At 69.8% G+C, this 53,833-nt stretch carries 57 protein-coding genes (2 of these 57 cut by a window edge); 25 read left to right on the top strand and 32 right to left on the bottom strand.

What is annotated here, in order from left to right; genetic code table 11:
* Both gatA and gatB read left to right on the top strand, forming a co-directional pair.
* Positions 1–1,195, top strand: partial view of an Asp-tRNA(Asn)/Glu-tRNA(Gln) amidotransferase subunit GatA gene (gene gatA, locus AC1DF3_RS04135; RefSeq protein ID WP_478138909.1) — the 3' portion only. The gene continues 293 nt to the left of window position 1, outside the view; 1,195 of the gene's 1,488 nt are visible here — the last part of the coding sequence; its start codon lies off the left edge, out of view; it ends in the stop codon at positions 1,193–1,195.
* 1 nt (position 1,196) lies between these two features.
* Positions 1,197–2,690 (top strand): Asp-tRNA(Asn)/Glu-tRNA(Gln) amidotransferase subunit GatB, encoded by a 1,494-nt coding sequence (gene gatB, locus AC1DF3_RS04130; protein WP_478138908.1) that lies wholly within the window; start codon positions 1,197–1,199, stop codon positions 2,688–2,690.
* Between the two features lie 16 nt (positions 2,691–2,706).
* Here gatB and AC1DF3_RS04125 read toward each other — a convergent pair whose 3' ends face one another.
* A complete protein-coding gene (locus AC1DF3_RS04125) occupies positions 2,707–3,390 on the bottom strand; it encodes a DUF4124 domain-containing protein (RefSeq protein ID WP_478138907.1) in 684 nt (227 codons plus the stop codon).
* A gap of 21 nt (positions 3,391–3,411) precedes the next feature.
* A complete protein-coding gene (gene pyrE, locus AC1DF3_RS04120; protein WP_286535025.1) occupies positions 3,412–4,095 on the bottom strand; it encodes an orotate phosphoribosyltransferase in 684 nt (227 codons plus the stop codon).
* 11 nt (positions 4,096–4,106) lie between these two features.
* On the opposite strand from pyrE, the gene AC1DF3_RS04115 reads away from it, so the two are divergent.
* Complete coding sequence (locus AC1DF3_RS04115; RefSeq protein ID WP_478138906.1) at positions 4,107–4,910, top strand: exodeoxyribonuclease III; 804 nt, start codon at positions 4,107–4,109, stop codon at positions 4,908–4,910.
* Between the two features lie 7 nt (positions 4,911–4,917).
* Here AC1DF3_RS04115 and AC1DF3_RS04110 read toward each other — a convergent pair whose 3' ends face one another.
* The 14 genes from AC1DF3_RS04110 to atzF all read right to left on the bottom strand — a co-directional run bounded on the left by AC1DF3_RS04110 (position 4,918) and on the right by atzF (position 19,647).
* A complete protein-coding gene (locus AC1DF3_RS04110; protein WP_478138905.1) occupies positions 4,918–5,664 on the bottom strand; it encodes a GntR family transcriptional regulator in 747 nt (248 codons plus the stop codon).
* A gap of 1 nt (position 5,665) precedes the next feature.
* Positions 5,666–6,331 (bottom strand): cysteine hydrolase family protein, encoded by a 666-nt coding sequence (locus AC1DF3_RS04105; RefSeq protein ID WP_478138904.1) that lies wholly within the window; start codon positions 6,329–6,331, stop codon positions 5,666–5,668.
* A 509-nt stretch (positions 6,332–6,840) separates the two neighbouring features.
* Entirely contained in the window at positions 6,841–8,460 is a 1,620-nt protein-coding gene (locus AC1DF3_RS04100) for an ABC transporter ATP-binding protein (protein WP_478138903.1), read from the bottom strand.
* A gap of 16 nt (positions 8,461–8,476) precedes the next feature.
* Complete coding sequence (gene biuH, locus AC1DF3_RS04095) at positions 8,477–9,175, bottom strand: biuret amidohydrolase (RefSeq protein WP_478138902.1); 699 nt, start codon at positions 9,173–9,175, stop codon at positions 8,477–8,479.
* Positions 9,172–10,218 carry a formamidase gene (locus tag AC1DF3_RS04090; RefSeq protein WP_478138901.1) on the bottom strand — a complete coding sequence of 349 codons (1,047 nt, stop codon included), beginning with the start codon at positions 10,216–10,218 and terminating at the stop codon, positions 9,172–9,174. The genes biuH and AC1DF3_RS04090 overlap by 4 nt, the downstream gene beginning before the upstream one ends.
* 20 nt (positions 10,219–10,238) lie before the next feature.
* On the bottom strand, positions 10,239–11,159 hold the full coding sequence (locus AC1DF3_RS04085; protein WP_301813314.1) for an ABC transporter permease: 921 nt from the start codon (positions 11,157–11,159) through the stop codon (positions 10,239–10,241).
* Positions 11,156–12,235, bottom strand: coding sequence for an ABC transporter permease (locus AC1DF3_RS04080; RefSeq protein ID WP_301813313.1), 1,080 nt, complete (start codon positions 12,233–12,235; stop codon positions 11,156–11,158). Before AC1DF3_RS04080 ends, AC1DF3_RS04085 begins: the two co-directional genes overlap by 4 nt.
* Before the next feature lie 31 nt (positions 12,236–12,266).
* Positions 12,267–13,382 carry a BMP family ABC transporter substrate-binding protein gene (locus AC1DF3_RS04075; protein ID WP_478138900.1) on the bottom strand — a complete coding sequence of 372 codons (1,116 nt, stop codon included), beginning with the start codon at positions 13,380–13,382 and terminating at the stop codon, positions 12,267–12,269.
* A 189-nt stretch (positions 13,383–13,571) separates the two neighbouring features.
* Entirely contained in the window at positions 13,572–14,999 is a 1,428-nt protein-coding gene (locus AC1DF3_RS04070) for an AtzE family amidohydrolase (RefSeq protein ID WP_478138899.1), read from the bottom strand.
* Positions 14,996–15,202, bottom strand: a complete 207-nt coding sequence (locus tag AC1DF3_RS04065) for a DUF4089 domain-containing protein (RefSeq protein WP_286535036.1) — start codon at positions 15,200–15,202, stop codon at positions 14,996–14,998. The genes AC1DF3_RS04070 and AC1DF3_RS04065 overlap by 4 nt, the downstream gene beginning before the upstream one ends.
* Positions 15,203–15,213: 11 nt before the next feature.
* Positions 15,214–16,047: an ABC transporter ATP-binding protein gene (locus AC1DF3_RS04060; protein ID WP_286535037.1), complete on the bottom strand. Its 834-nt coding sequence runs from the start codon at positions 16,045–16,047 to the stop codon at positions 15,214–15,216.
* The gene (locus AC1DF3_RS04055) at positions 16,044–16,871 is read right to left on the bottom strand and encodes an ABC transporter permease (RefSeq protein ID WP_478138898.1); all 828 of its coding nucleotides are present in this window, start codon (positions 16,869–16,871) and stop codon (positions 16,044–16,046) included. Before AC1DF3_RS04055 ends, AC1DF3_RS04060 begins: the two co-directional genes overlap by 4 nt.
* Positions 16,872–16,875: 4 nt before the next feature.
* Positions 16,876–17,889: an ABC transporter substrate-binding protein gene (locus AC1DF3_RS04050; RefSeq protein ID WP_478138897.1), complete on the bottom strand. Its 1,014-nt coding sequence runs from the start codon at positions 17,887–17,889 to the stop codon at positions 16,876–16,878.
* Positions 17,890–17,922: 33 nt separating this feature from the next.
* Complete coding sequence (gene atzF, locus AC1DF3_RS04045) at positions 17,923–19,647, bottom strand: allophanate hydrolase (protein WP_478138896.1); 1,725 nt, start codon at positions 19,645–19,647, stop codon at positions 17,923–17,925.
* Positions 19,648–19,823: 176 nt separating this feature from the next.
* On the opposite strand from atzF, the gene AC1DF3_RS04040 reads away from it, so the two are divergent.
* The 10 genes from AC1DF3_RS04040 to AC1DF3_RS03995 all read left to right on the top strand — a co-directional run bounded on the left by AC1DF3_RS04040 (position 19,824) and on the right by AC1DF3_RS03995 (position 29,795).
* Positions 19,824–20,453 carry a DUF2652 domain-containing protein gene (locus tag AC1DF3_RS04040; RefSeq protein ID WP_286535041.1) on the top strand — a complete coding sequence of 210 codons (630 nt, stop codon included), beginning with the start codon at positions 19,824–19,826 and terminating at the stop codon, positions 20,451–20,453.
* Between the two features lie 103 nt (positions 20,454–20,556).
* Complete coding sequence (locus AC1DF3_RS04035; protein ID WP_478138895.1) at positions 20,557–21,930, top strand: AmpG family muropeptide MFS transporter; 1,374 nt, start codon at positions 20,557–20,559, stop codon at positions 21,928–21,930.
* A 24-nt stretch (positions 21,931–21,954) separates the two neighbouring features.
* Entirely contained in the window at positions 21,955–22,275 is a 321-nt protein-coding gene (locus AC1DF3_RS04030) for a FitA-like ribbon-helix-helix domain-containing protein (RefSeq protein ID WP_286535043.1), read from the top strand.
* Entirely contained in the window at positions 22,272–22,709 is a 438-nt protein-coding gene (locus tag AC1DF3_RS04025) for a type II toxin-antitoxin system VapC family toxin (protein ID WP_286535044.1), read from the top strand. Before AC1DF3_RS04030 ends, AC1DF3_RS04025 begins: the two co-directional genes overlap by 4 nt.
* Before the next feature lie 111 nt (positions 22,710–22,820).
* Complete coding sequence (locus AC1DF3_RS04020; protein ID WP_286535346.1) at positions 22,821–23,999, top strand: beta-ketoacyl-[acyl-carrier-protein] synthase family protein; 1,179 nt, start codon at positions 22,821–22,823, stop codon at positions 23,997–23,999.
* The gene (locus tag AC1DF3_RS04015) at positions 23,996–24,829 is read left to right on the top strand and encodes a beta-ketoacyl synthase chain length factor (RefSeq protein WP_286535045.1); all 834 of its coding nucleotides are present in this window, start codon (positions 23,996–23,998) and stop codon (positions 24,827–24,829) included. The genes AC1DF3_RS04020 and AC1DF3_RS04015 overlap by 4 nt, the downstream gene beginning before the upstream one ends.
* Positions 24,830–24,834: 5 nt before the next feature.
* On the top strand, positions 24,835–26,460 hold the full coding sequence (locus AC1DF3_RS04010; RefSeq protein ID WP_478138894.1) for an NAD(P)/FAD-dependent oxidoreductase: 1,626 nt from the start codon (positions 24,835–24,837) through the stop codon (positions 26,458–26,460).
* A gap of 123 nt (positions 26,461–26,583) precedes the next feature.
* Entirely contained in the window at positions 26,584–27,297 is a 714-nt protein-coding gene (locus AC1DF3_RS04005; protein ID WP_478138893.1) for a response regulator, read from the top strand.
* A 15-nt stretch (positions 27,298–27,312) separates the two neighbouring features.
* Positions 27,313–28,503 (top strand): sensor histidine kinase, encoded by a 1,191-nt coding sequence (locus AC1DF3_RS04000; protein WP_286535049.1) that lies wholly within the window; start codon positions 27,313–27,315, stop codon positions 28,501–28,503.
* 68 nt (positions 28,504–28,571) lie between these two features.
* Complete coding sequence (locus tag AC1DF3_RS03995) at positions 28,572–29,795, top strand: O-antigen ligase family protein (RefSeq protein ID WP_286535050.1); 1,224 nt, start codon at positions 28,572–28,574, stop codon at positions 29,793–29,795.
* Here AC1DF3_RS03995 and AC1DF3_RS03990 read toward each other — a convergent pair.
* The 3 genes from AC1DF3_RS03990 to AC1DF3_RS03980 are packed head-to-tail and all read right to left on the bottom strand — an operon-like array spanning position 29,726 to position 31,290.
* The gene (locus AC1DF3_RS03990; protein ID WP_286535051.1) at positions 29,726–30,115 is read right to left on the bottom strand and encodes a hypothetical protein; all 390 of its coding nucleotides are present in this window, start codon (positions 30,113–30,115) and stop codon (positions 29,726–29,728) included. The two genes, AC1DF3_RS03995 and AC1DF3_RS03990, sit on opposite strands and share 70 nt — an antisense overlap.
* A gap of 16 nt (positions 30,116–30,131) precedes the next feature.
* A complete protein-coding gene (locus tag AC1DF3_RS03985) occupies positions 30,132–30,344 on the bottom strand; it encodes a zinc-finger domain-containing protein (protein ID WP_286521810.1) in 213 nt (70 codons plus the stop codon).
* A 7-nt stretch (positions 30,345–30,351) separates the two neighbouring features.
* Positions 30,352–31,290: a branched-chain amino acid transaminase gene (locus AC1DF3_RS03980; protein WP_478138892.1), complete on the bottom strand. Its 939-nt coding sequence runs from the start codon at positions 31,288–31,290 to the stop codon at positions 30,352–30,354.
* A 117-nt stretch (positions 31,291–31,407) separates the two neighbouring features.
* Between AC1DF3_RS03980 and AC1DF3_RS03975 the strand changes: the two genes are divergently transcribed.
* Positions 31,408–32,397 (top strand): recombination-associated protein RdgC, encoded by a 990-nt coding sequence (locus tag AC1DF3_RS03975; protein ID WP_478138891.1) that lies wholly within the window; start codon positions 31,408–31,410, stop codon positions 32,395–32,397.
* A gap of 11 nt (positions 32,398–32,408) precedes the next feature.
* Here the strand turns inward: AC1DF3_RS03975 and AC1DF3_RS03970 are convergent, their stop codons facing one another.
* On the bottom strand, positions 32,409–32,891 hold the full coding sequence (locus AC1DF3_RS03970; protein WP_301813328.1) for a glycerate kinase: 483 nt from the start codon (positions 32,889–32,891) through the stop codon (positions 32,409–32,411).
* A gap of 123 nt (positions 32,892–33,014) precedes the next feature.
* Between AC1DF3_RS03970 and AC1DF3_RS03965 the strand changes: the two genes are divergently transcribed.
* Entirely contained in the window at positions 33,015–34,247 is a 1,233-nt protein-coding gene (locus AC1DF3_RS03965) for an esterase/lipase family protein (RefSeq protein WP_478138890.1), read from the top strand.
* Positions 34,248–34,250: 3 nt separating this feature from the next.
* Here AC1DF3_RS03965 and AC1DF3_RS03960 read toward each other — a convergent pair whose 3' ends face one another.
* Together AC1DF3_RS03960 and AC1DF3_RS03955 are read right to left on the bottom strand one after the other, a co-directional pair.
* Positions 34,251–34,898 (bottom strand): dihydrofolate reductase family protein, encoded by a 648-nt coding sequence (locus tag AC1DF3_RS03960; RefSeq protein WP_478138889.1) that lies wholly within the window; start codon positions 34,896–34,898, stop codon positions 34,251–34,253.
* Positions 34,899–34,915: 17 nt separating this feature from the next.
* A complete protein-coding gene (locus AC1DF3_RS03955; protein ID WP_478138888.1) occupies positions 34,916–35,494 on the bottom strand; it encodes a putative pterin-binding protein in 579 nt (192 codons plus the stop codon).
* 60 nt (positions 35,495–35,554) lie between these two features.
* On the opposite strand from AC1DF3_RS03955, the gene AC1DF3_RS03950 reads away from it, so the two are divergent.
* Genes AC1DF3_RS03950 through AC1DF3_RS03935 form a run of 4 tightly spaced genes read left to right on the top strand, consistent with a single transcriptional unit; the run spans position 35,555 to position 38,922 of the window.
* A complete protein-coding gene (locus AC1DF3_RS03950) occupies positions 35,555–36,775 on the top strand; it encodes a helix-turn-helix domain-containing protein (protein ID WP_478138887.1) in 1,221 nt (406 codons plus the stop codon).
* A 48-nt stretch (positions 36,776–36,823) separates the two neighbouring features.
* A complete protein-coding gene (locus AC1DF3_RS03945; RefSeq protein WP_478138886.1) occupies positions 36,824–37,519 on the top strand; it encodes a Vgb family protein in 696 nt (231 codons plus the stop codon).
* A gap of 17 nt (positions 37,520–37,536) precedes the next feature.
* Positions 37,537–38,304 (top strand): DUF899 domain-containing protein, encoded by a 768-nt coding sequence (locus AC1DF3_RS03940; RefSeq protein WP_478138885.1) that lies wholly within the window; start codon positions 37,537–37,539, stop codon positions 38,302–38,304.
* Between the two features lie 15 nt (positions 38,305–38,319).
* Positions 38,320–38,922: a hypothetical protein gene (locus tag AC1DF3_RS03935; protein ID WP_478138884.1), complete on the top strand. Its 603-nt coding sequence runs from the start codon at positions 38,320–38,322 to the stop codon at positions 38,920–38,922.
* Here AC1DF3_RS03935 and AC1DF3_RS03930 read toward each other — a convergent pair.
* The 4 genes from AC1DF3_RS03930 to AC1DF3_RS03915 all read right to left on the bottom strand — a co-directional run bounded on the left by AC1DF3_RS03930 (position 38,885) and on the right by AC1DF3_RS03915 (position 43,140).
* Positions 38,885–39,541 carry a peroxiredoxin gene (locus tag AC1DF3_RS03930; RefSeq protein WP_286521800.1) on the bottom strand — a complete coding sequence of 219 codons (657 nt, stop codon included), beginning with the start codon at positions 39,539–39,541 and terminating at the stop codon, positions 38,885–38,887. The genes AC1DF3_RS03935 and AC1DF3_RS03930 overlap by 38 nt on opposite strands.
* 106 nt (positions 39,542–39,647) lie before the next feature.
* Positions 39,648–40,439 (bottom strand): hydroxyacylglutathione hydrolase, encoded by a 792-nt coding sequence (locus AC1DF3_RS03925; protein WP_478138883.1) that lies wholly within the window; start codon positions 40,437–40,439, stop codon positions 39,648–39,650.
* A gap of 101 nt (positions 40,440–40,540) precedes the next feature.
* The gene (locus AC1DF3_RS03920; protein ID WP_478138882.1) at positions 40,541–42,901 is read right to left on the bottom strand and encodes a phosphocholine-specific phospholipase C; all 2,361 of its coding nucleotides are present in this window, start codon (positions 42,899–42,901) and stop codon (positions 40,541–40,543) included.
* Positions 42,902–42,936: 35 nt separating this feature from the next.
* A complete protein-coding gene (locus tag AC1DF3_RS03915; protein ID WP_478138881.1) occupies positions 42,937–43,140 on the bottom strand; it encodes a hypothetical protein in 204 nt (67 codons plus the stop codon).
* Positions 43,141–43,463: 323 nt separating this feature from the next.
* On the opposite strand from AC1DF3_RS03915, the gene AC1DF3_RS03910 reads away from it, so the two are divergent.
* The gene (locus tag AC1DF3_RS03910; RefSeq protein WP_478138880.1) at positions 43,464–44,519 is read left to right on the top strand and encodes a GNAT family N-acetyltransferase; all 1,056 of its coding nucleotides are present in this window, start codon (positions 43,464–43,466) and stop codon (positions 44,517–44,519) included.
* On the opposite strand, the gene AC1DF3_RS03905 is transcribed toward AC1DF3_RS03910, so the two are convergent.
* From AC1DF3_RS03905 to AC1DF3_RS03895, 3 genes are read right to left on the bottom strand one after another with little or no spacing between them, the layout of a single operon-like run.
* Positions 44,516–45,400, bottom strand: a complete 885-nt coding sequence (locus tag AC1DF3_RS03905) for an NAD(P)-dependent oxidoreductase (protein ID WP_478138879.1) — start codon at positions 45,398–45,400, stop codon at positions 44,516–44,518. The two genes, AC1DF3_RS03910 and AC1DF3_RS03905, sit on opposite strands and share 4 nt — an antisense overlap.
* Positions 45,401–46,099 (bottom strand): SDR family NAD(P)-dependent oxidoreductase, encoded by a 699-nt coding sequence (locus AC1DF3_RS03900; RefSeq protein ID WP_301813271.1) that lies wholly within the window; start codon positions 46,097–46,099, stop codon positions 45,401–45,403.
* Positions 46,089–47,048, bottom strand: coding sequence for a Bug family tripartite tricarboxylate transporter substrate binding protein (locus tag AC1DF3_RS03895; protein ID WP_286508460.1), 960 nt, complete (start codon positions 47,046–47,048; stop codon positions 46,089–46,091). Before AC1DF3_RS03895 ends, AC1DF3_RS03900 begins: the two co-directional genes overlap by 11 nt.
* Before the next feature lie 128 nt (positions 47,049–47,176).
* Here AC1DF3_RS03895 and AC1DF3_RS03890 point away from each other — a divergent pair, with 128 nt between their 5' ends.
* A complete protein-coding gene (locus AC1DF3_RS03890) occupies positions 47,177–48,073 on the top strand; it encodes a LysR family transcriptional regulator (protein ID WP_478138878.1) in 897 nt (298 codons plus the stop codon).
* Positions 48,074–48,076: 3 nt separating this feature from the next.
* Here AC1DF3_RS03890 and AC1DF3_RS03885 read toward each other — a convergent pair whose 3' ends face one another.
* A complete protein-coding gene (locus AC1DF3_RS03885) occupies positions 48,077–48,472 on the bottom strand; it encodes a nuclear transport factor 2 family protein (protein WP_478138877.1) in 396 nt (131 codons plus the stop codon).
* Between the two features lie 59 nt (positions 48,473–48,531).
* A complete protein-coding gene (locus AC1DF3_RS03880; RefSeq protein ID WP_478138876.1) occupies positions 48,532–49,743 on the bottom strand; it encodes a GIY-YIG nuclease family protein in 1,212 nt (403 codons plus the stop codon).
* A gap of 140 nt (positions 49,744–49,883) precedes the next feature.
* Between AC1DF3_RS03880 and AC1DF3_RS03875 the strand changes: the two genes are divergently transcribed.
* Entirely contained in the window at positions 49,884–51,035 is a 1,152-nt protein-coding gene (locus tag AC1DF3_RS03875) for a serine hydrolase domain-containing protein (protein ID WP_478138875.1), read from the top strand.
* Positions 51,036–51,050: 15 nt separating this feature from the next.
* On the opposite strand, the gene AC1DF3_RS03870 is transcribed toward AC1DF3_RS03875, so the two are convergent.
* Positions 51,051–51,512 (bottom strand): adhesin, encoded by a 462-nt coding sequence (locus tag AC1DF3_RS03870; protein WP_478138874.1) that lies wholly within the window; start codon positions 51,510–51,512, stop codon positions 51,051–51,053.
* 191 nt (positions 51,513–51,703) lie between these two features.
* Between AC1DF3_RS03870 and AC1DF3_RS03865 the strand changes: the two genes are divergently transcribed.
* From AC1DF3_RS03865 to AC1DF3_RS03855, 3 genes are all read left to right on the top strand, one after another.
* Entirely contained in the window at positions 51,704–52,270 is a 567-nt protein-coding gene (locus AC1DF3_RS03865; protein ID WP_478138873.1) for a dihydrofolate reductase family protein, read from the top strand.
* 8 nt (positions 52,271–52,278) lie between these two features.
* Positions 52,279–52,584, top strand: a complete 306-nt coding sequence (locus tag AC1DF3_RS03860; RefSeq protein ID WP_478138872.1) for an NIPSNAP family protein — start codon at positions 52,279–52,281, stop codon at positions 52,582–52,584.
* A 165-nt stretch (positions 52,585–52,749) separates the two neighbouring features.
* Positions 52,750–53,833, top strand: partial view of an alkaline phosphatase D family protein gene (locus tag AC1DF3_RS03855; protein WP_478138871.1) — the 5' portion only. 683 nt of this gene lie beyond the right edge of the window; only the first 1,084 of its 1,767 coding nucleotides appear in the window; the start codon lies at positions 52,750–52,752; its stop codon lies off the right edge, out of view.

Below are 53,833 nucleotides of genomic sequence, written 5' to 3'. Positions count from 1 at the left end.
TTACCGCTCGCCCTTCGACGCCACCGTGGTGCGCAAGCTGGGCGAGGCCGGTGCCGTGACGCTGGGCAAGCTCAGCTGCGACGAGTTCGCGATGGGCTCGGCCAACGAGAACGTCGCCGTGCCGGCCATCGGTTTCGACCACGCGGTGCCGGTGCGCAACCCCTGGGACACCGGCCGCATTCCCGGCGGCTCCTCGGGCGGCAGCGCCGTGGCCGTGGCCGCAAGGCTGGCACCGGGCGCCACCGGCACCGACACCGGCGGCTCGATCCGCCAGCCGGCCTCGTTCTGCGGCGTCACCGGCATCAAGCCGACCTACGGCCGGGCCTCGCGCTACGGCATGGTCGCGTTCGCGTCCAGCCTCGACCAGGCCGGCCCGATGGCCCGTTCGGCCGAGGACTGCGCCCTGCTGCTGTCGGCCATGTGCGGGCCGGACCCCGAGCGCGACTCGACCTCGCTGGCCCGCCCGGCGGAAGACTTCTCGCGCCAGCTCGCGGGCTCGCTCGACGGCCTGCGCATCGGCGTGCCGAAAGAGTTCTTCGGCGAAGGCGTGGCGCCGGGCGTGCGCGCCGCGGTCGATGCCGCGCTGGCCGAATACGAGAAGCTCGGCGCCCGCCGCGTCGAGATCACGCTGCCGCGCACCGAACTGTCGATCCCCGTGTACTACATCATCGCGGCGGCCGAGGCCTCGAGCAACCTGAGCCGATTCGACGGCGTCAAGTTCGGCCACCGGGCCAAGAACTACCGCGACCTGGCCGACATGTATGCCCAGACCCGCGAAGAGGGCTTCGGCGACGAGGTCAAGCGCCGCATCATGATCGGCACCTACGTGCTCTCGCACGGCTACTACGACGCCTACTACCTGCAGGCGCAGAAGGTGCGCCGCATGATCGCCGACGACTTCCAGCAGGCCTTCACGCAGTGCGACGTCATTGCCGGCCCGGCCGCGCCCAGCGTGGCCTGGAAGCTCGGCGAGCACGGCGGCGATCCGGTGGCCGACTACCTGGCCGACATCTTCACCCTGCCCGGCTCGCTCGCCGGCCTGCCCGGCATGAGCGTGCCGGCCGGCTTCGACGGCGGCCTGCCGGTCGGCCTCCAGCTGATCGGCAACTACTTCGCCGAGGCGAAGCTGCTGAACGCGGCACACGCCTTCCAGCAGGCCACCGACTGGCACCTCCGCACCCCGGGAGGCTACTGACATGACCCAGCAGCAACAAAGCACCACCGAACAACTGCAGGCCGGGCGGCCGACCGGCCCGCTGGTCCGGGGCTACGAAGTCGTGATCGGCTTCGAGACCCACGCCCAGCTCTCGACCGCCTCGAAGATCTTCAGCCGTGCCTCGACCGCCTTCGGCGCCGAGCCCAACACCCAGGCCTGCGCGGTCGACCTGGCGCTGCCGGGCACCCTGCCGGTGATGAACAAGGGCGCGGTCGAGCGCGCCATCAAGCTCGGCCTCGCGCTCGGCTCGACGATCGCGCCGCGCAGCGTGTTCGCGCGCAAGAACTACTTCTACCCCGACCTGCCCAAGGGCTACCAGATCAGCCAGTTCGAGATCCCCGTGGTGCAGGGCGGCTCGGTGAGTTTCTTCGTCGGCGACGAGCCCAAGACCGTGCGCCTGGTGCGCGCGCACCTCGAAGAGGACGCCGGCAAGTCGCTGCACGAGGACTTCGTCGGCCAGTCGGGCATCGACCTGAACCGCGCCGGCACGCCGCTGCTCGAGATCGTGACCGAGCCCGACATGCGCTCCACCGCCGAGGCCGTGGCCTATGCGCGCGAGCTGCACAAGATCGTCACCTGGATCGGCATCTGCGACGGCAACATGCAGGAAGGCAGCTTCCGCTGCGACGCCAACGTCTCGGTGCGCAGGCCCGGCGACAAGCTCGGCACCCGGCGCGAGATCAAGAACCTGAACAGCTTCAAGTTCATGCAGCAGGCGATCGACTACGAGATCCGCTGGCAGATCGAGGAGATCGAGGACGGCCGCACGATCCAGCAGGCCACGGTGCTGTTCGACCCCGACACGGGCGAGACCCGCGCGATGCGCACCAAGGAAGACGCCGCCGACTACCGCTACTTCCCCGACCCCGACCTGCCGCCGCTGGCGATCGCCGCCGACTGGATCGAGCGCGTGCGCGCCGAAATGCCCGAGCTGCCGCGCGCGATGGCCGAGCGCTACGTGCGCGAGCATGGGCTGTCGGACTACGACGCCGCCCAGCTCACCCAGAGCCCGGCCCTGGCCGCCTACTTCCAAGGTGCGGTGGCCGCCGGTGCCAACGCCAAGCTGGCGAGCAACTGGATCACCGGCGAGATCGCCCGGCGCCTGAACCAGCAGGACATCGCGATCACCGAGGCCCCGGTGACGGCGCCGCAATTGGCCGGGCTGGTCGCGCGCATCGGCGACGGCACGATCTCGAACAATGCGGCGCGGCAGGTGTTCGACGCCCTCTGGACCGGCGAAGGCCTGGAGGTCGACGCAATCATCGAGGCCAAGGGCCTGAAGCAGATGAGCGATTCGGGCGCACTGGAAAAGATCATCGACCAGGTGCTCGCGACCAACGAGAAGAACATCGCCGAATACCGCGCCGGCAAGGACAAGGCCTTCAACGCGCTGGTCGGCCAGGTCATGAAGGCCAGCCAGGGCAAGGCCAACCCGGCGCAGGTCAATGCGCTGCTGAAGTCGAAACTGGGCTAGCCAGCCCTGGGGCGGCTCACTTCGACTTCTGGGCCGCCGCCGTGTTCGCGGCCCAGAGCGGCGCCAGCTTGGCGTGCTCCTCGTCGAAGCGCGCATTGACGCGCTTCTTCTCGTCTTCCTGCTCGCCGATGAAGCGGTTCTGGACCGCCACGCTGCGGGCGATGTCCTCGGTCCGGCGCCGCAGCGCGTCGGGCGCCTTGGCCGGGTCCTTCTTGTAGAACTCGAGTTCGTCGTCGACCCGCTTGCGGTCCTCGCCGAGTTCGGCCAGCCGCTTGCGGGCGGCCTGGATCACGACGTCGATCTGCACCAGCGCCTCGGCCCGCTCCCGGTCGTGGGCCGCGGGGTTGGGGTAGCGCACCAGCAGGGCGCGCTCGCGCCGCCGCTCCTCGACCAGCCGGGCCGCCTGCAGCTGCGCCGCCCGTTCGCGGTCCTCGCGCTCGGCCTGCTCGCGCGCCGTGTAGGAGGGCTCGACCATGCGGCGCGTGGTGCCGCTCGGATTGAGTTCGCGCTGCTCGCGGTCGAGGCAGTCGGGAATCGGACGGTCGGCGGTGATCGTCCGGCCCTTGGCGTCGGTGCAGCTGTAGATGCCCGCGGCATTGGGCGCCCCGCGCGCGCCGGACCCCTGTTGCGCGTGCGCGATGCCGGCTGCGGCCAGCGAAAGGACCAGGAATGCCTTCAGTGCTTGGGTGCTCGCCAACATCAGTCCTTCAGACGGGTTGAATCAGCCCGCGCCGTAACGCGCCCGGTACGCCAGCACGTTCTGGCGGTGGGCGCCCAGTTCGTCGTCCGCGCGGCCTGACAGATACTGTAACAAGTCGTCAAGAGTTGCGATGGAAATAACTGCAAGGCCGAGCTGATTGCGTACATATTGCACGGCGCTGTGGTCCACGTCGGCGCCGTTCTCGGTCGCCTTCTCCTGGCGGTCGAGCGCGATCGCGACCGCGTGCGGGGTCGCGCCGGCGGCACGGATGGCCGCGATCGACTCGCGCACCGCGGTGCCGGCCGACATCACGTCGTCGACGATCAGCACCCGGCCCCTGAGCGGGGCGCCGACCAGGGTCCCGCCCTCGCCGTGGTCCTTGGCTTCCTTGCGGTTGTAGGCGAAGGGCACGTTGCGGCCGCGGCGCGCCAGTTCGGCCGCCACCGTGGCGCCCAGCGGAATGCCCTTGTAGGCCGGGCCGAAGATCATGTCGAACTCGAGCCCGCTGGCGATCAGCCGGTCTGCATAGAATTCCGCCAGCCGGGCGAGCTTGGCGCCATCGTCGAACAGGCCCGCATTGAAAAAATAGGGGCTGATGCGGCCGGCCTTGGTCTTGAACTGGCCGAAGCGCAGAACCCCCGACTCCAGCGCGAACTGCACGAAAGCCTGCGCCAGTGCGCCGCCCTCTTCAATCTTCTCAGCCATAGGAATTCCTCGTGTTCAAACTGACCAGCCTCAACCTCAACGGCCTGCGATCGGCTGCCACCAAGGGCGTCGCCGATTGGGTCGGCGGACTGGGGCCGGATTGTATTTGCATGCAGGAGATCCGGGTCCAGGCGAGCGATATCGAGGGCCGCTTCGAGGAGATGGCGGGGCTCAAGGGGCACTTCCACTTCGCAGAGAAGAAAGGCTACGCGGGCACGGCGATCTACTCGAAGCATGCGCCCAGCGACGTGGTGGTGGGCTGGGGCGACGCCGAGTTCGACGCCGAGGGCCGCTACCTCGAACTGCGCTTCGACACCCCGAAGCGGAAGCTGTCGATCATCAGCTGCTACTTCCCGAGCGGGTCCTCGGGCGAAGAGCGGCAGGCGGCGAAATTCCGCTTCCTCAAGGGCTTCTTCCCGCACCTGAACGCGCTCAAGCGCGAGCGCGAATTCATCCTCTGCGGCGACATCAACATCGCCCACAAGGAGATCGACCTCAAGAACTGGCGCGGCAACCAGAAGAACAGCGGCTTCCTGCCGGAGGAGCGGGCCTGGATGACGAAGCTGCTCGACGCCGGCGCCGATGGCGCGGGGCTGGTCGACGTCTACCGGATGCTCAAGCCCGAGACCACGGGCGACGCCTACACCTGGTGGAGCAACCGCGGCCAGGCCTACGCGAACAACGTGGGGTGGCGGCTCGACTACCACCTGGCGACGCCGAAGCTGGCGGCGCTGGCGCGCCAGGAGCAGATCTTCAAGACGATCAAGTTCAGCGACCACGCGCCGATCACGGTGGATTACGACTTCACGCTGTAGACGGCGCTCAGCCTCCGCGTATCGGGGTGCGCCCGGCATGGCGCGCCATATGCACCTGGTGCAGCGTGATCTTGCGCACCTCGGCCTGGCTGGTCTCGATGTGGGCGCGCAGCAGCATCGCGGCCTGGTCGCCGCGGTTGGCGCGGATCGCCTTCAGGATCTTGGCGTGCTCGTCGTAGGTGGCGTCGATGCGCGGCTGCTTGGTGAAGTCGAGCCGGCGGATGATGCGGATGCGGTCGGTCACGTCGCGGTGCACGCGGGCCATCTCGCCGTTGCCGGCGGCAGCGACCAGCGAGCAATGGAAGGCCTCGTCCCACTGCGCCACCTGCACGGTGTCGGCGCTGCGCTGCGCCGCCGGCACGAGCCAGATTCCGGCCAGTGTGTCGAGCAGGCTGCGGTCGACGCGGTGGTCGCTCTCGCACAGGCGGTGCACGGCGGTGGTCTCGAGCACCATGCGCAGGTCGTAGAGCTGCTCGAACTGGTCGAAGTCGAAGGGCAGCACGCGCCAGCCGCTGCGGAACAGCACTTCGACGAAGCCCTCCTGCTGCAGCCGGAAGAGCGCCTGGCGCACCGGCGTGCGCGAGACGCCGAGGCGCTCGCTGATCTCGTTTTCGGTGAAGCGGTCGCCGGGGACCAGGCTGAATTCGGCGACGTCGCGCTTGAGCTGCGCATAGACCTCGTCGGCCCGGGTGCGGAACACGGGATCGGGGGCTGAGGGCTCGGGAGGAATTCGAACGGTCGACACGCAGGCCATGTTAGTGGGTGCCGAGCGCGGCCAGCAAGGCGGCGCTGGGCGCGGTCCAGCCGACGATGCCGCCCTGGGCGCGAATCATCTCGACGGCAGCCGCCTTGAAGGCCGGAAAGTAGCTTTCGGTGCAGTCTTCGAGCAGCAGGCAGTCGTAGCCGCGGTCGTTGGCCTCGCGCATGCTGGTCTGCACGCAGACCTCTGTCGTGACGCCGCCGAACAGCAGGTGGGTGATGCCGCGCCGCTTGAGCGTCTCGTGCAGGCCGGTCGCATAGAAGGCGCCCTTGCCGGGCTTGTCGACCACGATCTCGCCTTCGACTGGCGCCAGCGCGTCGATGATCTGGTTGCCGGGTTCGCCCATGACAAGGATGCGGCCCATGGGGCCGGCGTCGCCGATGCGCAATGTGGGGTTGCCGCGGTTGCGCTTGGCGGGCGGGCAGTCGGAGAGGTCGGGTTTGTGGGCCTCCCGGGTGTGGACGACCAGGCCGCCCGCTGCTCGCCAGGCTTCGAGGGTTGTTTTTGTCGCGGGGACGATGGCTTCGAGCAGCGAGACGTCATTGCCCAGGGTTTCGCCGAAACCGCCGGGTTCGATGAAGTCCCTTTGCATGTCGATCAGGACCAGGGCGGTTTTGGCGAGGTCGAATTCGTAGGTGAAGGGCTGGGCTTCTATCTGCATTTGGGGCTTTCCTTGCGTTCAGGTTTGGACGCGGGGTGGGCGGCGATGGCAGGCGGTATGCCCTGGACCGGCCGACGTCACCGGCCGCTTCGCGGCTGCCCTGCGCTGCTCACGGTACGCGGGGTCCGCGCAAACTCGCTCCGCTTCGCTCCACTCAAACACGCGCGGCCCTTTTTCCGCGCACCGCTCCGCTGCTCGGCGGTGCCTCAACGGCCGGCCCAGGGCATACCGCCCGCCACCGCTGACAGGTTGGGGTTCCATCGGCGTTGGAGACGACACGGATCTTTGATAACCCCCAAGCCCGGCATGCGGTGCGGGACGGGCGATCCCCTCTGCGCCGCTGAGGAGCGCAGCTTCAGGCGGATAAGGGCCGCGCGTGTTTGAGCGAAGCGAGTTTCGCGTGGACCCCGCCTGGAGCGAGCACCGCAAGGGAGCCCGAAGGGCCGGCGCAGTGGGGTCGCTCGGCCCGCACCGCGTGCCGGGCGCCCGCCCCAAAGACCAGGAGGACTTCATGCAGCCACCGGAGCATGATGATGATCGCCCCCACCCATGTGCGCACCCAGGACATGACGCTCAGCGGTAGACGCATCCGTCTCGTAAACCACCCGCCCCTCGCTCATCACCACGATCCGGTCCGCCATCTCCAGCAGTTCGTCGAGGTCCTCGCTGATCAGCAGCACCGCGCCCCCGCGTGCCCGCACCTGCACGATGCGGCTGTGGATTTCCGCCACCGCCGCGAAGTCCAGCCCGAACACCGGATTGGCCGCGATCAGCACGTTGATGTCACCGGCCAACTCGCGCGCCAGCACCGCGCGCTGCACGTTGCCGCCCGACAGGCTGCGGATCGGCGCGCCCTCGCCCTGGGTCTTGACGCCGTATTCGGCGATCCACTCGCGGGCCCGGCTGCGCCACAGCGGGAAGTTCAGCACGTCGGCGCCGAGCGCCGGCCAGGCCAGCGGCGGCTGGTCGAAATCGCGCAGCGCCATGTTCTCGGCCACGCTGAGGTCGCCGACGCAGGCATTGCGCAGCGGCTCCTCGGGCAGGCTGCGGACCTTGAGGCGACGGTTCTCCTCGCGCCTGGCCTCGTAGGGTTCGCCCATCACCGTGACGCGACCCGCGAGCCGCGGCCGCTGGCCGACCAGGGCCTCCACGAGTTCACGCTGGCCGTTGCCCGACACACCCGCGACGCCGAGGATCTCGCCCGAGCGCACCGACAGGCTCAGGTCGTGCACCGCCAGCGTGCCACGGTCGCCCAGCGCTCGCAGACCCTCGACCTGCAGCGCAATGGCAGCGTTGGCCGCGGTCGGCTGCATCGCGTGCAGCGCACGGCCGGTCGGCGCGGCGGTGTCGCCTTCGGCAGGCGGCGGCGCCTCGCCTTCGCCCATCATCGCCGCCGCGAGCCGCGCCGGGTTGGTGTCGGCCACCTGGCAGTGGTGCACCGCCTTGCCGCGCCGCAGCACCGTGACGCTGTCGGCATAGGCCATCACCTCGCGGAACTTGTGGGTGATGATCAGCACCGTGCACAGGCCACTCTTCGCGAACTCGCGCACATGGCCCAGCACCTCGTCGGCCTCCTGCGGCGTCAGCACCGAGGTCGGCTCGTCGAGGATCAGGAGACGCGGCTTCAGGTAGAGCTGCTTCAGCAGTTCGAGCTTCTGCTTCTCGCCGGCCGCGAGCTCCGAGGGCCGCATGTCGAGGTCGAGGCTGAAGGGCGTGGTCGCCAGGAAGTCCTTGAGTTCGGCGCGCTTGCGCTTCCAGTCGATCAGCGCCGGCGTCTTGCCGCCGGCCAGCAGCAGGTTCTCGGCCACCGTCATGCCAGGGGCCAGCGTGAAGTGCTGGTAGACCATGCCGATGCCGAGCATGCGCGCCACCACCGGGTTGGCGATGTCCTGCTCGCGGCCGTCGATCAGGATGGAACCCTCCTCCGCCCGCTGGAAGCCCGCCACGCATTTCACCAGCGTGCTCTTGCCGGCACCGTTCTCGCCAAGCAGCGCATGCACCGTGCCGGGCGCCACGTGCATGGTCACGCGGTCCATCGCGGTGAAGCTGCCGAAGCGCTTGGTCAGCTCGTAGGTGTCGAGCGCCAGCGCGCCGGTGGCGGCGGGCGCGGGGTGGACCGGTGCGATCATCTTGCGGCTCTCCGTTCTACTGGGCGGGCAGCGCTTCGAGCAGCGCCGCCGACGTCGCATGGGCGCCGAACACGCCGCCCTGCATCGTGATCATCTTCAGCGCCGCCAGGTGGTTGCCGTGGTCGGTGGCCGCGGTGCAGTCCGACAGCACCAGGCATTCGAAGCCGCGGTCGTTGGCGTCGCGCATCGTGGTGTGGACGCAGACGTCGGTCGTGATGCCGGCCAGGATCAGGTTCTCGATGCCGCGCGTGCGCAGCACCAGTTCGAGGTCGGTCGCATAGAAGGAGCCCTTGCCGGGCTTGTCGATCACCACCTCGCCCGGCAACGGCGCCAGCGCGGGGATGATCTCCCAGCCGGGTTCGCCGCGCACCAGGATCCGTCCGCACGGGCCGTCGTCGCCGATGCCGACGCCGTTGGCGCCGATCTGCCGCGAGCGCCAGCGCTTGTTGGCCGGCAGGTCGGCGAGGTCGGGGCGATGCCCTTCACGCGTGTGGATGATGTGGAAGCCCAGCGGCCGCAGCCGCGCCAGCGTGCGTGCGATCGGCTCGATCGGCGCCTGCACCAGCGCGAGGTCGTAGCCCATCACGTCGACATAGCCGCCCTTGCCGCAGAAGTCAGTCTGCATGTCGATCACGATCAGCGCCGTGTTGTCGGGCCGGAGCGCGCCGTTGTAGGGCCAGCGGTAGGGGTCGGCGGAAACGTAGGTGGTGCTCATGACGATGAATCCGGTGTCAGCGGCGCCTGCGGCACCAGGGGATGCACCTCGGGGCCCTTGTAGCCGCGGACCGGCGCCGCGAAGCCGAAGCCGCTGCCGTCGGTGACCTTGACCTGCTCGCCCCAGGGCAGCCGGTAGCGGCCGGCCGCCATGTCCTGCATGTAGGTGTAGGGGCAGTCCTGCGCGCCGCCCTTCACCGCCACGTAGCCGCGGTGATAGAGCTGGTAGATGTTGTTCTCGACGCCCCAGCCGGTGCGGGCCTCGCGCACCAGGTCGGGCCGCAGTTCGGCCGTGACGATCTCGTCGGGCCGGCCACCGCCCTCGACCAGCACGGTGCCGTCGAAGTTGCAGAACATGGCTTCGCCCATCGAGTCGAAGGTGCCGTCGCTGCCGCACATGCAGACGCTGGCGGTGTACGCCAGGTTGCAGAAGGCGTTGGCCTGGTTGGTGATGCGCCAGGCGTGACGGATCGGCGCCGTGTAGCCTGCTGTGCGGAGGATGATCTCGGCCCCCTTGTACGCGGCCTCGCGCGCCATCTCGGGCAGCATGCCGTCGTGGCAGATGATCAGCGCCAGCTTGCTGCCGTTGGGACCGTCGCACACCGGAATGCCGAGGTTGCCCGGCTCCCAGGGCTCGACAGGCACCCACGGATGCATCTTGCGGTAGTAGAGCCGGATGGCGCCGTGGTCGTCGATGACCAGGCCGCTGTTGTACGGGTTGCCCTCGGGGTTGGCTTCCATGATCGAGAAGCAGCCCCAGATCCGGTTGTCGACGCAGGCCTGCCGGAAGGCCTCGACCTCGGGGCCGTCGAGCGAGCACATGATCTCGGGCGAGGTGTCCATCGACAGGCCGTGCAGCGCGTACTCGGGGAACACGACCAGATCCATCGTGCCCTGGTTGCGCCGCGCCTTGGCGACCAGCTCGCAGATGCGCCGGGTCTGCGCCGCCAGGTCGGCCGCGGTCTTGACCACCGGCAGCTGCAGCTGCACCAGGCCGACGACCACGCCCTGCGCCGATTTGTTGAGACCCCCGAGACCGCTCATCGATCAGTTTCCTTGATTGTTCATCGCGTGGACGAGAGTTCGCCCGGGCTGCCGACCGCCACGCTGCCCGGTTTGCAGGTCAGCACCAGGATCACCAGCGTGAGCACGTAGGGCACGGTGTTGAAGAGGTGGTAGCCCCAGCCGACACCGATCGATTGCAGGGCCGGCCCAATCGCCCCGGCGCCGCCGAACAGCAGCGCCGCACCGATGCAGCGCAGCGGGCTCCAGCGCGCGAAGATCACCAGCGCCACCGCGATCAGACCTTGCCCGCTCGAGATGCCCTCGTTCCAGCTGCCCGGATAGAAGAGCGTGAGCGAGGCGCCGCCGAGCCCGGCGATGAAGCCGCCCGCGGTGGTGGCCGCGATGCGCAGGCCGGCCACCGAGTAGCCGAGTGCCCGCGTCGCATTGGCCGAATCGCCCGCCATGCGCACCAGCAGGCCGGCGCGGGTGCGCGCGAAGCCCCACCACAGGAACACCGCCAGCACGATGCCGACCGGCACCAGCGAGTTGACCTGCAGCGCCGAACGGATCACCGGGTTGTCGCTCCAGTCGCCGAGCGGGATCGCGGGCAGCTGCGGGGCCTGCGGCTGGATCAGCGGCTTGCCCAGATAGAAGGCCAGGCCGGTGCCGAACAGCATCAGCGCGATGCCGGTGGCGACGTCGTTGACGCGGTCGAGCGAGCACAAGAGGCCGTGCAGCAGCGCGAGCAGCGCGCCCGCGGCGCCGCCGATCAGCACGCCGAGCCAGGCCGAGCCGGTGAGCCAGGAACCGCCGAAGGACGCCATCGCCGAGAGCACCAGCACGCCTTCGAGGCCGAGGTTGATGCGGCCGGACTTCTCGGTCAGGCACTCGCCGAGGCTGACGAAGAGGAACGGCGCGCCGACGCGCAAGGCGCCCCCGACGATCCCCGCCACGAGCGCGATCCACTGGTCGGCGGTCATGTGGCTTCCTTGGTCATGCGCGGCTGCACGGCGCGCGGCATGCGGTTCTTCAGCAGCGTCTTCCAGTCGATCATGCGCAGCCCTTCGCTGGCGAGGATCAGCACGAAGGCCATGCCCTGCAGCACCAGCACCGAGGCATCGGGCAGGCCGAGGCGGCGCTGCAGCAGGCTGCCCGCGGCGCCGAAGCCGCCGAACAGGATCGCCACCGGGATCACCGCCACCGGGTTGTGGCGCGCAATGAAGGACACCAGGATGCCGGCATAGCCATAGCCCGCGATCAGCGAGGCGTTGGCGTTGGTGTGGACCGCCGCCACCTCGACCGCACCGGCCACGCCCGCGCAGGCGCCGCCGATCCCGCAGGCGGTCAGGATCAGCCCGCTGGCCGGCAGGCCCACCAATTGCGCGGTGCGCGGATTGCCGCCGACCACCCGCACCGAGAATCCCGATGCGGTGGCGCGCAGCCAGAGTCCGGAGACCAGGCAGGCGACGATGCCGATCACCAGCCCCCAGTGCACGTCGGAGCCGCCGATGCCGCCGATCCCCAGGCCCTCGGCGATCGAGCGCGTGGCCGGCTTGTTGAGGCTGGCCGGATCGCGCAGCACGCCCTCGACCAGGTGCTTGAAGAGCCCGATCGCGATGTAGGCCAGCAGCAGGCTGCTGATGGTCTCGTTGATGCCGCGGTACTGGCGCAGCCAGCCCGCCAGCGCGATCCAGGCGGCGCCGGCCATGGCGCCGGCCACGCACAGGGCCAGCGTGCCGACGAGGTTCGCAGGCAGCGGCAGCGCATAGGGCAGCGCCGCGGCGGCCAGCCCGCCGAGCACCAGCGCGCCCTCGCCGCCGATGATCACCAGCCCGGCGCGCGCCGGAATCGCGACGCACAGCGCGGTCAGCATCAGCGGCGCGGCGCGCTGCAGCGTGTTCTGCCACGAGAACCAGTCGCCGAAGGCTCCCTTGAAGAGGATGACCCAGACCTCCAGCGGACTCACGCCGGCGAACCAGACGAAGACGCCGAAGAGCAGCAGTGCCGCCGCAATGGCGAACACCGGCAGCGCGATCTCTTTCAATGCGTTGCGCATCGTCGGCTCGCGGGGTGAAAGCGGTCGCCGGTCAGCCGACCGAGCCCACCACGCCTTCGACGAGGTAGTTCATCTTTTCCAGTTCGAGGTCGGTCTGCTTGAGTGCCTTGCCGGCCGGGATCACGACCGCGCCCTTGTTGTCCTTGAGCCCGCCGGTGAAGATGTCGAAGCTGCCCGCCAGCATCTTGGCCTTGATGTCGTCGGCGTTCTTCTTCGCCGCGTCGGTCACCATGGCGCCGTAGGGCGACATCTTCACGTAGCCTTCCTTGAGGCCGCCGCGCAGGAAGTTCGGATGCGGCTTGTCGGCCTGGGCCGCGTCGACGATGGTCTTGTAGGCCGTGATCCAGTTCCATTCGGCGCCGGTCAGGTAGGCATTGGGCGCCAGCTTGGCCTGGCTGGCGTGGTAGCCGCAGACCATCTTGCCGCGCTTGGCCGCCGTCTCGACCACCACCTTGGGGCCGTCGACGTGCATCGTGAAGACGTCGCAGCCCTGGTCGGCCAGGCTGTTCGTGGCCTCGGCCTCCTTCACCGCCATCGACCAGTCGCCCGTGAAGATCACGCTGCAGGTGATGCCCGGCTTGACCGAGCGCGCACCGAGCGTGAAGGCGTTGATGTTGCGCAGCACCTGCGGGATCGGCTTGGCGGCGACGAAGGCGATCTTGTTGCTCTTGGTCATGTGGCCGGCGATCACGCCATTGAGGAACTGGCACTCGTCGATGTAGCCGAAGAAGCTGCCGACGTTCTTCGGGTGCTTGCCCTCGGTCCACATGCCGCCGCAGTGCGAGAAGCGAACGTCGGGATTCTTCGGCGCCACGGCCAGGATGTGCGGATCGAAGTAGCCGAACGAGGTCGGGAACAGCAGCTTGGCGCCGTCCTGCGAGATCATCCCGGTCATGGTCTTCTGCACCGCCGCGGTCTCGGGCACGTTCTCTTCCTCGACCACCTTGAGGCCCGGCATCTTCTTGAGCTCGGCCGCCGCCAGCGCATGCGACTGGTTGTAGCCGTAGTCGTCGCGCGGGCCGACGTAGATCACGCCGACGGTCAGCGGCTTCTGGGCATTGGCCAGCGCGCTCCAGCCGCCCAGCGTGGTGGCGGAGGCCAGGGCGGCCAGGGACTTGAGGGAATCGCGACGGTTGAACTGGCTCATGGTGCTTACTCCAGGTGATGGGTGAGGAATCAAGGGGCCGGGATGTCCTGTCTTGGATACAAGATGGTGTGCATAAACCGTACCAGCGCTTGGGCGGCCAAATCAGCCTGCGGCGCGCCAGCCTTGTGCGGCGCGCGCGCCACCGCGGCCCCGGCGCCCCGTCTTTGTGCTCGCGGGGCGCTTCGCATGTCAGGCCAGCGCCGCCACGGGCGCATGCACGAGCCCTGCGGATTCGAGCGCCGCGGCCACCCGCAGCACCAGGTCTTCGCGCCAGGGCGCGGCGATCACCTGGACCCCGATCGGCAGGTCGGGGTGGGCGCCCCAGACCGGCACCGCGCAAACCGGCAGCCCGATGCACGAGATCGGCTGGGTCAGCAGGCCCATGTTGGGCCGCACCGGCAGCCGGTGGCCGTTGATCTCGAAGAATTCGGCACCGATCGGCGTCGCCGCCGAGGGCGTCGCGGCGGCCAGCAAGACGTCGTACTGCTCGAACACACGCGCCGCCTGCTCGGCATAGAGCCGCCGCACCCGCTGCGCGCGCGCCACCCAGGCGGCCGGCAGCAGCGCGCCGGCCAGGAAGCGGTCGCGCGACAGCGGCTCGAAGTCCTGCGCGCGGCGGCGCAGGTCGGGCAGGTGCAGCGCCGCGCCTTCGGAATTGGTGATCAGGAAGGCCGCGGCCCGGCCGGCCTCGACCATCGGCAACTCGACCGTGCGGCTGGCGCCGAGCGCCTGCGCCACGGCGTCGACCGCGGTCAGCGCCTCGGGCTGGGCGTGCTGGCGGAAGTAGCCGCCGAGCACGCCGATGCGCAGGCCCTGCGTGCCCAGCGCCAGCGCCGCGCCGACCGGCTCGGCCGCCCGCTGCGCGCAGCCGGGGTCGTGCGGGCCGCGGCCCTCGGGGCCCTGCATCGCGTCGTAGGCCAGGGCCAGGTCGCGCGCCGAACGCGCGAACGGCCCCAGATGGTCGAGGCTGGAGACGAACGGGAAGCTGCCGGTGCGCGGCAGCCGCCCGAACGTGGGCTTGAGCCCGAACACGCCGCACAGCGAGGCGGGCACGCGGATCGAGCCGTTGGTGTCGGAGCCCAGCGTGAGCGGCACCTGGCCGGCAGCGACCGCGGCGCCCGAACCGCCCGACGAGCCGCCCGCGATGCGGGTCAGGTCGTGCGGGTTGTGGCAGGGACCGACGTGGCTGTTTTCGGTCGTGAAGCCGTAGGCGTACTCGTCCATGTTGAGCGCGCCGACCAGCACCGCGCCGGCGTTCTCCAGCCGCCGCACCAGCGCCGCGTCGTCGCGCGGCGGCGTGTGCTCGCGTTCGATCTTGGAGCCCGCGAGGGTCGCGAGTCCGGCGATGTCGAACAGGTTCTTGACCGCGAAGGGCACGCCCAGCAGCGGCAGCTCGCGCGTTCGCGGGCCGTTGGCCGAGGCCAGCGAGGCATCGACCTGCGCCGCGCGCCGAAGCGCCCGCTCCCGCAGCACCGCGGTGAAGGCGTTGACGCGGCGATCGGTGGCCTCGATGCGGTCCAGGCTGGCCTGCACCAGCGCCACCGCGCCGACCGCGTTGCCGCGCACCGCGGCGGCCATCGCGGATGCGTCCTGGCGCAGCAGCTCCGACGCGCTCATTGCGTTTTCTCCCGCGGCGACACCGGCACAAAGCTCAGCGCCGGCTCGTCGCGCTCGCTGAGCGGCACGGCCTCGACCAGCGCGGCGAACTCCGCCGCCAGCGCGAAGTAGCGCAGCACGCCGGGGCGATGGTCGGGCCTGAGCTTCAAGCCGAGCGCGGCCGCCGATGCATCGACATAGGCTTCGATCTCCGAAGGCGTCATGCTGGCATCTCCTAGCGGCGTACTTCGCGCTGGAAGATCTCCAGGCTGAGTTTCTTCATGGCCACGAAGCTGGCGGAGCTCAAGGTCTCGAGCGTGCGCGGCCGCTCGTCGCGGTAGTCGAGGATCTCGGCCACCCTGGTCGGCCGCTTGGTCAGCAGCAGCACCTGGTCGGCGAGATACACCGCTTCCTCGAGGTCGTGCGACACCAGCAGCATCGTGGTGCCGGTCTTCATGAACACCTCCTGCAGCTTTTCGCGGATGAAGAGGGTCATCTCGAAGTCGAGCGCCGAGAAGGGCTCGTCGAGGAACAGCACCTCGGGGTTGGGGGCCAGCGCCCGCATGATCGATGCCGTCTGCTGCTGGCCGCCCGACAGCTCGTAGGGGTAGCGCTTGAGGTCGAACTTGACGTCGAAGGATGCCACCAGCTCTTCCATGCGGCGATCGACCTCGGCCTTGGAGCGGCCTTCGAGCTTGAGCGGATAGGCGATGTTGTCGATGGTCCGCATCCACGGGAACATCGCCTCGCGGTAGTTCTGGAACACGTAGCCGATCTTGGTGTCCTTGAGCGACTTGCCGTCGAACAGGATCTCGCCCGAATCGATCGGGATCAGGCCGGCGATCATGTTGATCAGGGTCGACTTGCCGCAGCCGTTGGGGCCGAACACCGAGACGATCTTCTGCTTCGGGATGTCGAGGTCGAAGTTCTCGTACAGCGGCCAGCCGGCGAAGTACTTGGTCAGCCCGCGGATCGTGATGTGGGTGCCGGCAGGGCCCGGGACGAAGGCCGGCTTCGGCACGTCGGCATAGACCGGGCCGTTGATGACGTTCTCGACGGTGGCTCTCATCTTCCGCTCCAGTGCACGATGCGGCGCTCGGCCACGAGGAAAAGGATGTTGAGCGCATAGCCCAGCGCGCCCGCCGCGATGATCGAGGCGTACATGTCCTTGACGTTCATCACCTGCTGCGAGTTGATGATGCGATGGCCGAGGCCGCTGTCGGAGCCGATGAACATCTCGGCCACGATCACGATCACCAGCGCCATCGAGACCGCCGAGCGCAGGCCGACGAAGGTCGGCTGCAGGCTTTCCCAGACCAGCACGTCGCGGAAGATCTGCCAGCGCGAGGCCCCCATCACCTTGGCCGCCATGACCCGCTGCTTGCGCGCGTTCATCACGCCGTAGGCGCTGTTGAAGACCACGATCAGCAAGGCGCCGAAGGCCGCGATCGCCACCTTGTTGACGTCCGAGACGCCGAAGATCATGAGGAACAGCGGGATCAGCGCCGACGAGGGCGTGGAGCGGAAGAAGTCGATCAGGAACTCGACGCTGCGGTAGGCCCGCTCGTTGCTGCCGAGCAGCACGCCAAGCGGTACGCCGACGACGGCGGCGATCAGGAAGGCCTGCAGCGTGCGCCAGACCGTGACCGCGAAGTCGCCCAGCAGCGCGCCGCCGGCCAGGCCCGACAGCAGCGTCTGCAGCGTGGCGCCCGGCATCGGCAGCAGGATGGCCTTGATGAGGCCGAAGCGCACCACCAGGTCCCAGACGATGAACAGCACCACCGGGCCGATGAAGGGCAGCGCCTTGACCCAGTGCGATTCGCGCGGCGGCGCGGCGGCGGCAGCATTTGCAGCCGGAGGCGACCAGGGCGCCGCTGATGAAGGCGTGCTCATGGCCTCAGCCCTTGTAGAGCATCGAGTCGACCATCAGGCGCGACGAGAAGATGCCCTTGTCCGAGAACAGGTCGAAGAACTTCTGGAAGTAGGCGATGTCGCCGGGTGTGAACTCGTTGTACATGGTGTAGGCCGCCAGCGGCACCTCGCCGGTCAGCGGGCCCTCGATCGCGGTGTAGCCCTTGAGGTACTGGCGCGCCTCGGCCGGCTTGCTGCGCACGAAGGCCACGCCCTGGCCGTAGGCGCCGATGAACTTCTTCGCCGCCTCGGGGTTCTTCTTGATCAGCGCCGAGGTCAGCGAGGCCGAGCCGCCGAACCACGGTGCCATCGGATCGCCGAGCACGTACTTGGCGATCACGCCGGCCTCGAGCACCCGCGTGCTGCCGTTCAGGCGGCCGATGGTGCCGGTCGGCTCCAGCGTGTAGCAGCCGTCGACCTGGCCGGCGGCGAGCGCTGCCACATGCTGGCCGATCGGCAGCTCGACCACCGTGGCGCCGGTGGCGCCGCCGCGCTCGAGCACCGCCTTGGCCAGCGTCACGTTCTGGATGCCCGGGCCCGAGGCGACCCGCTTGCCCTTGAGGTCGGCCATGACCTTGGCGGTGCTGGCGGTCGGCACCAGCACCTGGTCGAGCACGTTCCGCGCGTTGCTGGGGTTGGAGCAGAAGATCTTGAAGCTGCCCGGCGCCGCGATCTCGCCGATCGCGATGTTGGCCGAGCCGGTGCCGTTGGCGCTGCCGTCGCAGCGGTCGGCCAGCATCGCCTCCATGATCTGTTGCGCGCCGGCGTAGCGCTGCACCTCGACGTCGAGGCCCGCGGCCTTGAAGTAGCCCAGCTCGACGGCCGAGTAGAAAGGAAGGCCGGCCGCGATCGGCCAGTAGCCGATGCGGATCTTCGGTGCGCCCTGGGCCCGCACGATCGCAGGCGCGGCGAGCACGGCCAGGCCGGCCGCGCCGGCCTGCAGCAGCTGGCGCCGCGAGGCCGGGTTGGCGAGGGTCAGGGGTTTCTTGCTGAGGGCCATGGCGTACTCCGGATGAAAGATTGACGAAGAGATTCAGGTCGCCGCTGCGCTGCGCGCCGCGATGTAGGCGCGCCAGCCGCCGAGCGCGGTGATGTCGTCGGCGCCGGCAACCGCCAGCGCCTCGCAGACGAAGCCCTGGACGCTGCGGCCGTCGGCCAGCCGCAGGCTGCCGATGCCGAGCGGCGCCGGGATCAGGGCGACGAAGCTGCCGTAGTGCGCGAGCGGCATCTCCCAGATCTCGACCGCGATCGCCGTGCCCTCGCCGGCCGCCACGCGCAGCAGGCCGGGCTTGGGCGGCACGGTGCCTGGCAATGCATAAAGGCGGTAGTCGGGCGAGGTGTGGGTGGCGGCGATCAGCCGGGCGCCGCGCTCGGTGAGCTGGCCATTGAGCGGCATGCCCGACAGGTGGGCGCCGACCACCGCGACCTGCACCGTGGGCGGCGCCGCGATCAGCGGCAGCGGCTCGATCGCGGGCAGCGGCTCGCGGGTCGCGCCGAGCGGCAGCCCGGTGGCGTGGTGGAAGCGCTGGCCCAGCTCGGCCAGCTGGAAGTCGCTGCCGGCGCGGCCGATCAGCGTGATGCCGAAGGGCAGGCCGTCGGCGCGCAGGCTGGCCGGCACCGAGATCGCCGCGTAGTCGAGCAGGTTCACGAAGTTGGTGTATTCGCCCAGGTTGCGATTGAGCACCACCGGGTCGGCCTGCATCGCCTCGATCGTGTAGTGGGCCGGCGCCGTCGGCACCGCCAGCACGTCGATGTCGTTCCACATCGCCGCGGCCTGCTGGCCGAGCGCCTGCAGCCGGGTGCGGGCATCGACGAAATCGGCGGCGCTGTAGGCGCGGCCCTGCGCCAGGATGCTGCGCACCGGCTCCACCACCTCGGCCTCGTGGGTGTCGAAGAAATCGCGCACCGCGGCGTAGCGCTCGGCCACCAGCGCACTGTCGTAGAGCAGCGCCGCGGCTTCGGCCAGCGGCCGATAGTCGATCTCGATCGGTTCGCCGCCGAGCACGCACAGCTGGCCGACGGCCTGCTCGAAGGCCGCCCGCGACAGCGTATCGCCGAAGAAGTTCAGCGTCGAAGGCACGCCGAAGCGGAAGCCCGCGGGCAGCGGCGCGGTGGCGAGCGCCAGGCTGCGGCCGTAGGGGTCCTCGGGGTCGAAGCCCATCGCCGCCTGCAGCACCCGGGCCGCCACCGCCACCGTGCGGGCGAAGATCGAGACGCAGTCGACGCTCTGCGCCGCCGGCACCACGCCGCGGGCGCTGAGCAGGCCGCGCGAGGGCTTGATGCCGACGATGTTGTTGAGCCCGGCCGGCACCCGGCCCGAGCCCGCGGTGTCGGTGCCGAGCGCGAAGTCGGCCTGCGCGGTGGCCACGACATAGGCCGACCCCGAACTCGACCCGCCCGAGACATAGCGCGGATCGAAGCTGTTCGGCACCGGCCCGTAGGGGGAGCGGGTGCCGTTCAAGCCGCAGGCGAACTGGTCCAGGTTGGTCTTGCCGAGCAGCGACGCACCGGCGTCGAGCAGGCGCTGCACCACGTGGGCGTGGGCCGTCGGCGTGCGGGTGAAGGCGAGGCAGGCCGCCGTGGTCGGCACGCCGGCGACGTCGATGTTGTCCTTGGCGGCAAAGCGCAGACCGGCCAGCGGCCCCGCGCCGGCACCGGCCAGCGGCGACGCGAGCCGCGTGATCCACGCCGCACTCGCTCGTCCTTCCACCCGCGGCCCGGCATCGCCGGGGCGCACCGCCTGTTCATGCACCATCATCAAGCATCCTGTCTTGTGTACAAGATGCCTTGCAAAGGATGTGCCAGCCGCAGCCGCTACAGGCACAGGCGCGATGGCAACCCTAGTCGGGGCTGCCTTCGGGGTCTTGTGGTGGCCGTGCCTGGCCTGCGCGGGCGCGTGGTTGAATGCGATGACGCAAATGCTTGGAGCAAGCCGTGGCGACAGACAATCCCGACAACGTGCTCTTCTTCATCCCGGACATCAGCGGTTTCACGAAGTTCGTGACCGAGACCGAGGTGAGCCATAGCCAGCACATCATCCAGGAACTGCTGGAGCTGATCGTGGACGCCAACCAGCTCGGGCTGGAGGTGTCCGAGTTCGAAGGCGATGCGGTGCTGTTCGTTCGTCCCGGCGCGCCGCCGTCGCTGGACGAGCTTCTGGCGCAGGCACGGAAGATGTTCGTGGACTTCCATTCACACATCAAGCGGATCGAGATCTTGCGCACCTGCGCGTGCGGCGCGTGTTCCAGCGTCCATTGCCTGTCGCTCAAGTTCGTCGCCCATTGCGGGCCGGCCAGGACCATGCAGGTCAAGGGACATTCGAAATTCATCGGCAAGAGCATCATCGTCGCGCACCGGCTGTTGAAGAATCAGGTGCCCGAGTCCGAGTACCTGCTGGTGAGCGAGGAGACGCTGAACCAGCTTGCCGACGGCACCGCGGCGGCCTCGTCGTTCGAGTGCGGAAACTGCAGCTACGACGAGATCGGGGAGGTGGCGTATCGGCACCATTCGATGGCGCCGTACCTGGCCGAGGCGAAGGCCACGGTCAGCGCTTCCCCCGCATGAAAAGCGCCTCGCCAGGCGCGCAGGCCCGGCGGACGACGGCTTCGGTCCCGAAGCGACGCCTGCGCATGCGGGAATAATGCGAGGCCTCAACCTCCGCCACCGAATGTCCGCACCCCAGGCTGCCGAAGCCCCTCCTTCCCTGCCCTGGCGCGATGCGCTCAAGGTCTATCTCGAACCCGCCTCGCTGCGCATGCTGGCGCTCGGCTTCTCGGCCGGCCTGCCGCTGCTGCTGGTGCTGGGCACGCTGAGCTTCCGGCTGCGCGAAGCCGGCGTCGACCGGTCGACCATCGGCTTCCTGAGCTGGGTCGGCCTCGCCTACGGCTTCAAGTGGGTCTGGGCGCCGCTGGTCGATCGCCTGCCCATACCGCCGCTGACCACCCTGCTCGGGCGCCGGCGCGGCTGGCTGCTGCTGGCGCAGCTGGCGGTGGTCGCCGGCCTGGCCGGCATGGCCTTCAACGACCCGCGCGACGGCCTGCCGCCGCTGGTCTGGTGCGCACTTCTGACGGCCTTCGGCTCGGCCACCCAGGACATCGCGCTGGACGCCTTCCGCATCGAGTCGGCCGCCACCCGCAAGCAGGCCGCGCTGGCCGCCTGCTACCAGACCGGCTACCGGCTGGCGATGATCTGGGCCGGCGCCGGCGTGCTGTGGGTCGCTGCCTGGGCCGAACTGCCCGGCCTCGCGGGCTACCAGGACGGCGCCTGGAAGACCGCCTACCTGGTCATGGCGGCATCGATGGCGATCGGGGTCGTCACGGTGCTGCTGTCGCCCGAACCGGTGCGCGTCGCGCTGCCGAAACCGAAGAACGCCGGCGAATGGCTGCAGAGCGTGCTGATCGAGCCGTTCGCCGACTTCATCCGCCGCTATCGCTGGCAGGCGGCGCTGATCCTGTCGCTGATCGCGGTCTACCGCATCAGCGACGTCGTGATGGGCATCATGGCCAACCCCTTCTACGTCGACATGGGCTTCACCAAGGACGAGGTCGCGACGGTCAGCAAGATCTATGGCGTCGTGATGACGCTGGCCGGCGCCTTCGTCGGCGGCGTGCTCTCGATGCGCCTGGGCGTGATGCGGGTGCTGATGCTGGGTGCGGTGCTGAGCGCCGCCAGCAACCTCCTGTTCGCCGGGCTGGCCTCGCGCGGGCACGACCTCACGGCGCTGGTGCTGGTGGTGTCGGCCGACAACCTGGCCGGCGGCATCGCCTCGGCGGCCTTCATCGCCTACCTGTCGAGCCTGACCAACATCAGCTATTCGGCCACCCAGTACGCCCTCTTCAGTTCGCTGATGCTGCTGCTGCCGAAATTCATCGCCGGCTACTCGGGGGTCTTCGTCGACGCCTTCGGCTACAAGGCATTCTTCATCGGCACCGCAGCGCTGGGGCTGCCGGTGCTGGTGCTGGTGGCGCTGGCATCGCGAGCGGCCGCGAACGGCAAAGCCGCGGGCCAGGCAACTGCGCCAAGATCTGAATTGGCGCCATAATGACTCCAATTTGGAGGAAGCTGCATGGCCAACCTGTCAGTCAAGGACGTTCCGGATGACCTGGCCGAGCGCCTGCGTCAACGCGCGGCCCGCAACCATCGCTCGCTGCAGGGCGAACTGATGGCGATCATCGAGCAGGCGGTGCGCGACGCGGATGACGCGCCGCGGCCTGCATCCGCGCAGGCACAGGAGGTGGGCGTGGGCTGGGGCGGCCGCGCCATCGTGCGGCGCGGCGGCAAGCCGATCGAGCAGATCGCCGCCGAGCACCGCGCCCGCTTCCCGTCGCCGATCGACGCCGGCCCGCTCGGGGTCGACATCGTCCGCGCCGACCGGGACGCCCGTTGAGCGCGCCTGCGCTGCACGTGGCCGAGCCGCCGGCCGCCTATCGCCTGCGCCCGCCGATGGTGGTGGACTGCAGCGCGATCGTTGCCATCTTGTTCGACGAACCGGCGCGCGACGCCGCGCTGGCGCGCCTGGCCGGACATGCCCTGCATGCACCCAACCTGCTCGACCACGAGATCGTCAGCGTCGCGCTCAAGAAACGGCGGCAGTCCTGGCCCGCCGACTCCCTGGCGCTGGCGCTGGCCGACTACGCCGGCTACGCCATCGACCTGCACCCGGTCGATCTCGGCGCGCAGTACGAACTGGCCGTGCGCTATCAGCTTTCCGCGTATGACGCCGCCTACCTCTGCCTCGCAGCCGAGCTCAAGGCGCCGCTGGCCACCTTCGACGCCAGGCTCGCCGCCGCCGCGCAGGCGCACCTGAGCGCCCTGCCCTGAACCGCCCGGCGGTGCAGGGTCGAGGCCTTGGCCGACTGCGGTGGGCGCCGTGCTGCTGGTAGGCTGTCGTGTTTTGGCCATCACACCCCGCCCAACGTGACACCTTCACGCATCCCCCCCTTGAAGATCAGCGCCTTCACCGCGACCTCGGCCGTCGGTGTGGGCAAGACCGCCCTCGCCGACGCGCTCGCGCAATCGCGCAGCGGCCTGCGGGCCAATGACTTCGGCGCCTCGCCGCTGCCGACCTGGATCGGCCGCGTCGACGGCCTCGAAGAACTGCGCCTGCCCGAGGAACTCGCCGCCTGGGATTGCCGCAACAACCGGCTCGCCTGGCTCGGCCTGCAGGCCGACGGCTTCATGGAAGCGGTCGCGGCCGCCCGCAAGCGCTACGGCCCGACCCGCATCGCGCTGATCCTCGGCACCTCGACCTCCAGCATCGGCGAGACCGAGCTGGCCTACACGCAGCTGGCCGATGGCGCCTTCCCCGCCGACCAGCAGCGCCCCAAGGTGCACACGCCGCATTCGCTCTCGCTCTTCGTGCAGCAGGCGCTGGGCCTCGAAGGCCCGTCCGAGACGATCTCCACTGCCTGTTCGTCCAGCGCCAAGGTGTTCGCCTCGGCCGAGCGGCTGATCCGCCTGGGCCTGGTCGACGCGGCGGTGGTCGGCGGCGTCGACACGCTGTGCGGCAGCGTGCTGTTCGGCTTCAACTCCCTCGAACTCGTGTCGCCCGAGCCCTGCCGGCCCTTCGACGCCGCGCGCAACGGCATCAGCCTCGGCGAAGCCGCGGGATTCGCGCTGCTCGAGCGCGGCCGCGGCCCGCTCGAACTGCTGGGCTACGGCGAGGCCAGCGACGCCCATCACATGTCGACCCCGCATCCCGAAGGCCTGGGCGCCGAAAAGGCGCTCGACGATGCACTGGCCCGCGCCGGCCTGGCCGCCGCCGCCATCGACTACATCAACATGCACGGCACCGCCAGCACCAAGAACGACGAGGTCGAAGGGGCCCTGGTGGCACGCCGCTTTCCCGGCACCACGCACGCCAGCTCGACCAAGGGCTTCACCGGCCACACGCTGGGTGCGGCCGGGATCGTCGAGGCCGTGATCAGCCTGCTGGCGATCGAGACCGGCCTCAAGCCGGGCAACGTCAACACCACCACGCTCGACGCCGAGTGCGGCCCGCAGATCAAGCTGCGGCCGGCCCGCGGCGAGGTGCGCCATGCACTGAGCAACTCCTTCGGCTTCGGCGGCAACAACTGCTCGCTGGTCTTCGGCAAGGGAGCCGCAGAATGACCACCACCAACAAGACCCCCACGCTCTACATCGAGGGCCCGGCCTTCTGGGCCGCGACATTGCCGGGCTGGGAGATCGCCAGCGCAGTCTTCCGCGGCGACGGTGCGCCGGCCGACCCGCCGGCCAAGCGGCCATCGCCGCAGCTGTTGGCACCGGCCGAGCGCCGTCGCGCGCCCGACACGGTGGCGCTGGCGCTCGAGGTGGCAGGCGCCGCGGTCGCGGCCTCCGGCCGCAACGCGGCCGACCTGCCCTGCGTCTTCGCCTCGGCCCACGGCGACCTCGGCATCAACGACTACATGTGCGGCACGCTGGCGGCCGACCCGCTGCTGCTGTCGCCGATCAAGTTCCACAACTCGGTGCACAACGCCGCGGTCGGCTACTGGACCATCGGCACCGGCTGCATGGCGGCCAGCAATTCGCTCGCCGCCTACGAGAGCAGCTTCGCCTCGGGGCTGCTCGAGGCGGCGGCGCAGTGCGCGGCCGACCAGCGCGCCGTGCTGCTGGCCGGCTACGACATGCCGGCTGTGGGCGCGCTGGCCTCGGTGACCACCAGCCGCGAGATGCTGGCCGTGGCCCTGGTGATTTCGCCGACGCGCAGCGCGCGCACCGTGGCGTCCTTCGAATGGTCGCTGGCGGCCGGCGCGCTGCCGGCGACGCCGGTGCGCAGCGACGCGGCGCGCGCGCTGCGGGTCAACGCGATGGCCGACGCGCTGCCGCTGTTCGAGGCCCTGGCGCGCGGCGAATCCGAATCGCTCTCGCTGCCGCTGTCGGCCACGCTGTCGCTGCAGGTCCAGCTGCAACCCGAACTCCAGCTCGAAGCGCTGAGCTGACGGCCATGGACCCGAACCGCCCCGCGCACGACGTCGCCATCATGGGCGGCGGTCTGGCGGGGCTGACGCTGGCGCTGCAGCTGCGCCAGCGCTTTCCCGGCATCGATGTCGTGGTGCTCGAGCGGCGCGCCCATCCGGTGCCCCACGCGGCCCACAAGGTGGGCGAATCCTCGGTCGAGATCGGGGCCCACTACTTCGACACCGTGCTGGGCCTCAAGCCGCACCTGCACGGTGCCCAGTTGCGCAAGTTCGGCTTCCGCTTCTTCTTCAGCGAAGGCCGGCGCGACATCGACCAGGTGACCGAAATCGGCGCCAGCCGCTACCTCTCGGTGCCGAGCTACCAGATCGACCGCGGCATCTTCGAGAACTTCCTGGCCGAGGAGGCCGCGCGACAGGGCGTGCGCTTCATCGACGGCGCGACCGTGCGCCGCATCGACCTGGCCGACGACGCCAGCGCGCCGCACCGCCTCGAATGGTCTGACGGCGAGCGGACGCAGGCGCTGCACACCCGCTGGCTGGTCGACGCCTGCGGCCGCGCCGGCATGCTCAAGCGCAAGCTCGGCCTGCAGCAGCCCAACGCGCACGAATGCAACGCGGTGTGGTTCCGCATCGGCGAACGCATCGCGATCGACGACTGGTCCGACGACCCCGGCTGGCGGGCACGCTGCGAACCCGGTTCGCGCTGGCTGTCGACCAATCACCTGGTCGGCGCCGGCTACTGGGTGTGGCTGATCCCGCTGGCCTCGGGCTCGCATTCGGTCGGCATCGTGGCCGACCCGCGGCTGCATCCGCTCGAGCGGATGGACAGCTTCGAGCGCGCGATGCAGTGGCTCGAGACCTGGCAGCCGCGCCTGCACGATGCGCTCGCCGACAAGTGCCACCTGCTGCAGGACTTCGCCTTCATGCGCAACTTCTCGTACGGCTGCAAGCAGGTGTTCTCGGGCCGGCGCTGGGCGCTCACCGGCGAGGCCGGGCTGTTCCTCGACCCCTTCTATTCGCCGGGCAGCGACTTCATCGCGGTCGGCAACACCTACATCTGCGACCTGGTCGCGCACGACCGCGCCGGCCACGCGCTGGAGGCCCGGGCCCGGCTCTACGACCAGATCTACCACTCGTTCTACGAGAGCACGCTGGCGCTCTACACCGACCAGTACCCGCTGTTCGGCGACCCGGAGGTGCTGCCGCCCAAGGTCATCTGGGACTACACCTACTACTGGGGCGTGCTGGCGCAGATCTTCTTCCAGCACCGGCTCACCGACCTGCCCGTGCTGGGGCGGGTCCGCGACGAGCTCCAGCACTGCCAGCAGCTCAACCTCGCGGTGCAGGCCTTCTTTCGCGCCTGGTCGGCCGTCAGCCATCGGCGCAACCCGGCCGTGATGCTCGACCACGCCGCGCTGCCGTGGTTCGCGGAGCTCAACCGCAGCCTCAACGACCGGCTGGACGACGACGCCTTCGTGCGCCGCATGCGCCAGTCGGTCGACCGGCTGACGGCCCTGGCCGCCGAGCTGCTGGGGCGCGCGACCCGCGACCATCCGGGCCTGGACGGGGCGGCGCTGGCCGCCCTGCTGGCGCGGGCGCCCGCGGCGGCCGAGGGCACGCAGACCGGGACGCTGCTGTTTGCACCCGCATGAAAACGAAACCGCCGTCACCAAGGTTTACCCAACTTTACGAAGCGTTCAAGCCCACGCGACCGCGTGGGACCAAGCTACCCACCTGAGCACAACCACCGTGGCACGCCGCACGGAGACCTACCGATGAGCACCCCCCAACTCCTGATGATCGAAGACGACGCCCGCCTGGCGCAGATGGTGGGCGAATACCTGACCCAGTCGGGCTTCGGTTTCGCGCATGCCCTCGACGGCGCGAGCGGACTCGAGCTGCTGCAGCAGCGCTCGCCCGACCTCGTGATCCTCGACCTGATGCTGCCGGACACCGACGGCCTCGAAGTCTGCCGCCGCATCCGTGCGCTGCCCGGCAGCCAGGCCAAGGTGTCGGTGCTGATGCTGACCGCCAAGGGCGACCCGATGGACCGCATCATCGGCCTGGAGATCGGCGCCGACGACTACCTGCCCAAGCCCTTCGAACCGCGCGAGCTGCTGGCGCGCATCCGCGCCGTGCTGCGGCGCCGCGGCGAGACCCCGAGCGAGACCGAAGGCCCGGCCGTCATGCACTTCGGCTCGCTGGACATCGATCGCAACGCCCGCAGCGTCACGGTCGGCGGCGAGCCGGCCGACCTCACCTCCTACCAGTTCGACCTGCTGGTGGCGATGGCCGAGCGCGCCGGCCGCGTGCTCACCCGCGACCAGATCATGGAGGCCGTGCGCGGCCGCGAACTCGAGGCCTTCGACCGCTCGATCGACGTCCACATGGGCCGCATCCGCGCCGCGATCGAGGTCGACGCCAAGAACCCGAAGCGCATCCTCACCGTGCGCGGCGTCGGCTACGTCTTCGCCAAGCAACAGGACTAGCGCGCGGGCGCCGACATGCTGCTCAACCTCTACCGCCGCCACCTCTATGTCCGTATCTGGCTGGCGGTGGTGGCCGGCGTCTTCATCCTCACGCTGACCGCCAACTGGATCGTGCGCGAAGCGGCCGAGAGCGAGCGCGAGCGGCTGGCGCCCTTGCCGCGCGAAGTCTCGGTGCTCGATTCGAACGACAAGCCGATCGGCTCGGGCACGGCCACCCGCGTGCCGGGCGCCGGGCTCACCTTCGACGTCACGCTCGACGACGGCCGCGCCCTCACCATGCAGGTGGCACCACGCAGCCGTCCGCCGGGCGGCCCGCCGCCGGGCATCCTGCCCTGGCGCACGCCCTTCGGCCTCGGCTGGATGGTGGCGATCGTGGGCTTCATCGTCGCGCTCGGCGTCTATCCGATCGTGCGCCGGCTCACCAAACGGCTCGAACTGCTGCAGCGCGGCGTCCAGCGCTGGGGCGAAGGCGACCTGTCGGTGCGCGTGCCCGAGGAGGGGCAGGACGAAGTGGCCGACCTCTCGAACGGCTTCAATGCCGCGGCGGCCCGCATCGAACAACTGGTGCGATCGCACAAGTCGCTGCTGGCCAATGCCTCGCACGAACTGCGCTCGCCGCTGACCCGCATCCGCATGAGTGTCGAGCTGATGGGCGAGCGGCCCAACCCGGGCGCACGCGAAGAGATCACGCGCAACATCGCCGAGCTGGACCAGCTGATCGACGAGATCCTGCTGGCCAGCAGGCTCGATGCCAAGGAGGCCGACATGGGCACCGTCGAGACGGTCGACCTGACCGGCCTCGCGGCCGAGGAGTGCGCCCGTGTCGATGCCGACCTCGAGGTCAAGGAAGGCACCGACAGCAGCGCCCTGACGGTGCTCGGCGTGCCGCGCCTGCTGCGCCGCGCGATCCGCAACCTGCTCGAGAACGCCGGGCGCTACGGCGCCGGACAGACCAGCGTCGAGATCGGCAGCCGTGCCGGCCAGACCGAGATCCGCGTCAACGACCGCGGGCCCGGCGTGCCGGTGACGCAGCGCGAGCGCATCTTCGAGCCCTTCTACCGGCTGCCGGGCGCCAGCGAGCGCAACGGCGGCGTCGGGCTCGGCCTGGCGCTGGTGAAATCGATCACCGAGCGCCACGGCGGCAGCGTGCGCTGCGAAGACCGGCCGGGCGGCGGCGCGAGCTTCGTGATCACGTTGCCGCATTAGGCTCGCCCTTCCTGCCGGGGCGCAACGCCGGCGGGCCTGGCTGCGCCGGCCTCTAAAATCCGCCCCCTATGCAGAGATCGCACATCGTTCGCGCCGCAGCCATGTTCTGGGGGCTCACGGTGTTCATGCCGGTCGGCGTGACCTATGTGTCCTTCCTGCTGCTGATGGTCGCGCTGCTGATCGCTGGCGGCTGGCGCGAGCGGGCCGTCCGCCTGCGCGACAACCCGATGTGGTGGCCGGTGATGGCCTACGTGGTCTGGACGCTGGCCGTGCTGGCGCTGGAGCCGCACTACCCCGAGACCGGCTCCAACCTGTTCCATGGGCTGCGCATCGCGGCCACCATCCTGATGGCCCTGGCCCTGACCCGCGACGAGGCGATCTGGGCCGTGCGCGGCTTCTGGATCATCGGACTGGTCAACATCGTGATGATCGCGCTGTACTACTCGGTGGGCTTCCCGATGCTGGAGCCCTGGCGCGGCGTGCTGGTGCTGGTCGGCAACAAGTCGATCAGCAACGCGCTCCTGTTCACGATCATGGCCGCCACGGCCGCGGTGTACGGACTCCAGGCGCTCGCCGGGCATCGCCGCTGGCAGGCCATCGCCGCGTTCGCGCTGGTGCCCGTCGTGATGGCGATCATCACCTTCAGCCTGCCTTCGCGGACCTCGCTGCTGGCGCTGCTGCTGGTCATCCCGGCCGCCTGCGTGCACCAATGGCGGCGCCAGCTCAAGGTGCTGGCCCTGGTGCTGATGGTCGGCGGCGTGATCGCGGCCGGCGTGCTGTGGAACTCACCCGTGGTGCAGCAGAAATTCGCGGTCGGCATCCAGGAGATCGAGGCCGCCCAGGCCGGCGAGATCTCGGAGGCCAGCTGGGTGGTGCGCTACTACATGTACCGCGACACCGCCCGCATGATGATCGACCGGCCCTTCGCCGGCTGGGGCATCGGCGGCTGGACCGAGCAATGGCACCTGCGCGGCCCCAAGCTGCTCGACTACAAGAACATGCCCCACAACGACTTCCTGTGGATGGGCGCCCAAAGCGGCTTTCCCGGCGCGCTGAGCCTGCTGGTCATCATGGGGGTGGCGGTCTGGATCGCCTGGCGACGGGACGACTTCGCCGGCCGGCAGGCCTTCGTCGCGACCCTCGTGATGCTGATCGCCACCAGCGTGAACTCGGCCTTGCGCGATGCCCAGATCGGGCTCGCGCTGCTGTGGGTGGCGATGGTCTACCTGCGGCTGGCGCAGGCGCCGGGGGACTCGTGGCGCGGGCTGCTGCCCTCGGGCGCCCGTTCGTAGCCCACGAAGGGGCCGAAGAAGACCATCTCGCGCTCGAGGCCGGCCTCGATGTCGTCCTGCTTCGGGAGTTCGTCGATGAACTCGGGCCAGGACTGCGCGACATGGCGCGACCACTCGCGCGGGTCGAGCCGGCTGATCGGGCCCTGGGTGGCCAGGAACTCGAAGCCCTTCGAGGTCAGCTTGCTGACCGCGAGCCGGGTGGCGGACTCGGGGTCCGGCGCCGTCGCGTAGGCCGACACGTAGGCACCCGCGAGGGTCGACGGCAGGGTGCCGTTCGAGCCTCGGCCGAGCTTGACGTTGACCAGGAACAAGCCCCGCACGGAAACCCCGGAAGGCTCAGTGGTGGCTGCCGGCGGCTTCGCCCGCCTTGAGGCGGTAGACCGTGCCGCAATAGGGGCACTTGGCCTCGCCGGTGCGCGCGACGTCGAGGTAGACCTTGGGATGCGCGCTCCAGAGCTGCATGTCGGCCTTGGGGTTCGGGCAGAACACGCCGCCCTGGTCGTTCAGGTCGCGGGCGAGGAGTTCGATGGTGCTCTTGGGGGTGGACATCGCTTTTTCAGACCTTGGTGAGCCAGTGGGCGTACTTGGGATTGCGGCCGTTCACGATGTCGAAGAACGCGCTCTGGATCTTCTCGGTGATGGGCCCGCGCGATCCGATGCCGATCTCGACGCGGTCGAGTTCGCGGATCGGCGTGACCTCGGCCGCGGTGCCGGTGAAGAAGGCTTCTTCGGCGATGTAGACCTCGTCGCGCGTGATGCGCTTCTGCACGACTTCGATGCCGAGGTCCTTGCAGATGTGCAGGATGGTGTTGCGCGTGATGCCGTTGAGCGCACCGGCCGACAGGTCGGGCGTGTAGACCACGCCGCCCTTGACCACGAAGATGTTCTCGCCCGCGCCTTCGGAGACGAAGCCGCTGGCATCGAGCAGCAGCGCTTCGTCGTAGCCGTCGTCGAGCGCTTCCATGTTGGCCAGGATCGAGTTGCTGTAGTTGCTGACCGCCTTGGCCTGCGTCATCGTGATGTTGACGTGATGCCGCGTGTAGCTCGAGGTCTTGACGCGGATGCCGCGCTTCATGCCCTCGTCGCCCAGGTAGGCGCCCCAGGCCCAGGCCGCGACCATGGCGTGGATCTTGTTGCCCTTGGGACTGACGCCGAGCTTCTCGGAGCCGATCCAGACCAGCGGCCGCAGGTAGCAGCTGTCGAGCTTGTTCTCGCGCACCACCTGCTTCTGGGCCTCGTTGACCTGTTCCTGGCTGAACGGGATCTTCATGCGCAGGATCTTGGCGCTGTTGAACAGCCGCTCGGTGTGCTCGGCCAGCCGGAAGATGGCGGTGCCGTTGACCGTGTTGTAGGCGCGCACGCCCTCGAAGACGCCGCAGCCGTAGTGCAGCGTGTGGCTCAGCACGTGGATCTTGGCGTCGCGCCAGTCCACGAGATCGCCGTCCATCCAGATCTTGCCGTCACGGTCGTCCAGTGCGGGGGGCAGTGCGCTCATGTCTTTGTCCTTCAACCGGGGGGTATGTCGCAAAAGCTTTCGATTTTACGGCGGCGGGCCGCCAGCGTCGGGCCGACAATGGTGGGTTTTGCCAACCAGCCAGATAAAAGGGTTTCAGTGTCCGTCTTCAAGAACGTCATCGTCTACCGCATCGAAGCCACGTGGTCGCAGTCGCTCGACCAGGTCGAGCAGGGGCTGGCCACGCAGCGCTTCGTCCCCTGCAGCCCGTCGCAGGAAAAGGCCACCGGCTGGGTCGAGCCCCGCGGCCAGGAACACGGCCCGCTGGCCGAATCGGTCGCCGGCCAGTGGCTGCTCGAATACATGGTCGAGACCAAGACCCTGCCGGCCTCGGTGGTGCGCCGCAAGGTCGATGAGCGCGCCGCCCAGATCGAGGCCACCACCGGCCGCAAGCCCGGCAAGAAGGAAAAGAAGGAGCTCAAGGAAGACGTCACCCACGAACTGCTGCCGCTGGCCTTCACGCGCCATGCGCGGGTCGCGGTGTGGATCGACCCCAAGGCCCGGCGCCTGGTCGTGAATTCGAGCAATGCCGCGCGCGCCGACGAAGTGGTCACCAGCCTCGTGAAGTCGCTCGACGGCTTCGCGGTGGCGCTGGTCAACTCGCAGGTCGAGCCGGCGGCGGCGATGTCCGAATGGCTGTCCAGCCAGGAGCCGCCGGCGGGTTTCACGATCGACCGCGAGTGCGAGCTCAAGGCCACCGACGAATCGAAGGCCGTGGTGCGCTACGCCAAGCACCCGCTGGACATCGACGAGGTGCGCGAGCACATCGCCGCCGGCAAGCGCCCGACCCGGCTCGCGATGACCTGGGACGACCGGGTCTCGTTCGAGCTCACCGAGGGGCTCCAGATCCGCAAGATCGTGTTCCTGGAAGGCACGCTGGACGATGCGCCGGCCTCGTCGGGCAAGGAAGACGACTTCGACGCCAACGCGGCGATCGCGACCGGCGAGCTGGGCCAGTTGGTGCCCGAACTGCTGGAGGCCCTGGGCGGTGAGATGAAGCTGGGGACCGCGGCCGCGGAATCGGCCGCCGCAGCGCCCGCCAGGGCCGGCGCCGAAGAAGCGCTGGTCGACGACTCAGCGCCGTTCTAAGGCCGGCAAGCTCACACCGGCGGGCGCAGCGCGTCCGCCGCGCCGGGCTTGACCGCATCCGCGCTCGGTGCGTCCGCCGCGGCTTCGTCCTCGGCCACCTCCGGCCGGGTCAGCTTCCACTCGACCAGCTTGCCGCCCGCGAAGGTGCAATCGACCCAGGAGCCGCCGGCATCGGTCCAGCGAAACAGTTCGGGCTGCGTGTCCTTCGGCGAACGCAGCTCGCCGAGCGCGCGCGTCATCGCGATCACGTGCAGCAAGGTCGCCTTGGGCTTGAGCTTGGCATTGAGCATCACGGCGCTGGCGACGGTGCCGATCGGCCGGTCGGCCGCGCGCTTCAGGACCTGCATCGTGCGGTTGAAATGCATCAGCAGGAACATGACGATCGCGCCACCGACCAGTGCCACGCCGCCCCAGCCGTAACTGCGCCAGGCCAGGCCGAGCAGCACCAGGCCGCCGACGGGAACGAGGAGTCTTCCGAAATTCATGGGGTGGATTGTCGCTCGGTCGCCCGGCGGCTTGACCGATGCGCCGCCGCCGCCGAGACTTTCGCCATCACGGCAACTCCGACACCGATGCGTCTGGCTCGCGCGCTCCTTCTCCCGATGGCGTTTTGCGCGATGTCCAGCGGCTGCGCGCTGCTGCAGGCCGACAGTCACATGAAGCGGCTCGGCGAAGCGATGTACTTCACCGGCATCGTCGAGACCGAGAAAGAGGCCCGGGGCCCCATCGTCGTCGTGCTGTACAAGCTCGACAACCCGCCCGAGCCGGTGTTTATCGACGTCGTTCCGCGCACCCGGGGCGTCTACCACCTGGCGGCCCCGCCGGGCAGCTACGGCATCCTCGCGTTCGAGGACGTCAACCGCGACCTGGCCTACGAAGCCGGCGAGCCCGCCACTCTCTACGAGGGCGCCGCCCTCCCCCTGAGCGCGGTCGACGAGCCCCCCACCGCCGCGACCGGCCTGGGCCGCATCAAGATTGCATCCAAGCCGCCCGACGTCGCCCTGCCGGCCATCTTCGGCGATGCCTACGCCGCGCTGACCCGGCGGCGCAACGAAGAACTCGGCGCCCCCGCCGTCATCGACGAGGGGCGGTTCGCCCCGGCGCGGGTGCGCGAGGGCATGTTCCAGCCCCTGCGCTTCCTCGAGGAGGGTCGTGCGGGCCTCTTCATGCTCGAGCCCTTCGACCCGAAGCGCGTGCCGGTGATCTTCGTGCACGGCATCGGCGGGTCGCCGCGCGACTGGGAATACGTCATCGAGCATCTCGACCGCACGCGCTTCCAGCCCTGGGTCTTCTTCTACCCGTCGGGCGTTTCCATCGGGCTGTCGACGCTGCTGCTCAACAACGCGGTCGACGAGCTGCACTATCGGTACGCGTTCCCGACCAGCATCGTGGTCGCCCACAGCATGGGCGGCGTGGTGGCGCGCGGCACCTTGAACGTCATCCAGCGCGAGGGCCGCACGCCGCCGGTGCACCACGTGGTGACGATCTCCACGCCGTGGGAGGGCCACGCGGCGGCGCGCTGGGCGGACATCGGACCGACGCGCGTGCCCGGATCGTGGCTCGACATGGCGCCCGACTCCCCGTACCTGCGCGAATTGGCGGTGGTGCCGCGGCCGGCCGACATCCGCTACACGCTCTTCTTCGGCTACAGCGGCCGCTCCCGCTTCGTCTCCGGCAACAACGACGGCGTGGTGTCGATGCAAAGCATGCTGGGCGGCGAGATGCAGTCGCGGGCCGATTTCGTCTACGGCTTCGACGAGGACCACAGCTCGATCCTGCAGTCGCAAGCGCTGGTCGACATGCTCATGCAGCGCATGCGGCAAGAGCTCGACCGCCTGCCTCGCCAATGAGCCTCAGCGCCGGCGCAGGAACACGTGCGTCGCGCGTTCGCCGGCGATGCTCTCGGCGACCTCATAGCCCAGGGCCGGCAGGTCGAGCCCCTGGAACAGCGCCTCGCCGGCGCCGAGCAGCACCGGCCGGACGGCCAGGTGCAGTTCGTCGAGCAGACCGGCGGCCAGGTACTGCCGCACGGTCGACACGCCGCCGCCGACGCGGACATCCAGGCCGCCCGCGGCCGCCCTGGCCTGCTCGAGCGCGGCGTGGATGCCTTCGGTGACGAAGCGGAACTCGGTGCCACCGGCCATCGCCAGCGGCGCGCGCGGATGGTGCGTGAGCACGAACACCGGCGTGTGGTACGGGGGCTCGTCGCCCCACCAGCCCTTCCAGCTGTCGTCCGGCCACGGGCCGCGCACCGGCCCGAACATGTTGCGCCCGAGGATCCAGGCGCCGATGCCCTCGAAGCCCTGCTCGGCCATGCGGTTGTCGATGCCGGTCTCGCCGCCGGCCTGGCCGCCCTGCATGGTCTGCCACAGGCGCGTGGGGAAGAACCACTCCATCAGCTCGGGGCCGCGCAGCCCGAGCGGATGCTGGAGATCCTGGCTCGGTCCGGCGCCGTAGCCGTCGAGGGACACCGCGAAACTGCGGACGCAAAGCTTGGCCATGGGATGTTTCCTCGGGTTCAGGCGCGCGAGACCTCGATGCTGTAGAGGCCCCAGGGGCACAGGGCAAAGCGCTCCTTGAGCGGCTTGTCCTTGAAGGCGGCCAGCGTGTCGGCCTCGTAGATGGCCCATTGCGGGCCCAGCCCGCCCAGGGCGAGCGGCTTGCCGTCCATCTCGGTGGCCACGATCATGCGCCAGCTGCGCGCGTCGGCCAGGCGCAGCGGCACCACGTAGCCGTCGACCGCCCGCAGGCCCAGCATCACGTCGCCGCTGACGCCCGCGGCCTCCAGCACGCTGGCCAGCAGCGGCCCGGCGAGCGCATGCAGCCTGGCGTCGTATTCGAGCGTGGCCTTGATGCCGACCGCCGGCAGGCGGCCCAGCGCCTCGGCGTCCAGCACATAGGCCCGGTCGAACTTGACGCCGTGCTTGACCATCAGCTGGTCGAGCGCCGGATCGACCGGCCCCCGGTTGGTCTTGCCGACCATTCCGCTGACGGTCAGCAGGCCCGGGCCGCCTCGCGCCGGCTCCGCCGCCGACACGCCGGCCACGGGCCAAAGCCCGGCGAGCGCCGCGCTGCCCAGGAAATGTCGTTTGTCCATCGGACGATTGTGAAGCGATGCGCCTGCCGCCGTCCACCACGATCGCGGTAGCCTGTCGCCATGGATTCCCTGATTTCCGCTTCGGCGCGGGCGCTCGCCGCCGGCGATGCGCTCGGTGCCCTCAAGCGGATCGCGCTGCGCGACGACCCGCCCGCGCTGGCACTGCGCGGCATCGCCATGGCCCAGCTCGGCGAGCACCCGCGGGCGCGCGAGCTGCTCCGGCTGGCGGCCCGCGGCTTCGGCGCCCACGAAGCGCTGGCGCGGGCCCGCTGCGTGGTCGCCGAGGCCGAAGTGGCGCTGGCGATGCGGGACCTCGGCGGCTCGACGCGCGCGCTGGCGGCGGCGGCGGCCACGCTCGACGCGCATGCCGACCCCGCCAACGCCCTGCAGGCGCGGCTGATCGCGGCGCGCCGGATGCTGCTGCTCGGCCGCCTCGACGAAGCGACGGCGGCACTGGCCCAGCTGGATGCCCAGGGCCTGCCGGCGTCGCTGGCGGCCGTGGCCGAGCTGGCCATCGCCGAGCTGGCGCTGCGCTCGCTGCGCATCGGCCCGGCGCAGGCGGCGCTGGCGCGCGCCCACGAGGCGGCCGGCCGCGCGCGCGTGCCGGCACTGCTGGCCGAGGTGGCGGAGGCGCGGGCGGCGCTCGAACATCCGGCCGCCCGGCGCCTTTCCCGCGACGGCGAAGAGGCGCTGCGCCTCGGCGAGGTCGCGGCCTTGCTGGCCTCCGGCGCGCTGGTGATCGATGCCTGCCGCCACGGACTGCGCACCCGCGACGCCTGGCTGCCGCTGGCGCGCCGGCCGGTGCTGTTCGCGCTGGCGCGCACGCTCGCCGAAGCCTGGCCCGACGCCGCCGATCGGGAAGCCCTGATCGCGGATGCGTTCCGCACCCGCCACCCCGACGAGACGCACCGGGCTCGGCTGCGGGTCGAGATCGGGCGCCTGCGGGCACTGGTCGCGGCGCTGGCGCAGATCGAGGCCACCCCGCGCGGTTTCGTCCTGAAGCCGCGCGACCAGCGCCCGGCCGTCGTGCTGGCGCCGCCCATCGATGGCGACCAGGCCTCGCTGCTGGCGCTGCTGTCCGACGGCGCGGCCTGGTCGACCTCGGCCCTGGCGCTGGCGCTCGGGGCCAGCCAGCGCACCGTCCAGCGCGCCTTGGCCGAGCTGGAGGCCGAAGGCCGTGTGCGCTCGATCGGGCAGGCCCGGGCGCGGCGCTGGCTGTCGCCGCCGCTGGCGGGTTTCACGACGATCTTGTTACTCCCCAGCGCGCTCCCGATTGAATAGAGTCGGCCCAAGGCCCCGGTTCGAGGCCCTTCACAAGGAGCCAGAGCGATGACCCGCCAGACAGGCAACGACAGTCCCCAGGCCACGGTGCAAGCGGCCGAGATCGTGCGCGAGTACGGCCCGTTCCCCGGTGCCGACAAGGTGAACGGCGTCACCCACGACGGCCGCCACGTGTGGGCCGCCACCGGCGCCCGGCTGGTCGCCTTCGACCCCGCCAGCGGCGAACCCGCGCGCACGCTGGACCACGCCTGCGATGCCGGCACCGCCTTCGACGGCACCTACCTCTACCAGATCGCCGAGTCGCGGATCGACAAGATCGACCCGGCCACCGGCGAGGTGGTGGCGTCGATCCCGGCCCCCGGCCATGGCTACGACTCGGGGCTCACGTGGGCCGAGGGCAGCCTGTGGGTAGGGCAGTACCGCGATCGCAAGATCCACCAGATCGACCCGGCGACCGGCGCGGTCAAGCGCACCATCGAGTCGAACCGCTTCGTCACCGGCGTGACCTGGGTCGACGGCGAGCTCTGGCACGCCACCTGGGAAGGCGACGAGAGCGAACTGCGCCGCATCCACCCGCAGAGCGGCGCCGTGCTCGAGCGGCTCGAGATGCCGCACGGCGTCGGCATCAGCGGGCTCGAGTCCGACGGTGCGGATCTCTTCTATTGCGGCGGCGGCAACAGCGGCAAGGTCCGCGCCGTGCGCCGCCCGGCGTCCATGCGCAAGGCCGGGACGGCCGCCAACTGAACCCCCAGGAGCACACCATGAACACCGCCGCCGCCGAGATCAGCACCACCCACCATCCCGTCGTGTCGAGGGACCGATGGCTCGCCGAGCGCAAGCTGCTGCTGGCGCGCGAGAAGGAAATCACCCGGCTGCGCGATCAGCTCGCCCGCGAGCGCCGCGCGCTGCCCTGGGTACGCATCCAGAAGGACTACGCCTTCGACACGCCCGAGGGCCGGCGCACGCTGGCCGAGCTGTTCGAAGGCCGCCGGCAGCTGCTGGTTCAGCACTTCATGCTCGGCCCGGGCTGGGCCGAGGGCTGCCCGAGCTGCTCGTACATGGCCGACCACCTCGACGGCATGCAGGTGCACCTGATGCAGCGCGACGTCACGCTGCGGGTGGTGTCGCGGGCACCGCTGGCCGAGATCGAGCGCTTCCGCGCCCGCATGGGCTGGCGATTCCAGTGGGTGTCTTCGCACGGCAGCGACTTCAACCGCGACTTCGGCGTCTCGTTCACGCAGGAAGAGATCGCCAGCGGCAAGGTCCGCTACAACTACGTGACGCAGGCCTTTCCGGCCGAGGAGGCACCCGGCATCAGCGTGTTCTACAAGGACGACGCGGACCAGGTCTTCCACACCTACTCGACCTACGGGCGCGGGGTGGAAGTGATGATGGGGACCTACGACCTGCTGGACCTCACGCCCAAGGGCCGCGACGAACACAACCCGGGCCACACCATGGACTGGGTGCGCCACCACGACCGCTACGAAACTGCCGCGGCCGGCTCGTGCTGCGGGTCGCACCCTTGAACAGGCGAGCGGATCATGGCAAGCCTCTGGCCATGGCTGGCGATCGCCGGCATCGGCGCGCTGCACGGCCTGAACCCGGCCAACGGCTGGATGCTCGCGGCCGCCTGGGGCCTGCGTTCGCATGACCGGACGCAGGCGCTGCGGGCCCTGCTGCCGATCGCGGCCGGTCACGCCGCATCGGTCGCACTGGTGGCCGCGGCGGTGGCGTTCGGCCTGTCGCTAGACCGCCAGCTGCTGCAGGCCCTGGCGGGCGGCGCGCTGGTGCTGGTCGCGGGCCTTCGGCTCTGGCGCCGCCGGCCCGCCCGGGCCTGGGCGCCGACCGGACATGCCGGGCTGGCGCTGTGGTCGTTCATGATGTCCACCGCCCATGGCGCCGGCCTGATGCTGGTCCCGGCGCTGATGCCGCTGTGCATCGGCGCCGCGCCAGGCAGTGGCAGTGGCACCGGCGCGACCGGGCCGCTGGCGCTGGCCCTGGCCGCCGTCGGCGTCCACGGCGCCGCGATGCTGGCCGTCACCGGTCTGCTGGCCAGCGGGGCCTGCCGCGGCTACGACACCGCGGCCGGCTGGCTTCGGCCGCTCTTCAACCGGGTTGCTTGGTGGTGCGCAGGTAGGGCTTGATGGTCTTGAAGCCGGGGAAGGCCTTCTCGGCCTCTTCGTTCGTGACCGCGGTCGTGATGATCACGTCCTCGCCGTTCTTCCAGTTGACCGGCGTCGCCACCCTGTGCTTGACGGTCAGCTGCATCGAGTCGAGCACGCGCAGGATCTCGTCGAAGTTGCGGCCGGTGGTCATCGGGTAGGTCAGCATCAGCTTGATCTTCTTGTCCGGCCCGATGATGAACACCGAGCGCACCGTGGCGTTGGTGGCGGCCGTCCGGCCATCGGAGGTGCCCGGCTCCTCGGCCGGCAGCATGTTGTAGAGCTTGGCCACCGCCAGGTCGGTGTCGCCGATCATCGGGTACTTGACGACCGCGCCCTGGGTCTCCTCGATGTCCGCGACCCACTTGCCATGGCTGTCGACCGGATCGACCGACAGGCCGATGAGCTTGCAGTTGCGCTTGGTGAACTCCGGCTCGATCTTGGCCATGTAGCCCAGCTCGGTGGTGCACACCGGCGTGAAATCCTTGGGATGCGAGAACAGGATCGCCCAGCTGTCGCCGATCCACTCGTGGAAGTCGATGCTGCCTTGCGTGGTGAGGGCCGTGAAGTTGGGGGCGGTGTCGTTGATGCGAAGGGACATGGCTGGCTCCAGTGGTTCGGGTGCGGAAAGGGGACCGAATCGAAGCATAGCGCGACGGCGGACGGCGGGAAACCCGTCCCTTGCACGCGCGCGGGCCTGAGCCAGGTCACCAGCTGTTGCGCAATTCGCGCAGCTTGGTGAACACCGTCTTCGGGTCCGGCTGGTCGGGCAGATCGGGGAAGGCCTCGCGCAGCGCAGCGATGACGCTCGGGCTGCTCAGGCGCAGGAAGGTGTTGATCTGCTTTTCTTCCTGCAGCGTCGTGACCCGGGCCGTCGCCGGGTCCTGCGCGGCCACCTGCGGCAGCAGCGCCTGGGCGGCCGCGTTGTCGGGCTCGCGCGCGAGCGTGAAACGCAGGTTGTTCTCGATGTAGTCGTGGCCGGGGTAGACGCGCGTGTCGGCGGGAAGCCTGGCGAGTTGGTCGACGAAGCTGGCGTACAAGTCCTCGACGTTGCCGCCGTTGTGGCAGTTGCCCGCACCGGCGTTGAACAGCGTGTCGCCCGAGAACAGGGCCGGGCTGTCGGTATGGGAGCGCAGGCAGATGTGGCACATGGTGTGGCCGGGCGTGTCGAGGCATTCGAGCTCGACGGTCCGGCCGACCTTGATCACGTCGCCGGCCTTGACGCCGCGGTCCACGCCGGCGATGCGCGAGCCCGACTGGTGGTGCGCGATCAGCTTGGCCCCGGTCGCCGCGACCACGGCCGCATTGCCGCCGGTGTGGTCGTGGTGCTCGTGCGTGTTGAGGATCTGCGTGATCTCCCAGCCCTTGTCCTTGGCGGCCGCCAGGCATTTCTGGTGGTCCAGCGGATCGATGGCCAGGGCCTCGCCGCTCTCCGGGCAGACGATGAGGTAGTTGTAGTTGCGGTAGGCGTTGCCGGTCCAGATGCGCTCGACGATCATGGGGATGCTCCAGGCTGTCAAAGAGATACGAGGCGGGAGCATACGTCGGGCGCCTGGACGCTGCGGGCGAAGGGGCAAGCCCCTCGCCCGCCCTCGCTCGCTCAGAAGCGGTCCGCCAGCCCCATCGCCGGATCGCTGACCGAATGCCGGCCGGTCTCCAGCCGGCCGGCCAGGCGGCGGTAGAAGGCGGGGTCGGCATCGCAGGTCACGACGAAGTCGTACCACTGGCCGCTGGCGTCCAGGCTCCAGCGCATGCGGGTGTCGTCGCCGCCCTTGACCCGGACGCTCCAAGAGCCGTCCTTGTTGCCGTTGTAGCGGCCGCGCTCGTCGCGGTCGTCGTTGCCATGGCCGTGGTCGTCGTGGCGGTCCTTGCCGCCGCCCTCGAAGGCCTCGGGGCGCGCATAGAGCTTGTTGGACTGCACGGTGAAGCGGCAATCGCGGCGGCCGTCGTTGCGCAGCTGCAGGTAGAGGTCGCCCTGGCGCCGCTCGTAGCCCACGCGGATCTCCGGCAGCGCCACGCCGCCGGCGCGCAGCCGGTTCAGGTCGCCCTTGAAGTGGCGGTGGAAGCCGTTCGGCCCCAGCACCCAGAGGTCGTACAGGCCGGCGTCGTCGGTCATCGACGCCCAGTCGCCGGCCAGCTGCTTGCCGGGCTCGACCACGTAGCGGCGCGGCAGCCGGTCCGACAGGTGCAGCTTGTCGTAGACGTGGAACACCGCCGCGGCCCGGCCGCTGTTGGCGAACAACAGCTGCACGCGGCCGTTGAGCGCGTCGGTGCGCGCGCTGGCGTGCAGCTCGTAGGGCAGCGCCCGCGAGGGCCGCACGCCGGTGGCCTGCACCGGCAGCGCGGCGTCGGCGGTCGGGGTGATCTTCGGCAGCGCCTGCTGCGCGGCGGTCAGCGCGTCGGCGTCGCCCTTGGTCGTGTGCCCGGCCAGGGTCGGCAGCGGCTCGTTGTTGGGGCGCTCGAAGTTGAAGGCGCTGGTGAGGTCGCTGCAGACGGCGCGGCGGTACTTGCTGATCTGCGGCTCGACCACGCCGAAGCACTTCTCGAGGAACATCAGCGTCGACGTGTGGTCGCAGACCTGCGAGTTGACCCAGCCGCCGCGGCTCCAGGGCGAGACCACCCACATCGGCACCCGCGGGCCGGGGCCGTAGGGCCGGCCGTCGACCGCGGGCTGGCTGGTGGTGGCGGGTGCGAAGTCGTGGTATTCGACCGCCACGTCGGCATCGGCCAGCGTGCAGGCGCCGGCCAGCGTGCCGTCGGCATTGCGCGAGGGCACGGCCGGCGAGGGCAGGTGATCGAAGAAGCCGTCGTTCTCGTCGAAGTTGACCAGCAGCACGGTCTTGCTCCAGACCTCCGGGTTGGAGGTCAGCGCATCCAGCACCTCCTGCACGTACCAGCCGCCCTTGGCCGGGCTCGACGGCCCGGGGTGCTCGCTGTAGGCCGATGGCGAGATGATCCACGACACCGCCGGCAGGGTGCCGTTCCTGATGTCCTCGCGGAAGGTCTCCAGGAAGCCTTGCGGCATGGTGTTGCCGAAGCCCTTGGCCAGCGGGCTGAGCGCATCGTCGACCGACGCGTCGTAGAGCGGGCCGGCGGCATCGACCGGCTGCGTGATGTCGGTGGCCGCCACGTAGACCGGGCGCCGCGCCGGCGGCATCTGCTCGATGGCGGCGCGCCAATGGCGGAAGCCCATCATCTCGTTGCAGCCGTAGTTGTCGATCAGGCTCTGGTAGACCTTCCACTTGACGCCGGCCTTCTCGAGCCGGTCGGCATAGGTGGTCCAGGTCCAGCCCTGGGTCGACGGGCCGATGTCGTTGCCGCCGTTGAACTGGTTGTTCAGCGCCGCCACCTGGACCTTGCTGCCGTCGACCGGGCTGATGCCGTTCGGGCCGTTGGTGCCGCTCCAGTAGAACAGGCGGTTCGCGATGGTGCCCGTGTGCATGCCGCAGTGGTAGTGGTCGCACAGCGTGAAGGCTTCGGCCAGAGCCCGCTGGAACGGGACTTCGGCGCTGTCGTAGTAGCCCATCGACAGCAGGTTCTTGGCATCCGGCCACTTGTACATGCGGCCGTGGTCCCACGCCGCCTGCGAATCGGCCCAGGTGTGGGGCGTGCTGCCGGCGCGCTGCGCGTTGCCCTTGCTCTCGTCGAGCCGGTAGGGCACGTAGGTGCTGGGCGGCGTGGTCTTGGTATAGCTTTGGTGGAACACGTTCTTGCCGTTGGGCGCCGGGACCGCCATGCGGTCGCCATAGCCGCGCACCCCCCTGAAGGTGCCGAAATAGCTGTCGAAGGAACGGTTCTCCTGCATCAGCAGGACCACGTGCTTGACGTCCTTGATGGTGCCGGTGTCGTGATGGGCGGGGATGGCCAGCGCACGGCGGATGCTGGGCGGAAAGGCGGCCAGCGTGGCGGCGGCGATGCCGGTGGTGGCGGAACTCTGGAGGAAGTTGCGGCGTGAGGTCATGTCAGGGCGAGTGTCGGGGAATATCGAGCGGGGGGTCAGGGGGCGTAGCTGACGCTGGGCTGGCTGCTGGCGTCGGCGGCCGTCGACGCGGTGTCGGTCGTGGTCTTGGCGGCGGTGCCGGCCGCGGCGGCCGACGTGCCGGTGCCCGCGGCGCCGCTGCTGCCGCCGCCGCAGGCGGTCAGGGCGCAGGCCAGGGTCGACAGCGCAGCCAGTGCGCGAAAGGTGGGCCATGGGTACATAGGGGAACACTCCGTGTCTTGGAATCGTGGGGCGTTCAGCAGGCTAGGCGAGCGCCGTGACGTCGCGATGAAGCGACGATGACATCGCGCTGCGCGGACTAAGATCGGCGCCTCTTTCAACCACCGACCGGAGGTCACCATGGAAAGCCACATCGCCCCATCCATTGCGCTCACCCGGTCCGTCGCGTCCCACCTGGCTGGCTGAAGCTGGCGGCCCTGCGCCGCTCCACTGCCTCGCCGCCTCGAACCGCCTGAGTCCCAGCTGCCGCTGCCGGCACGTGCCGGCAGCGGCCCTGTCGTCTTTAGAAATCAAGGCAAGCCCCATGTTTGACAACGAGAGAGATTCGATCGCGGTCCACTACTTCGATCCCGAGGCCGCTTCACCCGAGGACTGGGCGAAGCTGCATTCATTCCGCCGCGCCCGCCATGCCGAAGACCTTCCCGGCGAGCCGGTGCTGCCCGACGCCGACTTCGAGCGCGAGTTGCGCCTGCATCGCCCGCTCGGCGAGTCGCGCCGCTTCATCGCCACCCGGCAGGGCGAATTCGTCGGCAACCTGATCCTGATGTTTCGCCGCGACGGCTCGCCCGGCTGCGAGGACTTCGCGGCCCACGTGGACGCGGCCGGCGGCGTGCTGCGTGGCTGTCGACGCCAAGGCATCGGCAGGGCGCTGGCCAGGACACTGCTCGCGTTCATGCAGGCGCAGGGCCGGACGACCGCCACCTTCAAGGTGCACCTGCCCGATGGCAACGCGTTCATGGCGGCACTCGGCGCCGTCGGCAAGTACCACAGTGCCGAGAACCGCCTGCGGCTCGATGCACTCGATTGGCCGTCGCTCGCGGGCTGGCGCGAGGCGGTGCCGCTGGCCGCCGACGGACTGCGCTGGGAGGTGCACGCGGGGCGGGTGCCGATGGCGCGGCTGGGCCAGTTGATGGCGCCCTTCTCGGCGCTGATCAACGAGCAGCCGCTCGGCGCGCTGGACGTGCCCCGCATGCGCTACGAGCTGCCGGGCTACGTGACCTGGTACGAGGACATGGACCGCCGGGGCGGCGAGCACTTCCTGGTGCTGTTGTGCCAAGGCGAGGAAGTGGCCGCGATGTGCGATGCGAGCTGGGACGCGCGCTTTCCGGAACGCGTCTACCAGCAGCTCACCGCCGTGGCCAGGCCCTGGCGCGGGCGTGGCCTGGCCAAGGCGGTGAAGGCCGCCATGCTGGAGCTCGTCCACACGCGGCACCCCGGCGTTCGAACGATGATCACCCACAACGCGCACGCCAACGCGCCCATGCTGTCGATCAACGAGCGGCTGGGCTTCGCGCGGCATCGCGACGACCGCACCTACCAGCTCGACCGCGCGGTGCTGGCGTCGGCCCTGGCGCGCTAGGGTCGCGGCGTGCGCCCGCGCAGCCGCAGCAGGATCGCCGCGTTGTCGAGTTCGCCCTCGCCCTGCGCCACGGCCTCCTCCAGCAGCTGCGCGTGGACACGCGAGAACGGCAGCTCCAGCGCCGCGGCACCGGCGCTGTCGAGCATCAACCGCACGTCCTTCAGGTGCTGGCGGATGCGCGAACGCGGCGCGAAGTCGCCTTCGACCATCAGCGGTCCCTTGATCCTGGCCGCCTCGGAACTCGCCGGGCTGGCCAGCACCAGTTCGAGGAACCGGCGGGGGTCGAGGCCCAGGCTCTGCGCGAAGGCCAGGCCCTCGGCGAAGACCGCGCGGTTGAGTCCCAGCACGAGGTTGGTGGCCAGCTTGGCCTTGGCGCCCATGCCGGGCGCACCGACATGGATCCAGCGGCTGGCGAGCGCCGACAGCACGGGCGCCGCCCGCGCCACGCTGGCGTCATCGGCGCCGACGAGGGCCGTCGCTTCGCCCTCACCGATCTGCTGGCTCGAGCCCGAGAGCGGCGCCTCGACCAGGTCGATGCCGCGCGCATGCAGCCGGCGCCCCAGCGCCACCAGCTGGTCCGGCGAGCCGGTGGAACAGTCGATCACCAGGCCGACCCGGCTGCCGGGCCCCAGCAGCCCCGGCTCGCCTTCGAGCACCTGGAGCGCGCCGTGGGTGTCGAACACGGCGAGCACCACGGTGTCGACCGAGCGGCCCAGCGCCGGCAGCGAGCCGGCGCCCTCCCCGCCCGCGTCCTCGAAGGCCTGCACCGCCTCCGGCCGCAGGTCATGGCCCAGCGTGCGCCAGCCGGCTGCGCGCAGGCGCAGGCCCAGGGCCTGGCCGACCAGGCCGAGGCCGACGATGCCGATGGTGGCGGGCTGCATCTAGGCCTCCAGGGATGCGCCGCCGCAGACCTGGATGTCCTGCCCCGTGATCGCCGCGGCGAGCGGCGAGAGCAGGAAGGCCACCAGCGCCGCGACCTCCTCGGGCCGGATCAGCCGCCCCATGGGCGTCAGCCGGGGCTGCGACGACTGGCGCCGCGGGTCCTGCAGCATGGCGGTCTCGGTGGCCGCCGGCGAGACCACGTTGACCGTGACGCCCGCGGCTGCGACCTCCGCCGCCCAGCTGCGCGCCAGCGAAACCAGGGCCGCCTTGGTGGCCGCGTACTGGCTGCGGCCGGCGATGCCGCGCGCCACCCGGCTGCCCACCAGCACCACCCGCCCGCCGCCGGCGCCCACCATCCGGGGCACCAGCCGGTCGGCCAGGCGGGCGGCGGCGTCCACGTGCAGCCGCCACATCTGCTCGCCCGCGGCGCCGTCGAGCTGGCCGAGCCGGCCGACGCGCAGCACGCCGGCCGCGTGCACCAAGGCCTGCACCGGGCCCTGCGCATGCAGAGCGGCTTCGGTCGCGGCGGCGTCGCACAGGTCCAGCTCGACCGAACGGAAGCGGCGATCCTCGATCTGCGCCGGCGCGCGGTCGAGGCCGGTCACCGACCAGCCCTCGGCCAGCAGCGCACGGCTGATGGCCAGGCCGATGCCCGAGCTGCTGCCGCTCACCAGTGCCCGCCGTTCCTCACTCGACACGGATCTGTCCTTCGGTGATGATCTTCTGCGACTTGGCCATGTCGGCCGCCTGGAAGCGGGCGAAGTCCTCCACCGAGCCCGGCGTGAAGACCAGCCCCTGCTGCGTGAAGCGCTCGCGCAGTTCCGAGGCCAGCGCCTTGTTCACTTCGGCGTTGAGCCGCTTCACGATCTCGGGCGGCGTCTTGGCCGGCGCCCAGAAACCGTACCAGCTGTAGAACTCGAAGCCCGGCAGGCTCTCGGCCACGGTCGGCACCTCCGGCAGGCTGGCGGCGCGCTTGTCCGAGGTCACGGCGATCACCCGCAGCATGCCCGAGCGGTGGTATTGCAGCGAGCCGAGGATCGGGTCGATGAAGCCGCCGATCTGGCCCCCGATCAGGTCCTGGAAGGCCGGCGCCGTGCCCTTGTAGGGCACCACCAGGTAGTCGATGCCGGCCGAGCGCTTCAACAGCTCGGTGGCCAGGTGCCCGGCCGATCCGATCGAGCCGACGGCGAAGGTCATCTTGCCGGGATTGGCCTTGGCATAGGCTTGCAGCGAGGCGATGTCGGTCACCGGCAGGCTCTTGCTGATCGCCACCGACAGCGGCGCCTTGGCGACCAGCGCCACCGGCGCGAAGTCCTGCGTCACCGCATACGGCACCGACTTCATGGTCATGGGGGCGGTCACGAAGGTGGAGGCGTTGAACAGCAGCGTGTGGCCGTCCGCCGCCGCCTTGGCGACCTGGTCGGCACCGATCACGCCGTTGCCGCCCGCCCTGTTCTCGATCACGAAGGGCTGGCCGAGCTGGTCCTGCAGCTTCTGCGCCACCGCGCGGCCCAGGGTGTCGAGGGTGCCGCCGGGCGGGAACGGAATGATCACCCGCACCGGGTGCGAGGGATAGGTCTGGGCCGACGCCGACCAGGCGCAAAGGCCCAGCACGACGGCGCCGAGCAGGCGGGTGGCGATCTTCATCCTGTTGTCTCCTGTTGGGTCGGCGCGTCCCGCGGAAGGCGCGCCGTGGCCCTAATCTAGGAATGCGGGGCAATCAGGTCAAATAATGTTTTCTGACATTGCCATCAATCCAACTGATACCGTAGCGCATGGACCATCGACAGATCCAGTACTTCGTCTGCCTCTACGAGGAGGGCTCGGTGACCCGGGCCGCCCAGCGGCTGCATATCGTGCAGCCAGCGCTGAGCATGCAGATCGCGAAGCTCGAGGAGGAGCTCGGCCGCCAGCTGTTCGTGCGCGGCAGCAAGGGCATGACGCCGACCGAGCACGCCACCCACATGTACGCGCTGTTCCTGCCCGTGCTGGCGGATTTCGAGCGGGCGCGGGCCCAGCTGCTCGCGACCAGCAGCGAACTGGCCGGGCACGCGCGCATCGGCCTGCCGGCCAGCATCGCGCAGGACATCCTGGCACCGGCGCTGCTCGCGTTCTCGTCCCGGCACCCGCAGGTGCGCGTCTCGGTGACCGAGGCCTACACCGAGGCGCTGGTGCAGGGCGTGGCCGCGGGCCAGCTCGACGCCGCGATCGTCAACAAGCCGCGGCGGCTGATGCTGAAGGCGCAGCCGGTGCTGCGCGAGGGCCTGGTGCTGGTCACCGCGACCTCGCACCGGCCGCTGCCGGCCCAGGTCGGCTTTCGCCAGGCCGTGAAGATGCCGCTGGTGCTGCCGACGCGCCAGCACGGCCTGCGGGCGATCGTCGAGAGCGCCTGCGAGGCCGCCGGCCTGCAGCTGCACTGCGCATGGGAGGTCGATTCGCTGGGCGCGATCATGCAGCTGGTGCAGCAGCGGCCCGAACTCGCCTCGCTGCTGCCGCGCACCGCCGTGCGCAGCCGGCTGGCGGAGTGCAGCCTGCGGGCGCACCGGGTGGTCGGCCCGGCGCTGGCGCGCGAACTGGTCTGCGTCTCGCATCCGACGCGGCCGGTCGCGCCGCCGGCGGCCGCCTTTCTCGAGGTGCTGATCGGGCAGATCCGCGAGAGCGGCGGGCGCTGAGGCCTACTTGGCGAGGCGGGCGGCCGTGTCCGCCGTGCCGACCCAGCGGCTGATCTTGCTGCCGTCCTTCCAGTTGAAGACCTGGACCCATTCGGTCTCGTGCACCTTGCCGTCCGGGCGCGCCCGGCCCTTGGTGCGGCCCAGCACCGTCACGTGGCCGGGGCCTTCCAGGAACTCGCGCGGCTCGAACTCCAGGATCTCGTCGGCCTGCGCCAGCTTGCCGAAGAACTCGGCCACCTGCTGCTTGCCCCTGCAGGTTCCGCCGTAGGGCGTGCCGGTCTCCGGGCTGGCCAGGAATCGCCATTCCACGTCGTCGGCAAGGAGCTCGAGCAGCGCCGGAATGTCACGGCTGCCGAACGCGGCGTAGCCCTGCTTCGCAATCTCGGTGGGAGTACCCATGGCGACTCTCCTTGCAGATTTGAGGGGCGAGTATTTTAGTACTGCATCATGTCGCTTCGTCATTCGACGACCACGACCTCTTCGAGCAAGGGCGCCGCGCTGGCCAGGGCCAGTTCGATCGCCGTGATCACGAAGGGCGCGACACCCGGCGCCCGGAAGTCGAGCAGCAGCCTGCTCGCATGAATGGTGGCCTCGTTGGCATGCAGGAAGGCGACGATCTGGTCCCTCAGGGCGATCGGGTCCTCGGCGGCGCGCACCAGCGCGCGCGGAACGGCGCTCACCGGTGCCCGCGGGTGCAGCGAGCCGGGTTCGCCCAGCCGGTTGACGTCGTCCGCGAAGTCGCTCAGGGTCGTGCTGTCGATGCCGTATTCCCGCGCGTAGGTGCTCAGGGGCGCCAGCCCGCCCTCGGCGTAGGTCAGAACGTGGAACTCCTTGCGGCGGGGCCAGATGGCGGCCTGCGTGGTCCGCTCGATGCCGAAGGCGGACTCGGCTTGCTGCAGCTGCCGCGGCGGCGCGCGCAGGCGGATCGACGTCGGCGACAGGACCTCCACCGAGATCGATGCCGACACCGTGGCCGCCGCCTGGAACCAGTTGCGAAGGCCGACCCCGCCCATGATCCGTGGCGTTCCGTTGGTGTTGGCGCGGCGGTTGATGGTGCCGAGGATCGGCTGCGGATCGTCGCCCAGGAACATCTCGAGGGTCTCGCCGTCCTGGCCCAGCAGGCGCTGGGCCGCAACGCCGACATTGAAGAAGCCCTGCGCGAAGTAGGTGGGCTGGAGGGTGAACGTGAAGCCGCCGACGGCGGAGGCCGCGGGCTCGGTCCCGTCCTCCTCGCCGCGCGCGCGCTCCTCCGGCGTCGCCGGGGGATGGACGCCGTCGTCCACCTGGCCGCCGTTCCAGGGCGGATCGATCACCCGGATGAGGTCGTCCTCCAGGGCGGCGGCCAGGTTCAGATGGAACTGGCCATAGTGCAGCAGGCCGTTGTCGGGCAGGGCCAGGATCTCGACCGCCGAGCCGCGCTCGAGCAGGGCCCGGATGTTCTTGTGGTTGCGGGCGTTGGTGCTTTGCGTCGGCGCCGGCCTTCGGTAGCCGGCCATGCGCCGGGCCAGCGGCTGCACCGCCCTGCCGACATACATGACCTGGCCGTCGCACACGAACGCATAGAGGATGTTGCGCTGGGTCGAATGCCGCGCCAGCGAAAAGTCCAGCGCAACGCCGTCCAGGAGCCAATGCCCTGCAGGGTCGAAGCCGATTTCGAGCAATCTGTTCACGCGCGTGCCCCTTGAATCCGACGGCGGGCGAGCCGGCGCAAGCGTACGCCAAACTGCCGCCGGGTTGGCGCAGAATGCTCCGCCCGCGCAGCAAAAAAATGGGGCTCGCGGCTTCACCACCTCGAGACAAGGAGACGATCATGGCATTCAATGGTTCGGCCATCGCGGCCGTTCTGGACGCAGCAGTCGCCAAGGGCGCCTTGCACGGCGTGGCGGCGGTGGTGGTCGATCGCAACGGCCAGTTGTTCCATCACGCCGCCGGCGAAGCGAATGAACGCAGCATGTTCCGCAATGCGTCGATGACCAAGGCGGCGGCCACGACGGCCGCGCTGCAGCTCGTGGAGCAGGGGCGGCTCGGCCTCGATGCCACCGTCGAATCGATCTTGCCGGAGTTCGGCCGGCTGCTGGTGCTCGACGGCTTCGACGGCGACACGCCGCGCCTGCGGCCCCCCGCCAGCCAGGCCACGGTGCGCCAGCTCATGACGCACACGGCAGGGCTGGGTTACTTCTTCACCAACGAGAAGCTGCTGCGCTACCACGCGGTGACAGGCGAGCCGAACCCGTTGTCGGGCCTGAAGCGCAGCCTGTCGGCCCCGCTGGTCAACGACCCGGGCACCGCCTGGGAGTACGGCGTCAACACCGACTGGCTGGGCCTGATCGTCGAAAAGATCTCGGACCAGAGCCTGGGCAGCTACCTGCGCCAGTTCGTCTGGGGGCCGCTCGGCATGAACGACTCGACCTTCGAACCCAGCCTCGAACAACGCGAACGCCTGCTGCGCGTGATGCAGCGCCAGCCCGACGGCAAGCTCGCGCCCTCGGCGCTCGACCTGCCGGCCAGTTCGGAATGGGAAGCCGCCGGCCACGGCTCCTACGGCACGGTGCAGGACTACGGCCGCTTCGTGCAGGCCTGGCTCAACGATGGCGCCGGCATCCTGAAACCGGCCACGGTCGAGCTGGCATTGCAGAACCACATCGGCCGGATCCAGCTGCCGGCGCTGATGAAGTCGACCGTGCCGGAACTGTCGAACGACGTGCCCGGACTGCCGGTCCCGCAGGGCTGGGGCCTGGGCTTCCATCTGACGTTGGCCGACCTGCCGGGCATGCGCAGCAACGGCACCGGCGACTGGGCCGGTGTCTTCAATTCCTACTATTGGATCGACCGCGCGAAGGGCATCGGCGGCGTGCTGATGACGCAGCTGCTGCCCTTCTTCGACATGCCCGTCGTCGAGACGCTGATGGGTTTCGAGCTGGGGGTGTACCAGCAGGTGGGCGCGGCCGTGCCCGCGGCCTGAAGCCGCGCCCTTGGGCTACTTCTGCACGCCGACCGAGCCCGCGCCCTGAGCCTGGCCGTCGAGCTTCGCGCCCGAGCCGGCCAAGCCGCCGGCGGAGCCCGCCACGCCGCCCAGCGTGCCGCCCACGGTGTTCGTCACGCCGCCGATCGCGCCGCCTGCGGTGCTGTCCAAACCGCCAGTGGCGGGTGCGTGCATCCCGGTACCCGCACCGACACCGGCTCCGGCGCCGACACCAACGCCTGCGCCCGTCTTGCCGCGAGCGGCCGCCGCGGCCGCGTCCGTGCGCACGCGGGCATCCGCGCCGGCGGTCTGCTTCGGAACCGGTTTGACGTTGGCGTCGAGGCCGGCCCCGGCAGCGACGCCCACGCCCAGGTTCGGCGTCGCGATCGCTTGGGCATGCGCGACTCCGCCTGCCGCCAAGGCGCCGGCCAGCAGAGTGCCGAGAAGGATGCTATTGGCGTGTTGTTGCTTCTTCATGGTGATTGTCCTTTTCAAGTGGATGGGTCTTGCTCGACGAACCGGCCCTCGGCCCGTGTTCTGCTCGAACCCTAAGGACCGGGGGCATGGCGCCCTGTGCGCCACCATCCCCGCTGCACGTGGGAACCGGCCGTCGGCGAGATCGAGGGCTGGCGCGTTCGGGTGCGTATCACGACCTATCATGTCGAGGCATGAAGACCCAGTACTACACCGCCTGCAGCCTGGACGGATTCATCGCCACGGACGACCATTCGCTGGAATGGCTGTTCCCGCTCGGCGACATCAACGACACCAGCTACCCCGTTTTCATCCGGGGCGTCGGTGCACTCGCGATGGGATCGTCGACCTACGAATGGATGCTGCGCCACGTCGTCGGGGCGGGGGCCGCATGGCCCTACTCGCAACCCGCATGGGTGTTCAGCAGCCGCGAATTGCCCGGTGTTCCCTCGGCCCCCATCCACTTCGTCCGAGGCGATGTGCGGCCGGTGCACGATGCCATGAAGCGGGCCGCCGGGGGCAAGAACATCTGGCTCGTCGGCGGCGGCGACCTGGTCGGGCAGTTTCATGACGCCGGACTGCTCGACGAAGTCATCGTCCAGGTCGGATCCGTGACGCTGGGCTCGGGCAAGCCCCTGCTTCCGCGTCGCATCGTGTCGCCGTCCTTGCAACTCACGGCGGCGAAGTTCGTCGGGCCGGGCTTTGCGGAGCTCACCTACTCGGTGCCTTCGGGCGCAGTCCCATCCAGACAGCCAAGCTGATATCTCCCATGGTCACCTGCTACCTGCGCTACCTCATCGATCCGTTCAAGCTCGATGAATTCGAGCACTACGGCAAGCTGTGGATTCCGCTGGTCGAGAAGTTCGGCGGCAAGCACCATGGCTACTTCTTGCCATCGGAAGGCGCGAACAACATCGCACTCGCGATGTTCACGTTTCCAAGCCTTGCGGCGTACGAGGAATATCGCACCTTGTCCGCGGCCGACGCAGAGTGCCAGGCTGCCTTCAAGTACGCGGAAGACACGCGCTGCATCCTCAGCTACGAACGCAGCTTCTTCAGGCCTGTCTTCGGGTGAGCGCCCGCGGCTGCAACGCCACGTGAATCCTGTAAGCGATCGTCTCACGCGATCGCTTCGCTGCGGCCTACGGGCATCGACTCACGCCTGATTTGAAATGCTGCATCTCCGGCGGGAGCCACGCGCGGAGGGCGCGAGTGGCTCGCCGGGCCCAAGGAGCGAACCATGCCAGATGCCACCGGCCCGAGTGCCCCGGAGAAGGAGCCGACCTCCACGCCGACGCCCGTCGAAGCCTCGCGCCGCGGCTTCATTCGAAACGCGATCCTCTACGCCATGTTCGCCGGCACCGGCGTCAGCATGTATGGCTGCGGCGGCGGAGGTAGCGGCGGTGGCGGTGGCGGCGGCCTTGTCGGAGGCGTTGGCGGCACGGGAAGTACGCCACCCGAGACGTCGCCGACCTTCGTCCACGGCGTCGGCAGCGGCGACCCGCTTTCCGATCGCGTGATCTTGTGGACCCGCGTCACGGTCGCCAGTCCCGGAGCGCTCAACCTGAGCTGGGAAGTCGCCAGCGATTCCAACTTCGGTGCCATCGTCGCGCGAGGCACGGTCGGCACCGGGCCCGAGCAGGACTACACCGTCAAGGTGGATGCGACCGGCCTGCGGCCCGCGAGCGTGTACTTCTATCGCTTCATGCTCGGCGCCGAGCTCTCGCCCGTGGGGCGCACGCAGACGCTGCCGGTGGGCAGCGTGTCCCGGCTTCGTCTCGGCATCGTCTCGTGCTCGAACTTTCCGTCGGGCTATTTCAATGTCTGTGCCGATCTCGCCAAGCGCACCGACATCGATGTCGTGTTGCACCTGGGCGACTACATCTACGAGTACGGCCCGCTCGGCTATGCCTCGCAGCTGGCGATCGCGATCGACCGCGAATCGGCGCCGTCTCACGAGATCCTGTCGCTCGAGGACTATCGGCAGCGCCATCGCCAGAACCGCGCGGACCCGGACCTGATCGCGCTGCATGCCAAGGTACCGGTGATCGCCATCTGGGACGACCACGACGTGGCGGACAACGCTTGGTCCGGCGGGGCGAAGAACCACGACCCGGCCACCGAGGGGAGCTTCGCCGCCCGGCGCGCCGCGGCGACACAGGCGTTCCGCGAATGGCTTCCCGTCCGCATGCCCGATCCGGCCGACTTGCAGAAGATCTATCGCTCGTTCGACTTCGGCACGCTGGCGTCGCTGCACATGCTCGACACGCGTCTGATCGGCCGCGACGAGCAGGTGAGCCTCGACAGCTATGTCGCGGGCGGTG

It is taken from the genome of Variovorax sp. 10N432, assembly GCF_056394465.1.
This window is presented reverse-complemented; position numbering and strand designations above follow the sequence as displayed.

What these genes read in the sequence shown, in the direction of transcription:
- gatB (WP_478138908.1), top strand. Translation starts at nt 1,197, where the DNA reads ATGACCCAGCAGCAACAAAGCACCACCGAACAACTGCAGGCCGGGCGG.
- AC1DF3_RS04125 (WP_478138907.1), bottom strand. Translation starts at nt 3,390, where the DNA reads ATGTTGGCGAGCACCCAAGCACTGAAGGCATTCCTGGTCCTTTCGCTG.
- pyrE (WP_286535025.1), bottom strand. Translation starts at nt 4,095, where the DNA reads ATGGCTGAGAAGATTGAAGAGGGCGGCGCACTGGCGCAGGCTTTCGTG.
- AC1DF3_RS04110 (WP_478138905.1), bottom strand. Translation starts at nt 5,664, where the DNA reads ATGGCCTGCGTGTCGACCGTTCGAATTCCTCCCGAGCCCTCAGCCCCC.
- AC1DF3_RS04105 (WP_478138904.1), bottom strand. Translation starts at nt 6,331, where the DNA reads ATGCAGATAGAAGCCCAGCCCTTCACCTACGAATTCGACCTCGCCAAA.
- AC1DF3_RS04100 (WP_478138903.1), bottom strand. Translation starts at nt 8,460, where the DNA reads ATGATCGCACCGGTCCACCCCGCGCCCGCCGCCACCGGCGCGCTGGCG.
- biuH (WP_478138902.1), bottom strand. Translation starts at nt 9,175, where the DNA reads ATGAGCACCACCTACGTTTCCGCCGACCCCTACCGCTGGCCCTACAAC.
- AC1DF3_RS04090 (WP_478138901.1), bottom strand. Translation starts at nt 10,218, where the DNA reads ATGAGCGGTCTCGGGGGTCTCAACAAATCGGCGCAGGGCGTGGTCGTC.
- AC1DF3_RS04085 (WP_301813314.1), bottom strand. Translation starts at nt 11,159, where the DNA reads ATGACCGCCGACCAGTGGATCGCGCTCGTGGCGGGGATCGTCGGGGGC.
- AC1DF3_RS04080 (WP_301813313.1), bottom strand. Translation starts at nt 12,235, where the DNA reads ATGCGCAACGCATTGAAAGAGATCGCGCTGCCGGTGTTCGCCATTGCG.
- AC1DF3_RS04075 (WP_478138900.1), bottom strand. Translation starts at nt 13,382, where the DNA reads ATGAGCCAGTTCAACCGTCGCGATTCCCTCAAGTCCCTGGCCGCCCTG.
- AC1DF3_RS04070 (WP_478138899.1), bottom strand. Translation starts at nt 14,999, where the DNA reads ATGAGCGCGTCGGAGCTGCTGCGCCAGGACGCATCCGCGATGGCCGCC.
- AC1DF3_RS04065 (WP_286535036.1), bottom strand. Translation starts at nt 15,202, where the DNA reads ATGACGCCTTCGGAGATCGAAGCCTATGTCGATGCATCGGCGGCCGCG.
- AC1DF3_RS04060 (WP_286535037.1), bottom strand. Translation starts at nt 16,047, where the DNA reads ATGAGAGCCACCGTCGAGAACGTCATCAACGGCCCGGTCTATGCCGAC.
- AC1DF3_RS04055 (WP_478138898.1), bottom strand. Translation starts at nt 16,871, where the DNA reads ATGAGCACGCCTTCATCAGCGGCGCCCTGGTCGCCTCCGGCTGCAAAT.
- AC1DF3_RS04050 (WP_478138897.1), bottom strand. Translation starts at nt 17,889, where the DNA reads ATGGCCCTCAGCAAGAAACCCCTGACCCTCGCCAACCCGGCCTCGCGG.
- atzF (WP_478138896.1), bottom strand. Translation starts at nt 19,647, where the DNA reads ATGATGGTGCATGAACAGGCGGTGCGCCCCGGCGATGCCGGGCCGCGG.
- AC1DF3_RS04035 (WP_478138895.1), top strand. Translation starts at nt 20,557, where the DNA reads ATGTCCGCACCCCAGGCTGCCGAAGCCCCTCCTTCCCTGCCCTGGCGC.
- AC1DF3_RS04030 (WP_286535043.1), top strand. Translation starts at nt 21,955, where the DNA reads ATGGCCAACCTGTCAGTCAAGGACGTTCCGGATGACCTGGCCGAGCGC.
- AC1DF3_RS04015 (WP_286535045.1), top strand. Translation starts at nt 23,996, where the DNA reads ATGACCACCACCAACAAGACCCCCACGCTCTACATCGAGGGCCCGGCC.
- AC1DF3_RS04010 (WP_478138894.1), top strand. Translation starts at nt 24,835, where the DNA reads ATGGACCCGAACCGCCCCGCGCACGACGTCGCCATCATGGGCGGCGGT.
- AC1DF3_RS04005 (WP_478138893.1), top strand. Translation starts at nt 26,584, where the DNA reads ATGAGCACCCCCCAACTCCTGATGATCGAAGACGACGCCCGCCTGGCG.
- AC1DF3_RS04000 (WP_286535049.1), top strand. Translation starts at nt 27,313, where the DNA reads ATGCTGCTCAACCTCTACCGCCGCCACCTCTATGTCCGTATCTGGCTG.
- AC1DF3_RS03995 (WP_286535050.1), top strand. Translation starts at nt 28,572, where the DNA reads ATGCAGAGATCGCACATCGTTCGCGCCGCAGCCATGTTCTGGGGGCTC.
- AC1DF3_RS03985 (WP_286521810.1), bottom strand. Translation starts at nt 30,344, where the DNA reads ATGTCCACCCCCAAGAGCACCATCGAACTCCTCGCCCGCGACCTGAAC.
- AC1DF3_RS03980 (WP_478138892.1), bottom strand. Translation starts at nt 31,290, where the DNA reads ATGAGCGCACTGCCCCCCGCACTGGACGACCGTGACGGCAAGATCTGG.
- AC1DF3_RS03965 (WP_478138890.1), top strand. Translation starts at nt 33,015, where the DNA reads ATGTCCAGCGGCTGCGCGCTGCTGCAGGCCGACAGTCACATGAAGCGG.
- AC1DF3_RS03960 (WP_478138889.1), bottom strand. Translation starts at nt 34,898, where the DNA reads ATGGCCAAGCTTTGCGTCCGCAGTTTCGCGGTGTCCCTCGACGGCTAC.
- AC1DF3_RS03955 (WP_478138888.1), bottom strand. Translation starts at nt 35,494, where the DNA reads ATGGACAAACGACATTTCCTGGGCAGCGCGGCGCTCGCCGGGCTTTGG.
- AC1DF3_RS03950 (WP_478138887.1), top strand. Translation starts at nt 35,555, where the DNA reads ATGGATTCCCTGATTTCCGCTTCGGCGCGGGCGCTCGCCGCCGGCGAT.
- AC1DF3_RS03945 (WP_478138886.1), top strand. Translation starts at nt 36,824, where the DNA reads ATGACCCGCCAGACAGGCAACGACAGTCCCCAGGCCACGGTGCAAGCG.
- AC1DF3_RS03940 (WP_478138885.1), top strand. Translation starts at nt 37,537, where the DNA reads ATGAACACCGCCGCCGCCGAGATCAGCACCACCCACCATCCCGTCGTG.
- AC1DF3_RS03935 (WP_478138884.1), top strand. Translation starts at nt 38,320, where the DNA reads ATGGCAAGCCTCTGGCCATGGCTGGCGATCGCCGGCATCGGCGCGCTG.
- AC1DF3_RS03930 (WP_286521800.1), bottom strand. Translation starts at nt 39,541, where the DNA reads ATGTCCCTTCGCATCAACGACACCGCCCCCAACTTCACGGCCCTCACC.
- AC1DF3_RS03925 (WP_478138883.1), bottom strand. Translation starts at nt 40,439, where the DNA reads ATGATCGTCGAGCGCATCTGGACCGGCAACGCCTACCGCAACTACAAC.
- AC1DF3_RS03920 (WP_478138882.1), bottom strand. Translation starts at nt 42,901, where the DNA reads ATGACCTCACGCCGCAACTTCCTCCAGAGTTCCGCCACCACCGGCATC.
- AC1DF3_RS03915 (WP_478138881.1), bottom strand. Translation starts at nt 43,140, where the DNA reads ATGTACCCATGGCCCACCTTTCGCGCACTGGCTGCGCTGTCGACCCTG.
- AC1DF3_RS03910 (WP_478138880.1), top strand. Translation starts at nt 43,464, where the DNA reads ATGTTTGACAACGAGAGAGATTCGATCGCGGTCCACTACTTCGATCCC.
- AC1DF3_RS03905 (WP_478138879.1), bottom strand. Translation starts at nt 45,400, where the DNA reads ATGCAGCCCGCCACCATCGGCATCGTCGGCCTCGGCCTGGTCGGCCAG.
- AC1DF3_RS03895 (WP_286508460.1), bottom strand. Translation starts at nt 47,048, where the DNA reads ATGAAGATCGCCACCCGCCTGCTCGGCGCCGTCGTGCTGGGCCTTTGC.
- AC1DF3_RS03890 (WP_478138878.1), top strand. Translation starts at nt 47,177, where the DNA reads ATGGACCATCGACAGATCCAGTACTTCGTCTGCCTCTACGAGGAGGGC.
- AC1DF3_RS03885 (WP_478138877.1), bottom strand. Translation starts at nt 48,472, where the DNA reads ATGGGTACTCCCACCGAGATTGCGAAGCAGGGCTACGCCGCGTTCGGC.
- AC1DF3_RS03875 (WP_478138875.1), top strand. Translation starts at nt 49,884, where the DNA reads ATGGCATTCAATGGTTCGGCCATCGCGGCCGTTCTGGACGCAGCAGTC.
- AC1DF3_RS03870 (WP_478138874.1), bottom strand. Translation starts at nt 51,512, where the DNA reads ATGAAGAAGCAACAACACGCCAATAGCATCCTTCTCGGCACTCTGCTG.
- AC1DF3_RS03865 (WP_478138873.1), top strand. Translation starts at nt 51,704, where the DNA reads ATGAAGACCCAGTACTACACCGCCTGCAGCCTGGACGGATTCATCGCC.
- AC1DF3_RS03860 (WP_478138872.1), top strand. Translation starts at nt 52,279, where the DNA reads ATGGTCACCTGCTACCTGCGCTACCTCATCGATCCGTTCAAGCTCGAT.